This is a genomic window from Blastococcus sp. SYSU DS0539 (assembly GCF_054050855.1).
The window spans coordinates 226,931-282,595 of the sequence record NZ_JBJHAF010000005.1; the positions used below are offsets into that span (position 1 = coordinate 226,931).

Sequence of the window (55,665 nt, forward strand, 5' to 3'; positions counted from 1 at the left end):
GAGCAGCCCACCGCCGAGCGGCTGGCCGACGGCGACGTCATCGGCCAGGACCGCAGCGAGAACGCCATCGAGCTGCAGCGCGTGATCGACGGCCTGCTGCCGCTGCTGCAGGCCGTGGAGCCGCAGGACATCTCCTACACGCTCGGGGCGGTCGCCGACGCACTGCGCGGCCGGGGGGACCGGCTGGGCGCCAACCTGGCGGCGGTCGGGGAGTACGCCGGGGAGCTGAACACCGTGCTGCCGCAGCTGCAGGCCGACATCTCCGGCCTCGCAGACTTCGCCGACACCTACGAGTCCGCCTCCGACGACCTGCTGGCGGTGCTGGACAACCTGGCCGTCACCAGCACGACGCTGGTCGACCAGTCCGAGCAGCTGCGCCGGACCTTCACCGTGGGCCGGTCTGCCGGGGACGTGACCGCGGGCTTCCTGGAGGCCAACGAGCGGAACATCATCTCCCTCGCCGAGACCTCCCGGCCGGTGCTGGGCGTCTTCGCCGAGTACTCGCCGGTCTACCCGTGCCTGCTCGACGGCCTCACCCGGTTCAACCCGATGATCAGCGAGGCGTTCGGCGCCGACGGTGACCCCGCGCTGAACCTGAACATCGTGGTCGCCCTGCCGCCGCGCAACCCCTACCTGCCCGGTGACCAGCCGGCGTACCTGGACCGGAGCGGGCCGGACTGCCAGGGCCTCGACGACATCGACGGGCTCATCCGGGCGGCTGAGCGCGGCGAGTACTACTGCCCGACACCCCCGGAGGACGGCGTCGACTCGCGCGACAACCCGTTCTCGGGCAACCCGGTCTGCCTCGGCGGCCGCGGCCCCGACGACGTGCCCGAGGGCGCGGGGGAGCCCAACCCGACGGCGGGCAGGTCCCTGCCCTACGACCTCGCCGGATCGACAGCGGAGCTGGACTTCGTGCGGAGCATCCTCGCCTACCAGACCGGGACCGAACCGACCGAGGTCTCCGACCTCGCGGCCGCGACGATGGCGCCGCTGCTGCGCGGGACCCAGGTGGCGCTCCGATGAGGGGGGCGCTGCGCGGGCTGGCGGCCCCGCTCACCAAGCTGGTGGTGTTCGGCCTGGTCACCGTGCTGGCCAGCTACGTGCTGATCAGCACCATCACCAACGCCGGCTACGGCGAGCAGCGGGAGTACCGGGCCCAGTTCACCGACGTGGCCGGCCTGGTGGAGGGCGACGAGGTCCGCATCGCCGGCGTCCGGGTGGGCCAGGTGACCGGCATCGAGCTGGCCGAGGCGACCGACCGCCCGGTCGCGGAGGTGGGGCTGGAGGTCAGCGCCGACGTGCCGCTGCCGGCCGGGGTCGAGGCCACCATCCGCTACCGCAACCTGGTCGGCCAGCGGTACGTCGTGCTGGAGGAGGGCGACGGCTCGGCCGGGCGCGCCCTCGAGGAGGACGCGCTCATCCCGCTGGCCCGTACCACGCCCGCGCTGGACCTCACCACGCTGTTCGGCGGGTTCCAGCCGCTGCTGCAGGCGCTCTCCCCGGCGGACGTGAACCGGCTGTCGTTCGAGATCATCCAGGTCTTCCAGGGGGAGGGCGGCACGGTGCAGAGCCTGCTGTCGCACATCGCGTCGCTGAGCGACTCGCTGGCCGACAAGGACGCCGTGATCGGCAGCGTGATCGAGAACCTGTCCACCGTGCTGGGCAGCGTGGCCGCCCGGGACGAAGAGCTGTCGGGGCTGGTCGTCAGCCTGCAGCAGTTCGTGACCGGCCTGGCCGGCGACAGCGAGGCGATCTTCGACTCGCTGCAGACCATCGACGGGCTGGCCCGGGCGACCACCGACCTGCTGGTCGACGTGCGGGCCCCGCTCGCCGCCGACATCCAGGGCCTCGGCGCCCTCTCGACCACCCTGGCCGACAGCGGCGACGTCCTCGAGGACTTCCTGCAGCTCGCGCCGACGAAGATCGACCTGGTCACCCGCACCGCGGTGAACGGCAGCTGGTTCAACTTCTTCCTGTGCGGGGCCTCGGGCAACGTCGTCCTCCCGGTGAGCAACCCCGACGGGACCGAGAACGCCGTCGAGATGCCGACCGGTGGCCTGCGCAACGGCGAGCGGGGGTGCAGCTGATGGCCCGCCAGTCCCGTCCCTTCCGGGACCGGAACCCGGTGACGATCGGCGCGGTCAGCCTGACGGTGATCACCGCACTGGTGCTCCTGGCGTTCAACGCGCAATCCCTACCGCTCATCGGCGGTGGCACCGTCTACCGGGCGCAGTTCTCCGAGGCGGCCGGGCTGCAGCCCGACGACCCGGTGCGCGTGGCCGGGGTGAAGGTCGGCAGCGTCGAGGAGCTGTCGCTCGAGGACGGCGCGGTCACGGTCGAGTTCCGGGTCACGGATGCCTTCGTGGGCGACCGGTCGGAGGCGGCCATCAAGATCGAGACGGTGCTGGGGGCGAAGTACCTGGCCCTGGTGCCCCGCGGCGCCACGGCGCTGGATCCCGGCGAGCGGATCCCGCTGGAGCGCACGGCGTCGCCCTACGACGTCGTCGAGGCCTTCGCCGACCTGTCCACGACGGTCGAGGACCTCGACACCGCGCAGCTGGCCGGCTCCTTCGAGGTGCTGGCCGAGACCTTCGCGGAGACCCCGGAGGAGGTCCGCGCCTCGCTGCAGGGCCTGGCGCGGCTCTCGGACACCATCGCCTCGCGGGACGCCCAGCTGCAGGAGCTGCTGTCGGCCACCCGGACGGTGACCGACGTGCTGGCCGACCGCAACGGTGAGTTCACCCGGCTGATCCTGGACTCGAACACGCTGCTCGCCGAGGTCCAGGAGCGGCGGGCGCTGATCGACTCCGTCCTCACCAGCACCCAGCAGCTGTCCACGCAGCTGTCCGGGCTGGTGGCCGACAACCGCGCGGCGCTCACGCCGGCGCTGCAGCAGCTGTCCCGGGTGACCGACATCCTCGCGCGCAACCGGGCCAACCTCGCCGAGACCGTCGACAACCTCGCCCCGTTCGTCCGGGTGTTCACCAACACCCTGGGCAACGGGCGGTGGTTCGACAGCTTCGTCGACAACCTGCTGCCCGGCGTCGTCGGCAGCATCGTGTGCGGCGGGCCCGGCGGGCCCGGCGTGGTCGGCCTGCCGGTCTCCTGCCAGGAGGGCAACTGATGAGCGGCTCGCTGCAGCGCGGGGTCGCCCTGGCCGCTGCGCTGGTCCTCGTCGGCGCGCTGGGCTGGACGGTGCTCAAGCCCGCGGGCCAGTACCGGGTGACCGCCTGGTTCGCGCAGACGGTCGGCCTCTACGCGGGGTCCGACGTCCGGATCCTCGGCATCGACGTCGGTCAGATCACCGACGTCCGCCCGGCGGGTGACCGGGTGCGCGTGCAGATGGAGATCGACGAGGACTACGACATCCCGGCCGACGCCATCGCCGTGGTGCTGGCGCCCTCGCTGGTCTCCGACCGGTACGTGCAGTTCGCCCCCGTCTACGACGGCGGCGCGACGATGGAGCACCGCGCCGAGGTGCCGGTCGAGCGGACGGCGACGCCGGTGGAGCTGGACGCGGTGTACGGCGCCCTGGACGAGCTCTCGGCGGCGCTCGGCCCGACCGGGGCGAACGAGAACGGCGCGCTGGCGGACCTCGTCGACGTCGGGGCGGCCAACCTGAGCGGCACCGGGGACGACCTCAACCGCACGCTGACCGGCTTCTCGCAGGCGGTCGAGACGCTGGCGACCAACCGCGACGGGCTGTTCGACTCGGTGGAGAACCTGCAGACGTTCACCAGCGCGCTGGCCACCATCGACGCCCAGGTCGGCCGGTTCAACCAGGACCTCGCGGCCGTCGCCGACCTGCTGGAGGGGGAGCGGGAGGATCTGGCCACGGCGATCCAGTTGCTGTCGCAGGCGCTGGGGGAGGTCGCCGGCTTCGTGCAGGACAACACCGACCTGCTGCGCACCAACGTCGACCGGCTGGCCGACGTCACCCTCGCCCTGGTCCAGCAGCGGGACGCGCTGGCGGAGGTGCTGGACGTCGCGCCCGCCGCGCTGGGCAACCTGGCGCACGCCTACAACCCCGACTACGGGACCCTGGACACCCGGGACAACTCGCTGGGGGCCACGAGCCCCGAGATCATCGTCTGCCAGATCCTGGGCGCGACCGGGCGGCTGCAGCTGGACCTCGACCTGGTCCCGGACGTGCTCACCGATCCGCTGACCCAGGGCCTGCAGCTGCCGCCGATCGAGCAGATCTGCACCCGGCTGCTGTCCGGGGACGCCGACGCCGACGGCGTCCTGGACGACGTCAACGGCAACGGGGTCTCCGACCTGCAGGAGCTGCTCACCACGCTGTTCGGGGGTGGCTCGGGCGGCGGCCGGACCGGCGGCTCGCTCATCGGCGTGCCGGAGATCTCGGGAGGACAGCGATGACCCGGGCCCTCGTGCGGGCGACCGCCCTGACCGGCGCCCTCGTGCTGCTGACCGGCTGCGGCTTCCGCGGCGCGTACTCCGTCGGGCTGCCCGGCGGAGCCGACCTCGGCGACGAGCCCTACACCGTGCAGGTGGAGTTCCTCGACGTGCTCGACCTGGTGCCCCAGTCCGGTGTCCGGGTCGCCGACGTGCCGGTCGGCCGGGTGGAGGAGATCGAGCTGGCGGACGACTGGACCGCGCTGGTGACCGTCTCGGTCAACGGCGACGTGGAGCTCCCGGCCAACGCCGTCGCGATGATCGGCCAGACCTCGCTGCTGGGGGAGAAGTTCGTCGAGCTGGCGCCCCCGGGCAACGAGGAGCCCAGCGGCAGCCTGGCGGACGGCGCCCGGATCGAGCTGGATCGCACGAACCGCAACGTCGAGGTGGAGGAGCTGCTCGGCGCGCTGTCCCTGGTGCTCAACGGCGGTGGGCTCAGCCAGCTGCAGACGATCACCCGGGAGCTCGGGATCGCGCTCGAGGGCCGCGAGTCGGCGATCCGCAGCACCCTGGAGCAGCTGGACACCTTCATCGGCGGGCTGGACCAGCAGAAGGACGAGATCAACCGGGCCCTGGACAGCGTCGACGCGCTGGCCGCCGGCCTGGCGGGGCGGACGCAGACCATCGAGACGGCGCTGGACACCATCGGCCCGGGCCTGGACGTGGTCGACGAGCAGCGCGACCTGCTGGTGTCGATGCTCGACAGCCTCGACCGGCTCGGGGACGTCGGCACCCGGATCATCGACCAGGCGGGCGCGAACACCGTCGCCGACCTGCAGCTGCTCCAGCCGATCCTCACCCAGCTGGCCGCCGCCGGCCCCGACCTGGCCGGCTCGCTGGACCTGCTGCTGACCTACCCGTTCCCCGCCAGCTCGCTGCCGGCGCTGAACTACCGGCAGGACCTGCGGACCGGCGGCTACGGGTTGTTCACGAACATGACCGCCACGCTGGACCTCGACCTCACCGAGGTCCTCTGCCGCTACTTCGTGGACCCGGTCACCGGCGCCCTCGAGGAGCGGGCGCCCGACGACTTCACCGGTGAGCAGTGCGGCGTCCCGGGCACCCCGCCCGGCAACGGGGCCGGCGGCACCGGCGGGGGCGCGGCCGCGCCCGAGCCGGGGCAGCGGGCCGGGCTCGGTGCGCTGCTGCCCGAGGGCATCGTCGGCCGGGTGCCGGGCCAGGGCGGCATCGTCGGCCTGCCCGACCTGCTGGGAGGCCGACCGTGATCACCCGCACCACGAAGCTGCAGCTGGCCGCCTTCGCGATGGTCGCCGTCCTGGGCATGGCCTACCTCGGGTTCAAGTACGTGGGCCTGGACCGCCTGCTGCTCGGCACCGGCTACGAGGTGGCCGCCGACTTCCGGGACTCCGGCGGCATCTTCGTCAACGCCGAGGTCACCTACCGCGGGGTCTCCGTGGGCCGGGTCAGCGACATGGAGCTGGTCGACGACGGCGTCCGCGTGACGCTCACCATCGAGCCGGACGCCGCGCCCATCCCCGCGGACACCGCGGCGGTGGTGGCCACCCGCAGCGCGGTGGGGGAGCAGTACGTGAACCTGGTGCCCGACGACGAGGAGGGCCCCTACCTGGCCGACGGTGCGGTCATCCCGCAGGACCGCACCGCCATCCCGGTGCCGGTCGAGCAGCTGCTGCTCAACGTCGACGAGCTGGTCGGCTCCCTGGACGAGGAGAACCTGCGGATCGTCGTCGACGAGCTCGGCCGGGCCTTCGCCGGAGCGGGTGACGACCTCGGCCGGCTGATCGACAACGGCGACCTCCTGCTCGGCCGCGCCCAGGAGTCGCTGCCGGAGACGCTCCGGCTCATCACCGACGGCCGGACGGTCCTGCAGACCCAGATCGACAGCCGCTCGGCGATCGAGCAGTGGGCGGCCGACCTGCGGCTGGTCAGCGACACGCTGGTGCAGAGCGACGCCGACCTGCGCGGCCTGCTGGTCAACGCCCCCGACGCCGGCGAGGCGCTGCAGCGGCTGGTCGAGGAGGCCGGGCCGGGGCTCGGTCCGCTGATCCGCAACCTCGACGTCCTCAACGGGGTGACGATCCCGCGGCTCGACGGGGTCGAGCAGCTGCTGGTCACCTACCCGGACGTGGTCTCCGGTGGCTTCACCGTCGTCCGCAACGACGGCGGCACGATGCGCGCGCACTTCGGCTTCGTCCTCAACGCCGGAGATCCGCATCCCTGCACCAGCGGCTACGTCTCCACCGGGGAGCTCTCCGGTCCGGGGGCCGTCCAGGCCCTGGACACCGGGGCCGTCCGCTGCCGGGTCGTGGACGGGGTCGACCCGAACCCGGGCGACGACGCGGACGAGACCGGATCCAACATCCGCGGCGAGCAGAACATCGGCCGCTCCGGTGGCGTGGCGGGCTCCGGGCCGCAGAGCGGCGGGGGCACCCGGCCGCCGGTCCTCGCCGGCCTCGACGAGCTGCTCGGCGACCTGCTGCACGCCAACCCCTTCTCCCGCACCACCGCCTGAGCCCACCTGCCCCGAACGGCTGATCCGCGGTGCGCCGCGAGCCGATCCGACGAGACGACAGAGGAGGATGCGCAGGTGACCAGTGACGTACGGGCCCGAGCGCCCGAGGGTGACCGGGCCGGGAGCGCCGCCCCGACCTCCCCCGCCGACGACGACGCCGCGGGGACGGGGCCGACCGCCGCGGCGCGGGACCGGGCCCGGCCGGCCGTCCCGGTGGTGCCGCTGCTCGGTGCGCTGCTCGTCCTGCTGCTCGCGGCGGCGGCCTTCCTGTGGTTCACCCGGCCCGAGCCCTCGGCGATCCGGACCGGCGACTACGTCGACGCGCTCCAGGCGGCCCGTGCGCACGTGGTGGACCTGACGTCCTTCGACCACGTGGCGCTCGACGACGACATCCGGCAGATCGAGCAGGTGGCCACCGAGGAACTGGGCGCGGAGACGATCGCCCAGCTGGACGCCCGGCGGCAGCAGATCACCGAGTCCGAGGCCGTGGTGAGCACGGAGGTCGTCGGGGCCGGCATCACCCGGGCCGACGAGGACGACGCGGTGGCTCTGCTGGTCATCGAGTCCACGCAGCGGAGCAACGCCGCCGAGCAGGCCCAGGTCCTGCGCTACCGGATCGAGGTCGAGCTGGCGAAGGTCGACGACCGGTGGCTGCTGTCGGCCATCCGGGGAGGGTGAGCACCGCGTGAGCCAGACATCCGAGGACCGGCCGCGTCCCACCGCCCGCCCGCGGCCCACGCCGGGCGCCCGGCCCAGCCCCCGGCCCCGGGTGGCGGGCAGCCGCCGCGACCGCGAGGACGGCGCCCCCGGCGCCGCCCCGGGCCACCGCGCCGCACCGGCGGCGGCGCGCGGCCGGAGGAGCGCCAGCGCCCCGGCCGGCCGCCGACCCGGCCGGACGGCGGTCGCCGTGCTGGCGCTGCTCTGCCTGCTGGCCGCAGCCGGCGCGGGCACCCTGCTGTGGCAGCGGCTGGACCCACGCTACGTCGACGCGTCGGTGGTCGCGGCCGCCCGCGAGGGCGTGCAGGCGCTCTACGCCTACGACTACGGCGACTCCGAGGGCAGCGTCCAGGGCAAGCTCGCCGTCCTCACCGGCGAGCTCCGCGAGCAGTACGAGCGGGACCTGCAGGGCGGGATCATCGACACCTACGAGCAGGTGTCGGCCACCACCAGCTACGAGGTCAACGACGTCGGCCTCCAGCAGATCAACGACGCGCAGGACACCGCGACGCTCGTGGTGTTCGGCCAGTACGTCGTCGAGTCGGTGAACAGCGGCGCGCAGCAGCCGCCGGAGGGCTCCGAGTGCCAGGTGACCGCCGACGGGGCGCAGTCCTGCGTGCAGACGGTGCAGCTGCGGATGGTCACCGTCGACGGCAAGTGGAAGATCAGCGAGCTGACGCTGCTCACCACCAGCTAGGCCCGCGCACGGGGCCGGCTCGGCGTGGCGGTCCCGTCCGGGGCGGCCGGCTGGCATCATGGCCGTGGCGCACACCCCGCCGGCCCGGTCTCCCGGCCCGCGCGTCCAGGGATGTGGTGCCGGTCGCACCGGTACCCCCCGCGTGGACATCGCGCAATACCAGGGGTAGGGTCTCCTGTTGCGCTGCCCTCTGACTGCCTGCCCGCCGAGACGGGTCACGACGGGTGCCCCGGGAATCCTCCGGGCGCCGCCCGCGCTGACCGTCGCAGCGGGCGATCGCGGCCGTCGCGGACAGCCTCGCCATCACCGACGACGACCCAGGACGACCCCGCAGCCCACCGCCCGCACGTCGTGAGGTCCTTGGAAGGACGCATCTTGGCAGGCTCTCGCCCCACCAGCATCAACCCCAGCACCACCGAATCGGGTAGCACCCAGACCACCCCGGTTCCGCAGGACGGCCCCCGCACCGGCGAGGCCGACCAGCAGAAGATCCCCGGCGCGCCGCTGCGCGTCTCGTTCGCCAAGATCTCCGAGCCGCTCGAGGTCCCGGATCTGCTCGCCCTGCAGACCGCGTCCTTCGACTGGCTGGTCGGCAGCCCCGAGTGGCGGGCCACGCTCTCGCCCGAGGAGCAGGCCGCGGCCGTCGGCGGCCTGGCCGAGATCCTCGAGGAGATCTCCCCGATCGAGGACTTCAGCGGCTCGATGTCGCTGTCCTTCTCCAACCCGCGCTTCGAGGACGTCAAGGCGTCCCTCGAGGAGTGCAAGGACAAGGACATGACCTACGCGGCGCCGCTGTTCGTCACCGCCGAGTTCATGAACAACACCACCGGCGAGATCAAGAGCCAGACGGTGTTCATGGGCGACTTCCCGATCATGACGAACAAGGGCACCTTCGTCATCAACGGGACCGAGCGCGTCGTCGTCTCCCAGCTCGTCCGCAGCCCGGGCGTCTACTTCGACAAGTCGCTGGACAAGACGTCGGACAAGGACGTCTTCTCCGCCAAGGTCATCCCCAGCCGCGGTGCGTGGCTGGAGTTCGACGTCGACAAGCGCGACACCGTCGGCGTCCGGATCGACCGCAAGCGCCGCCAGCCGGTCACCGTGCTCCTCAAGGCCCTGGGCTGGGGCGAGGACCGCATCCGCGAGCACTTCCAGTGGTCGCCCACCGTCCTGGCCACCCTGGAGAAGGACCACATCGCCGGGCAGGACGAGGCCCTGCTCGACATCTACCGCAAGCTGCGGCCGGGCGAGCCGCCGACGCGTGAGTCGGCGCAGGCGCTGCTGGAGAACCTGTTCTTCAACCCCAAGCGCTACGACCTGGCCAAGGTGGGCCGCTACAAGGTCAACAAGAAGCTGGGCGTCGAGGTGCCGCAGGGCACCCAGACGCTGACCGAGGACGACATCGTCGCCACGATCGAGTACGTCGTGCGCCTCCACGCCGGCGAGCCCGACCACGGCACCGACGACATCGACCACTTCGGCAACCGCCGCCTGCGCACCGTCGGCGAGCTGATCCAGAACCAGATCCGGGTCGGCCTCTCCCGCATGGAGCGCGTGGTCCGCGAGCGGATGACGACCCAGGACGTCGAGGCGATCACGCCGCAGACCCTGATCAACATCCGGCCGGTCGTCGCCTCCATCAAGGAGTTCTTCGGCACCAGCCAGCTGTCCCAGTTCATGGACCAGACCAACCCGCTCGCGGGCCTGACCCACAAGCGCCGCCTGTCGGCGCTGGGCCCGGGTGGTCTGTCGCGTGAGCGGGCCGGCATGGAGGTCCGCGACGTCCACCCGAGCCACTACGGCCGCATGTGCCCGATCGAGACGCCGGAAGGCCCGAACATCGGCCTGATCGGCTCGCTCTCCTCGTTCGGCCGGGTGAACGCGTTCGGCTTCATCGAGACGCCGTACCGGAAGGTCGAGAACGGCCAGGTCACCACCCAGATCGACTACCTGACCGCCGACGAGGAGGACCGCTTCGTCGTCGCGCAGGCCAACTCGCCGCTCGACGCGACCGGTCGCCTCGCCGAGGAGCGCGTCCTGGTCCGCACCAAGGGCGGTGAGGTCGACTACCTCGCCCCCGAGAACGTGGACTACATGGACGTCTCGCCGCGGCAGATGACCTCGGTCGCGACGGCGATGATCCCGTTCCTCGAGCACGACGACGCCAACCGCGCGCTCATGGGCGCCAACATGCAGCGTCAGGCGGTGCCGCTGCTGCGCAGCGAGGCCCCGCTGGTCGGTACCGGCATGGAGCTGCGTGCCGCCGTCGACGCCGGCGACGTCGTCGTGGCGGAGAAGGCCGGTGTGGTCGAGGACTCCACCGCCGACTACGTCACGGTCATGGCCGACGACGGGACGCGGCAGACCTACCGGCTGCTGAAGTTCCGCCGCTCGAACCAGGGCACCTCGATCAACCAGACCCCCGTCGTCGACGAGGGCCAGCGCGTCGAGGTCGGCCAGGTCATCGCCGACGGTCCCTGCACCGACGAGGGCGAGATGGCGCTGGGCAAGAACCTGCTCGTCGCCTTCATGCCGTGGGAGGGCCACAACTACGAGGACGCGATCATCCTGTCGCAGCGCCTCGTGCAGGACGACGTCCTGTCCTCGATCCACATCGAGGAGTTCGAGGTCGACGCCCGCGACACCAAGCTCGGTGCCGAGGAGATCACCCGGGACATCCCGAACGTCTCCGAGGACGTGCTCGCCGACCTGGACGAGCGCGGCATCATCCGCATCGGTGCCGAGGTGGTCCCCGGCGACATCCTCGTCGGCAAGGTCACGCCCAAGGGCGAGACCGAGCTGACCCCCGAGGAGCGGCTGCTGCGGGCGATCTTCGGCGAGAAGGCCCGCGAGGTGCGCGACACGTCGCTGAAGGTCAAGCACGGTGAGTCCGGCAAGGTCATCGGCGTCCGCGTGTTCTCGCGCGAGGACGGCGACGAGCTGCCCGCCGGCGTCAACGAGCTGATCCGGGTCTACGTCGCCCAGATGCGCAAGATCTCCGACGGCGACAAGCTCGCCGGACGCCACGGCAACAAGGGCGTCATCTCGAAGATCCTGCCGCAGGAGGACATGCCGTTCCTCGAGGACGGCACCCCGGTGGACATCGTCCTCAACCCGCTCGGCGTGCCCGGCCGGATGAACGTCGGCCAGGTCCTGGAGACCCACCTCGGCTGGGTCGCCAAGCAGGGCTGGCAGGTCGACGGCGACCCGGACTGGGCGAAGAACCTGCCCGAGAAGGCGAAGGCCGCGGCCCCCGGCACCCGCACCGCGACCCCGGTGTTCGACGGCGCCAAGGAGGACGAGATCGTCGGCCTCCTGGGCTCGACGATCCCGAACCGCGACGGCGACCGGCTGGTCAAGGAGACCGGCAAGGCGCGGCTGTTCGACGGCCGGTCGGGGGAGCCCTTCCCCGAGCCGATCTCGGTGGGCTACGTCTACATCCTGAAGCTGCTGCACCTGGTCGACGACAAGATCCACGCCCGGTCGACCGGCCCGTACTCGATGATCACGCAGCAGCCGCTGGGTGGTAAGGCACAGTTCGGTGGCCAGCGCTTCGGCGAGATGGAGTGCTGGGCGATGCAGGCCTACGGCGCGGCCTACGCGCTGCAGGAGCTGCTCACCATCAAGTCCGACGACATCCTCGGCCGCGTCAAGGTGTACGAGGCGATCGTCAAGGGCGAGAACATCCCCGAGCCGGGCATCCCGGAGTCGTTCAAGGTGTTGCTCAAGGAGCTCCAGTCGCTGTGCCTCAACGTCGAGGTGCTCTCCGGCGACGGGCAGGCGATCGAGCTGCGCGACACCGACGACGAGGTCTTCCGGGCCGCGGAGGAGCTGGGCATCGACCTGTCCCGCCGCGAGCCGTCGTCCGTCGAAGACGTCTGATCGGCAGCCGGCCGGCCCTGAGCAGTCGGGGCCGGCCGGCCACCACCTCCAAGTCATAGAAGCGAAGCACTAGCCCCTGAAAGGGGTCACACCTTGCTCGACGTCAACTTCTTCGACGAGCTCCGCATCGGGCTGGCCACCGGCGACGACATCCGCCAGTGGAGCCACGGTGAGGTGAAGAAGCCCGAGACCATCAACTACCGGACCCTGCGTCCGGAGAAGGACGGTCTCTTCTGCGAGAAGATCTTCGGTCCCACCCGGGACTGGGAGTGCTACTGCGGTAAGTACAAGCGCGTCCGCTTCAAGGGCATCATCTGCGAGCGCTGCGGCGTCGAGGTGACCCGGGCCAAGGTCCGCCGCGAGCGGATGGGCCACATCGAGCTGGCCGCGCCGGTCACGCACATCTGGTTCTTCAAGGGCGTGCCCTCCCGGCTGGGCTACCTGCTCGACCTGGCCCCCAAGGACCTCGAGAAGATCATCTACTTCGCGGCCTACATGATCACCTCGGTCGACGGCGAGGCGCGGCACCGCGACCTCCCGACCATCGAGGCCGAGATCAGCGCGGAGAAGTCCAACCTCGAGGGTCAGCGGGACGCGAACGTCGAGGCGCGCCAGCAGAAGCTCGAGGCCGACCTGGCCGAGCTGGAGGCCGAGGGCGCCAAGTCCGACGTCCGCCGCAAGGTGCGCGAGGGCGGCGAGCGCGAGATGCGCCAGCTGCGGGACCGCTCCCAGCGGGAGATCGACCGCCTCGACGAGGTGATGGACACCTTCCGCAAGCTCGAGGTCAAGCAGCTCATCGCCGACGAGGGCCTCTACCGCGAGCTGCGCGACCGCTTCGGTGAGTACTTCGAAGGCGGCATGGGCGCCGCGGCGCTGCAGAAGCTGCTCTCCGGCTTCGACCTCGACGCCGAGGCCGCCTCGCTGCGCGAGACCATCCGCAGCGGCAAGGGCCAGCGCAAGCTGCGGGCCCTCAAGCGGCTCAAGGTCGTCGCGGCGTTCCAGCAGACCCGCAACTCGCCCATGGGCATGGTGCTGGACTGCGTCCCGGTCATCCCGCCGGACCTGCGCCCGATGGTGCAGCTCGACGGTGGCCGCTTCGCCACCAGCGACATGAACGACCTGTACCGCCGCGTGATCAACCGGAACAACCGGCTGAAGCGGCTGCTGGACCTCGGCGCTCCCGAGATCATCGTCAACAACGAGAAGCGGATGCTCCAGGAGTCCGTGGACGCGCTGTTCGACAACGGCCGTCGCGGCCGGCCGGTCACCGGCCCGGGCAACCGTCCGCTGAAGTCCCTGAGCGACCTGCTCAAGGGCAAGCAGGGCCGGTTCCGCCAGAACCTGCTCGGCAAGCGCGTCGACTACTCCGGCCGTTCGGTCATCGTCGTCGGCCCGCAGCTGAAGCTGCACCAGTGCGGTCTGCCCAAGCAGATGGCCCTGGAGCTGTTCAAGCCCTTCGTCATGAAGCGGCTGGTCGACCTCAACCACGCGCAGAACATCAAGTCCGCCAAGCGGATGGTCGAGCGCGCGCGTCCCGTGGTCTGGGACGTGCTGGAAGAGGTCATCACCGAGCACCCGGTGCTGCTGAACCGCGCCCCGACGCTGCACCGCCTGGGCATCCAGGCGTTCGAGCCGCAGCTCGTCGAGGGCAAGGCCATCCAGATCCACCCGCTCGTCTGCACCGCGTTCAACGCGGACTTCGACGGTGACCAGATGGCGGTGCACCTGCCGCTGTCGGCCGAGGCCCAGGCCGAGGCCCGGATCCTGATGCTGTCCAGCAACAACATCCTGAGCCCGGCCGATGGTCGCCCGATCACCGCGCCGACGCAGGACATGGTGCTCGGCCTGTACCACCTCACGACCCTGGTGGCCTCCCCGCTGGAGGCCGACGGCGGTCACCCGCGCGCCTTCTCCTCGGCGGCCGAGGCGGTCATGGCCTACGACAAGGGCGACCTGGCCCTGCAGGAGCGGGCCTGGATCCGGCTGGACGAGGTCTACGGCGTCGACAACGGCACGGTGAACGAGCCGTGGGAGCAGCCGGAGGACTGGACGCCGGGCGCCCCCGCGCGCGTGCTCACCAGCCTGGGTCGGGTGCTGTTCAACGAGGCCCTGCCCGAGGACTACCGGTTCGTCAACTACCAGGTGCCGAAGAAGGAGCTCGGGGCGATCGTCAACGACCTCGCCGAGCGCTACCCCAAGGTGCAGGTGGCGGCGACGCTGGACGCCCTCAAGGCGGCCGGCTTCCGCTGGGCGACCCGCTCGGGCGTCACGATCGCCATCGACGACGTGGTGACGCCGCCGGCCAAGCGCGAGATCATGGACCGGCACGAGGCCGAGGCCGCCAAGATCGAGAAGCAGTACGAGCGCGGCGTCATCACCGACGCCGAGCGTCGTGGCGAGCTGATCGAGATCTGGACCCGCGCGCGGGCCGAGGTCTCCCAGGCGATGGTGGACAACTTCCCGACCACCAACCCGGTCTGGGTCATGGTCAACTCGGGCGCCCGAGGCAACATGATGCAGATCAGCCAGATCGCCGGTATGCGAGGGCTGGTCGCCAACCCCAAGGGCGAGATCATCCCGCGGCCGATCAAGGCCAACTTCCGCGAGGGTCTGTCCGTGCTGGAGTACTTCATCTCCACGCACGGTGCGCGCAAGGGTCTGGCCGACACCGCGCTGCGGACCGCCGACTCCGGGTACCTCACCCGTCGTCTGGTGGACGTCTCGCAGGACGTCATCATCCGCGAGGAGGACTGCGGCACCGACCGCGGCGTGGTCATGCCGATCGGCACCGTGGTCGACGGTGTCGTCACGCGTGACGCCCACGTGGAGACCAGCGTCTACGCCCGCGCCCTGGCCGCCGACGTGGTGGCCGAGGACGGGACGGTCATCGCCCCGGCGAACGCCGACCTGGGCGACGTGCTGATCCAGACGCTGATCGACGCCCAGGTGGCCGAGGTCAAGGTCCGCTGCGTCCTGACCTGCGAGTCGCTGCTCGGCACCTGCGCCACCTGCTACGGCCGGTCGCTGGCCTCCGGCAAGCTGGTCGACGTCGGTGAGGCCGTCGGCATCATCGCCGCGCAGTCCATCGGCGAGCCCGGCACGCAGCTGACGATGCGCACCTTCCACACCGGTGGTGTGGCCGGTGCCGACATCACGCACGGTCTGCCGCGTGTGGTCGAGCTCTTCGAGGCCCGTGTCCCCAAGGGCAAGGCGCCGATCGCGGAGCTGGCCGGCACCGTCCGGATCGAGGACGGCGAGCAGTTCCGCAAGCTGACCATCACGCCGGACGACGGCTCCGACGAGGTCGTCTACGACAAGCTGTCGCGCCGGTCGCGGCTGCGGGTCGAGGACGGTTCCCACGTCGAGGTCGGCGAGCAGCTGACCGAGGGTGCGGTCGACCCGCACGAGGTGCTGCGAATCATGGGCCCGCGCGAGGTGCAGCTGCACCTCGTCCGCGAGGTCCAGGAGGTCTACCGCTCGCAGGGTGTGTCGATCCACGACAAGCACATCGAGGTGATCATCCGGCAGATGCTGAAGCGGGTGACCATCATCGACTCGGGCGCCACGGAGTTCCTGCCGGGTGCACTCGTCGAGCGGACGCTGTTCGAGACCGAGAACCGCCGCGTCGTCGCCGAGGGCGGCGAGCCGGCCTCGGCCCGTCCGGTGCTCATGGGCATCACCAAGGCCTCGCTCGCGACCGAGTCGTGGCTGTCGGCCGCCTCCTTCCAGGAGACGACCAAGGTGCTCACCGACGCCGCGATCCAGGGCAAGAGCGACAGCCTGCTCGGGCTCAAGGAGAACGTGATCATCGGAAAGCTGATCCCGGCGGGTACGGGCATCAGCCGCTACCGGAACATCACGGTCGAGCCGACCGAGGAGGCGCGGGCCGCCGTCTACACCATGGCGGGCTACGAGGACGGGCAGTACTACAGCCCCGACGTCTTCGGTCAGGGAACCGGCGAGGCCGTGCGTCTCGAGGAGTACGACTGGCGGGGCTGATCTCCTAGCCAGGCAGTGACGAAAGGGCCCCGCAGGTCGTCAGACCTGCGGGGCCCTTCCGTGTCGTTCGGGCACCCGGCACCCGGCCGGGGACGGCACTCACTCGGAGTGGCCCTGGCGCGGGGCCCGGAGGGTCCCCGGCAGGGACAGGGACCGGGCTCAGCGGCGGCCGGGACGGCTCCTGGCCGCGGTGTCGTCCGGAGGACGACAGATCACGGAGCCAGGCGCTTCATGGTCTCCACGGTCCGCAGGCGGGCCCCGCGGCTGCCGTCGAGGGGCTGCAGCACGAGCGTCGAGACGCCGGCGTCTCTGAAGGCGGCGATCCGCTCGGCCACGTAGGACTCCGGGCCGATCAGGGACGACGCCCGCACCAGCTCGTCGGGCACCGCGGCCGCGGCCTCGTCCTTCTTCCCGTCGAGGTAGAGGTCCTGGATGGTCTTCGCCTCGGCCTCGTAGCCGTACCGGACGGCGAGGTCGTTGTAGAAGTTCTTGCCGCGGGCGCCCATGCCGCCGATGTAGAGGGCCAGCGCGGGCCGCACGAAGTCCAGCAGCGGCTCGACTTCGTCCCCGATGGCCACCGGGACGCCGGTGATGACCTGGAGCTCGCCGAGGGCCGGGTCGCGCTTGGCCTTGCCGGCGGCCAGGGAGTCGCCCCAGACCGACGCCGCTTTCTCCGGGACGAAGAAGATCGGTTCCCACGCCTCGGCGATCTCGGCGGCAAGCTCCACGTTCTTCGGGCCGAGGGCGGCGAGCATGACCGGGATGCTCTCGCGGACGGGGGTGTTGATCAGCTTCAGGGGCTTGCCCAGGCCGGTGCCCTGGTCGGCGGGCAGGGGGACGCTGTACTTCTTGCCCTGGTGGTCCAGGCGCTCGCGGCGCCACACCTGGCGGCAGATCTCCACGATCTCGCGGGTGCGCTGCAGCGGCGCGTCGTAGGGAACGCCGTGCCAGCCCTCGATCACCTGCGGACCGGAGGCGCCCAGGCCGAGCGTGAAGCGGCCACCGGACACGAAGTCCAGCCCGGCGGCGGTCATGGCGGTGAGCGCGGGGGTGCGGCTGTAGATGGGCAGGATGCCGCTGAGCAGCTCCACCCGCTCGGTCACCGCGGCCAGGTAGCCGAGCTGGCTGACCGCGTCGAACGTGTACACCTCGGCCACCATGGCGAGGTCGAGGCCGGCCGACTCCAGGTCGCGGATCTCCGCCGCCGTCTCCTGGAAGCCGCCGCTGTAGCTGGCCTGGATGCCGATGCGCACAAGCACTCCTCCGTGTCGCGGCACCACCGTTGGCGCCGGACCGCACGCTATCGGTCGCCGCGCGGGGGAGCGGAGGAGCTGTGCCACGCGGCCGCACGGCGGTACTGTCCGGGCACCTCGGCCCTGCCCTGCCCCCACCGGTCGACGTGTCGACGTGGGTGTGAGGGACCCGGCTTTGACCGGGTCAGCAAGCACGGGTATCGTGGTCAGCCGTGCCCAGGGTGCCCTGGGCCTGCTCCCGTTCGCGGTGCGCCTGGGCGGCCAGAGGTGAAGACCTCGGGCCGCCGGGGACCGCCCTTCCGGACCTGATCCGGGGGGTGGCGGCGCCGAGTCGCGAGGGGCAACCGAGTTCGGTCCGACATCGGACCGGTCCCGGGAAGGGCGACACACCCGACCGCGTGGACCGGACAGTGGAACACGGCCGCGCCCGGGAAGGTTCCGAGGAGGGACCGGCACCCCAGTACGACCCGCACCACGTAGTCAGCAGGTAATCGCCAGCACCACCCAGCGCAGGTAGGAGATCCAGGCCACCCATGCCCACGATCAACCAGCTGGTCCGCAAGGGCCGCGAGGACAAGGTCGAGAAGACCAAGACCCCGGCGCTGAAGGGTTCGCCCCAGCGTCGCGGAGTCTGCACGCGCGTGTACACGACGACGCCGAAGAAGCCGAACTCCGCGCTGCGCAAGGTCGCTCGCGTCCGCCTCACCAGTGGCATCGAGGTGACCGCCTACATCCCGGGCGTCGGCCACAACCTGCAGGAGCACTCGATGGTGCTCGTGCGCGGCGGCCGTGTGAAGGACCTGCCCGGCGTGCGCTACAAGATCATCCGCGGCTCGCTGGACACCCAGGGTGTCCGCAACCGCAAGCAGGCTCGCAGCCGGTACGGCGCGAAGAAGGAGAAGAGCTAATGCCGCGCAAGGGCCCCGCGCCGAAGCGTCCGCTGGTCGCCGACCCGGTGTACCAGTCGCCGCTGGTCACGCAGCTGGTGAACAAGGTGCTGGTCGACGGCAAGCGCTCGGTCGCCGAGGCGATCGTCTACGGCGCCCTCGAGGGTGCCCGCGCCAAGACCGACACCGACCCGGTCGTCACGCTCAAGCGCGCGCTGGACAACGTGAAGCCGGCCCTCGAGGTCCGCAGCCGCCGTGTCGGTGGTGCGACCTACCAGGTCCCGGTCGAGGTCCGCGCCTCGCGCAGCACGACGCTGGGCCTGCGCTGGCTGATCCAGTACAGCCGGGCTCGTCGTGAGAAGACGATGACCGAGCGCCTGATGAACGAGCTGCTCGATGCGAGCAACGGCCTCGGTGCCGCCGTGAAGCGGCGCGAGGACACGCACAAGATGGCCGAGTCGAACAAGGCCTTCGCGCACTACCGCTGGTGACGTCCGTCCACCAGCACCCGCGGCCGGCGGGATCTCCGGGCCACCCCCGGAACCCGCTCGCGGACCAGAACAAAGAGGAGAAGTAATGGCCAGCAACGAGGCCCAGCTGCGGAAGACCCGGAACATCGGGATCATGGCGCACATCGACGCCGGCAAGACCACCACGACCGAGCGCATCCTCTTCTACACCGGTATCACGTACAAGATCGGTGAGGTCCACGACGGCGCGGCCACGATGGACTGGATGGAGCAGGAGCAGGAGCGCGGCATCACGATCACGTCGGCCGCGACGAAGTGCTCCTGGAACGGCCACGACATCAACATCATCGACACCCCCGGGCACGTCGACTTCACCGTCGAGGTGGAGCGGTCGCTGCGGGTGCTCGACGGTGCGGTCGCGGTCTACGACGGTGTCGCCGGCGTCGAGCCGCAGACCGAGCAGGTGTGGCGGCAGGCCGAGAAGTACGGCGTCCCGCGCATGTGCTTCGTCAACAAGCTCGACCGCACCGGTGCCGACTTCTTCCGCTGCGTCGACATGATGGTGGAGCGGCTGGCGGCCAACCCGCTGGTGCTGCAGCTGCCGATCGGTGCCGAGGCCGACTTCATCGGCGTCGTCGACCTGGTCACCATGAAGGCCCTCACCTGGCGCGGCGAGACCAAGATGGGCGAGGACTACGCCGTCGAGGAGATCCCGGCCGAGCTCGCCGACCAGGCCGCCGAGTACCGCGAGAAGCTGCTCGAGAACATCGCGGACTTCGACGACTCCCTCATGGAGGACTACCTCGGTGGCGAGGAGATCGAGGTCGACCGGCTGAAGGCGGCGATCCGCAAGGCCACCATCGCCGGCCAGGTCAACCCGGTCCTCACCGGCACCGCGTTCAAGAACAAGGGCGTGCAGCCCCTGCTCGACGCCGTCGTGGAGTACCTGCCGAGCCCGCTGGACATCGAGGCGATCGTCGGCACCGCGCTCGACGGCGAGACCGAGGTCCTGCGGCACGCCGACGAGGACGAGCCGTTCTCGGCGCTGGCCTTCAAGATCCAGACCGACCAGCACCTCGGCAAGCTGACCTACGTGCGCGTCTACTCCGGCCGGCTCGACGCCGGGTCCGCGGTGCTCAACAGCACCAAGGACCGCAAGGAGCGGATCGGCAAGATCTACCAGATGCACGCCAACAAGCGCGAAGAGCGCGCGGGCGTGGGCGCCGGTCAGATCGTGGCGGTCAACGGCCTCAAGCAGACGACGACGGGTGACACCCTCTGCGACCCGCAGAAGCCGGTGATCCTCGAGTCGATGACCTTCCCCGCTCCGGTCATCTCGGTCGCCATCGAGCCGAAGACCAAGAGCGACCAGGAGAAGCTCGGCACCGCGATCCAGAAGCTCGCCGAGGAGGACCCGACCTTCCAGGTGAAGCTGGACGAGGAGACCGGGCAGACCGTCATCTCCGGCATGGGCGAGCTCCACCTGGAGATCCTCGTGGACCGCATGCGCCGCGAGTTCAACGTCGAGGCCAACGTCGGCAAGCCGCAGGTGGCCTACCGCGAGACGATCCGCAAGGCCGTCGAGCGCTACGACTACACGCACAAGAAGCAGACCGGTGGCTCCGGGCAGTTCGCGAAGGTCCAGATCGCGATCGAGCCGCTGGAGATGTCCGCCGACTCGGCGACCTACGAGTTCGAGAACAAGGTCACCGGCGGTCGCATCCCGAAGGAGTACATCCCCTCGGTCGACCAGGGCATGCAGGACGCCATGCAGTACGGCGTGCTGGCCGGCTACCCGATGGTGGGCGTCAAGGCGAGCCTGCTCGACGGGCAGTACCACGAGGTCGACTCCTCGGAGATGGCCTTCAAGATCGCCGGATCGATCGCCTTCAAGGAGGCGGCGCGCAAGGCCAGCCCGGCCCTGCTCGAGCCGCTGATGGCGGTCGAGGTGACGACGCCCGAGGACAACATGGGCGACGTCATCGGCGACCTCAACTCCCGCCGCGGGACCATCCAAGCGATGGAGGAGCGCTCCGGCGCCCGCGTCGTCAAGGCCCTGGTGCCGCTGTCGGAGATGTTCGGCTACGTGGGCGACCTGCGCAGCCGCACCCAGGGACGGGCGAGCTACTCGATGGTGTTCGACTCGTACGCCGAGGTCCCGGCCAACGTCGCCAAGGAGATCATCGCCAAGGTGACCGGCGAGTAGCAGTCGATCGACCGGAATGCGGGCGGCCAGCCCGCGTTCTCCGAGCAGAGCTCCACCCCAGAGCACGCACCACCTGCGTAACCACGAGGAGAGGAACCCAGTGGCCAAGGCCAAGTTCGAGCGGACCAAGCCGCACGTCAACATCGGCACCATCGGGCACATCGACCACGGCAAGACGACGCTGACCGCGGCGATCACCAAGGTCCTGCACGACAAGTACCCGAACCTCAACGAGGCCTCGGCGTTCGACCAGATCGACAAGGCGCCCGAGGAGAAGGCTCGCGGCATCACGATCTCGATCGCGCACGTCGAGTACCAGACCGAGAACCGGCACTACGCGCACGTCGACTGCCCCGGGCACGCCGACTACATCAAGAACATGATCACCGGTGCCGCGCAGATGGACGGCGCGATCCTGGTCGTGGCCGCCACCGACGGCCCGATGCCGCAGACCAAGGAGCACGTCCTCCTGGCCCGCCAGGTCGGCGTCCCGTACATCGTCGTGGCGCTCAACAAGGCCGACATGGTCGACGACGAGGAGATCCTCGAGCTCGTCGAGCTCGAGGTCCGCGAGCTGCTCTCCGAGTACGAGTTCCCGGGTGACGACGTGCCCGTGGTCCGCGTCTCCGCGCTGAAGGCGCTCGAGGGCGACGCCGAGTGGGGCGACAAGCTCATGGAGCTCATGAACGCCGTCGACACCGCGATCCCCGAGCCGGAGCGCGAGATCGACAAGCCGTTCCTCATGCCCGTCGAGGACGTCTTCACGATCACCGGTCGTGGCACCGTGGTCACGGGTCGCGTCGAGCGCGGCATCGTCAAGGTCTCCGAGGAGATCGAGATCGTCGGCATCCGCGAGGGTTCGACGAAGACGACCGTCACCGGCGTCGAGATGTTCCGCAAGCTGCTCGACCAGGGCCAGGCCGGCGACAACGTGGGTCTGCTCCTCCGCGGCATCAAGCGCGAGGACGTGGAGCGCGGCCAGGTCGTCGTGAAGCCCGGCTCGATCACCCCGCACACCAACTTCGAGGGTTCGGTCTACATCCTCTCGAAGGATGAGGGTGGCCGTCACACGCCGTTCTTCAACAACTACCGTCCCCAGTTCTACTTCCGGACGACGGACGTCACCGGCGTCGTGACCCTGCCCGCCGGCACCGAGATGGTCATGCCGGGCGACAACACCGAGATGACGGTGGAGCTCATCCAGCCCATCGCCATGGAGGAGGGCCTCCGGTTCGCCATCCGTGAGGGTGGCCGTACCGTGGGCGCCGGGCGCGTCACGAAGATCCTCAAGTAACACCCTGACGGGCGGCGGCCGGGGACCCGGCCGCCGCCCGGCCTGGGTTGCCGGGGCCCACCCGCCCGGACCCACGCACCGGGTCAGCAGACCCACTTGAACTTTCACAACCGATCGGCAGGAGCGAAAACAGGCGATGGCGGGACAAAAGATCCGCATCCGGCTGAAGGCCTACGACCACGAGGCCATCGACGCCTCGGCGCGGCGCATCGTGGAGACGGTGACGAAGACCGGAGCGCGCGTCGTCGGCCCGGTGCCGCTGCCGACGGAGAAGAACGTGTACGCCGTGATCCGGTCTCCGCACAAGTACAAGGACTCGTTCGAGCACTTCGAGATGCGGACCCACAAGCGGCTCATCGACATCCTCGACCCGACGCCGAAGACGGTCGACGCGCTCATGCGCATCGACCTGCCGGCCTCGGTCGACGTCAACATTCAGTAAGGGCAGTCAGTAGACATGGCGAGCACATTTCGCGGTCTCCTCGGTGAGAAGCTGGGGATGACCCAGGTTTTCGACGAGAACAACCGCCTCGTGCCGGTGACCGTCGTCAAGGCGGGCCCGTGTGTGGTGACCCAGGTGCGCACCCCCGAGGTCGACGGCTACTCGGCCGTCCAGATCGGGTTCGGCGAGATCGACCCGCGCAAGGTGAACCGTCCCGAGGGCGGGCACTTCACCAAGGCGGGCGTGACGCCGCGGCGGCACCTGGTGGAACTGCGCACCTCGGACGCCGGCAGCTACACGGTCGGCCAGGAGCTGACCGCCGACGTGTTCGACGGCGTGGCGAAGGTCGACGTCATCGGCACCAGCAAGGGCAAGGGCACCGCCGGTGTCATGAAGCGTCACGGCTTCAAGGGCCTCGGCGCCTCGCACGGCACCCAGCGCAAGCACCGGTCGCCCGGTTCCATCGGTGGCGCGTCCACCCCGGGCCGCGTGTTCAAGGGCCTGAAGATGGCCGGCCGCATGGGTGCGGTGAAGACCACCACCCTCTCGCTGGTCGTCCACAAGGTGGACGCCGAGCGCGGCCTCCTGCTGATCAAGGGCGCCATCCCCGGTCCGAAGGGCGGCCTCGTGCTGGTCCGTTCGGCCGTCAAGGGTGGCCCCGTGGGGAGTGACGACAAGTGACCCAGTCCACCGAGACGCGCACCGACCGCCAGGTCGACGTCCGCACCCCGGCGGGGGAGACCTCCGGCAGCGTCACGCTGCCCGGTGAGCTCTTCGACGCCAACGCGAACGTCTCCCTGATGCACCAGGTCGTCGTGGCCCAGCTGGCCGCGGCCCGCCAGGGCACCCACTCGACGAAGACCCGCGGCAAGGTCAGCGGTGGTGGCGCCAAGCCGTACCGCCAGAAGGGCACCGGCCGCGCCCGCCAGGGCTCGACCCGCGCGCCGCAGTTCGCCGGCGGTGGCACCGTGCACGGCCCCCAGCCGCGCAACTACGAGCAGAAGACCCCGAAGAAGATGAAGGCCGCCGCGCTGCGCGGCGCCCTCTCCGACCGGGCCCGCGAGGGCCGGGTGCACGTGGTCTCCGCGTTCGTCGACGGTGACGCGCCCAAGACGCGGGCCGCGCTGGCCACCCTGCACGCCGTCACCCAGGCCCAGCGCGTGCTGATCGTCCTGGACCGGGACGACGTCCTGAACTGGGTCAGCCTGCGCAACGTGCCCGAGGTGCACCTGATCGAGGCCGGCCAGCTCAACACGTACGACGTGCTGGTCTCCGACGAGGTCATCTTCACCGAGGCCGCGCTCGCCGAGTTCGTCGCCGGGCCCGCCAAGGGCAAGCGGTCGGCCACCGACCTGCCGGACCTCGCCACCCACGAGACGCCGGGCGGCATCCCGTCCATCGCTCCCGCCGTCGGCGAGGGCACCGTCGAAGAGACCACCGAGGAGAAGGCATGACCGTCCGCGACCCCCGGGACGTCCTGCTCGCCCCGGTCATCTCCGAGAAGAGCTACGGGCTCCTGGACGGCAACCAGTACACGTTCATCGTGCGGCCGGACGCCAACAAGACGCAGATCAAGATCGCGGTCGAGCAGATCTTCAAGGTGAAGGTGCTCGGCGTGAACACGATCAACCGCCAGGGCAAGCGCAAGCGGAGCCGCGGTGCGCAGATGGGCAAGCGCAAGGACACCAAGCGCGCCATCGTCAGCGTGGCTGCCGGCGACCGCATCGAGATCTTCGGGGGCCCGGGCGCCTGACGCGCCCGGACCGACGGACCAGATAGAAGACAGGGACTGAGTCAGCAATGGCTATCCGCAAGTACAAGCCGACGACGCCGGGCCGACGCGGCTCCAGCGTCGCCGACTTCGCCGAGGTCACCCGCGACCACCCCGAGAAGTCGCTGGTCCGGCCGCTGCACGGTCGTGGCGGGCGCAACGTGCACGGGAAGGTCACCGCTCGCCACCAGGGCGGCGGTCACAAGCGCGCGTACCGGGTGATCGACTTCCGTCGCGCCGACAAGGACGGTGTGCCGGCCAAGGTCGCGCACATCGAGTACGACCCGAACCGCACCTCGCGGATCGCGCTCCTGCACTTCGCCGACGGCGAGAAGCGGTACATCATCGCTCCCGCCAAGCTGAAGCAGGGCGACACCGTCGAGTGCGGCCCGGCCGCCGACATCAAGCCCGGCAACAACCTGCCGCTGCGGAACATCCCGGTGGGCACGGTGGTTCACGCCATCGAGCTCCGTCCCGGTGGCGGCGCCAAGATCGCCCGGTCCGCGGGAACCAGCGTCCAGCTGGTCGCCCGTGAGGGCCGGTTCGCCCAGCTGCGCATGCCGTCGGGCGAGATCCGCAACGTCGACGTGCGCTGCCGCGCCTCCGTCGGCGAGGTGGGCAACGCCGAGCAGTCGAACATCAACTGGGGCAAGGCCGGCCGCATGCGGTGGAAGGGCAAGCGCCCGACCGTCCGCGGTGTCGCCATGAACCCGGTGGACCACCCGCACGGTGGTGGTGAGGGCAAGACCTCCGGTGGTCGCCACCCGGTGAACCCGAAGGGCAAGCCGGAGGGCCGGACGCGCAAGCGGAAGGCCAGTGACGCCCTGATCGTGCGCCGCCGGCGCACCAACAAGAAGCGCTGAGCGGGTAAAGGAGTCCGATAGACATGCCACGCAGCCTGAAGAAGGGCCCGTTCGTCGACGACCACCTGCTCGCCAAGGTGGACGCCCAGAACGAGAAGGGCACCAAGAACGTGATCCGTACCTGGTCACGCCGCTCGACGATCATCCCCGACATGCTGGGCCACACCCTCGCGGTGCACGACGGCCGCAAGCACGTCCCGGTGTTCGTCACCGAGGCGATGGTCGGGCACAAGCTCGGGGAGTTCGCGCCCACGCGCACCTTCCGCGGGCACATCAAGGACGACCGCCGCTCGCGGCGGGGCTGACCAGGTAGAGAGAGATTCAGATGACTTCCCAGTTGGGACAGGAGGCGCCGGTCGCCCGGGCAACGGCCCGGTTCGTCCGCGTGACCCCCATGAAGGCCCGCCGGGTGGTGGACCTGATCCGCTACCTGCCGACCGACGAGGCCCTGGCGCTGCTGCGGTTCGCGCCGCAGTCGGCCAGCGAGCCGGTCGCCAAGGTCGTCGCCAGCGCGGTGGCCAACGCCGAGCACAACCTGCAGCTGGACCCGGCTGCACTCGTGGTCAGCGCCGCCTACGTCGACGAGGGCCCCACGCTGAAGCGGATCCGTCCGCGTGCGCAGGGCCGGGCGTTCCGCATCAACAAGCGGACCAGCCACATCACCATCGAGGTGAGCGAGGTGGCCACCAGCGCCGTCCTCGCGCAGAAGTCGCGCAAGGCGCGCCGGGACACCGGCCAGTCCGGCCCGGCCACCCAGCAGTCCACCAGCAACACGAGGGGAGGGACCCGCTAGTGGGTCAGAAGGTCAACCCGCACGGGTTCCGACTCGGGATCACCACCGACTACAAGTCCCGGTGGTACGCGGACAAGCTGTACAAGGACTACGTCAAGGAAGACGTCGCGATCCGCAAGCTCATGTCCAAGGGCATGGAGCGGGCCGGCATCTCCAAGGTGGAGATCGAGCGCACCCGTGACCGGGTCCGCGTCGACATCCACACCGCCCGCCCGGGCATCGTCATCGGCCGCCGCGGCGCCGAGGCCGACCGCATCCGCGGTGAGCTGGAGAAGCTCACCGGCAAGCAGGTGCAGCTGAACATCCTCGAGGTCAAGAACCCCGAGTCGGACGCGCAGCTGGTCGCCCAGGGCGTCGCCGAGCAGCTCTCCAGCCGGGTCAGCTTCCGTCGCGCCATGCGCAAGGCGATGCAGTCGGCGCAGCGGAGCCCGCAGGTCAAGGGCATCCGGGTGCAGTGCTCGGGTCGCCTTGGCGGCACCGAGATGAGCCGCTCGGAGTTCTACCGCGAGGGCCGCGTGCCCTTGCACACGCTCCGGGCGAACATCGACTACGGCATCTACGAGGCGCGTACGACCTTCGGTCGCATCGGTGTCAAGGTGTGGATCTACAAGGGCGACGTCAGCGGCTCGCGCGCCGAGCGGGCGGCCCTGGAGGCCCTCGCCGACCGCCAGCAGCGTCGCGAGCGGGCCCAGCGCCCGCAGCGCCGTTCGGGCTCCTCCGGCACCACCGCCGGCGGGACCGAGGCCGGCCGCGCCGCCGTCCAGTCCTCGACCGGGCCGGTCGCCGACTCCACGGCCCCGGCCGACGAGAGCACCGTGGCGCAGACCTCCGGCGAGGCCGCGCCCGAGCAGACCCTCGCCGAGGCGGTCGGCCCCGAGGCCACCGCGGCCGCCGAGACGACGGCCACCGAGAACACGGAGAGCTGAGCCATGCTCATCCCACGGCGCGTCAAGCACCGCAAGCAGCACCACCCGAGCCGTTCCGGCCGGGCCAAGGGCGGCACCGAGATCAACTTCGGTGAGTTCGCGATCCAGGCCCTCGAGCCTGCCTACGTGACGAACCGCCAGATCGAGTCGGCGCGTATCGCGATGACCCGGCACATCAAGCGTGGCGGAAAGGTGTGGATCTCGATCTACCCCGACCGTCCGCTGACCAAGAAGCCCGCCGAGACCCGCATGGGTTCCGGTAAGGGCTCGCCCGAGTGGTGGGTGGCCAACGTCAAGCCCGGCCGCGTGCTGTTCGAGCTGTCCGGTGTCGCCGAGCCCGTGGCCCGCGAGGCCATGCGCCGGGCGATCCACAAGCTGCCGATGAAGTGCCGCTTCATCACGCGTGAAGGAGAAGTGTGATGGCCGCCGGTCTGACCGCTCCCGAGCTGCGCGAGCTCTCTGCTGACGAGCTCGCCTCGCGGCTGCGTGAGTCGAAGGAAGAACTGTTCAACCTGCGGTTCCAGGTGGCCACCGGCCAGCTGGACAACAACCGGCGACTGCAGACCGTCCGCCGCGACATCGCCCGGATCTACACGATCATGCGCGAGCGCGAGCTGGGTCTCTCGGTCGCCCCGAGTGAGGGTGTGGCATGAGCGAGACCCAGGAGTCGTCCGGCCCCGGCCTGGCCGGCCGTGGCTACCGCAAGGTCCGCGAGGGCCTGGTCGTCAGCGACAAGATGGAGAAGACCGTCGTCGTCGAGGTCGAGGACCGCGTGAAGCACGGCCTGTACGGCAAGGTCATCCGCCGGACGAGCAAGCTGAAGGCGCACGACGAGCAGGGGGTCGCCGGCATCGGCGACCGCGTGCAGATCATGGAGACCCGGCCCACCTCGGCCACCAAGCGGTGGCGGCTGGTCGAGATCATCGAGAAGGCCAAGTAGGCCGGCACCAGGCGGCCCTCCGGGGCCGCTGCGGGTAGGAGTACCCTGAACGACTGGCGCGCACCCCAGGGCGTGCGCCGCATCCCGGTACCCGTGCTTCGGACGCACCGGCGGCTGATCAGCCGCCGGTGCGTCCGCACGCGAGTGCCGGACAGCCGGTTCACCGTTCCGGCCCGGCTGTCACCACAAGTATTGGGGAGTAGGACGTGATCCAGCAGGAGTCGCGGCTGCGAGTCGCCGACAACACCGGTGCGAAGGAGATCCTCTGCATCCGGGTTCTCGGCGGCTCCGGGCGACGCTACGCGGGCATCGGTGACGTCATCGTCGGCACCGTGAAGGACGCGCTGCCGGGCGCCGGCGTCAAGAAGGGCGACGTGGTCAAGGCCGTCATCGTCCGCACGGTGAAGGAGCGTCGTCGTCCGGACGGCTCCTACATCCGCTTCGACGAGAACGCCGCGGTCATCATCCGCGACAGCGGCGACCCGCGCGGCACGCGCATCTTCGGGCCGGTCGGCCGGGAGCTCCGCGACAAGCGCTTCATGCGGATCATCTCGCTCGCCCCGGAGGTGTTGTGATCATGGCTCAGGCAGCCAGCGGGAAGACCCCGTCGATGAAGGTCAAGAAGGGCGACACCGTCCTCGTGCTGTCCGGCAAGGACAAGGGCGCGAAGGGCCGTGTCATCGCCGCCTACCCCAAGCTCCAGAAGGTGCTGGTCGAGGGCGTCGGCCGGGTGAAGAAGCACACCCGCATCAGCTCCACGCAGCGCGGCGCCCAGCAGGGCGGGATCGTCACGCAGGAGGCTCCCATCCACGTGAGCAACGTGATGGTGATCGACTCCGAGGACAAGCCGACCCGGGTCGGCTACCGCAAGGACGAGGAAGGCCGCAACATCCGGGTCTCGCGGCGCACCGGTAAGGACCTCTGATCATGAGCGCACCCACCCGTGAGCTGCCCCGCATGCTCGCCAACTACCGCGACAACATCGTCCCGGCGCTGCAGGGCGAGTTCGGCTACGAGAACGTCATGCAGATCCCCCGGCTGACGAAGATCGTCGTCAACATGGGCGTCGGCGAGGCCACCCGCGACGCCAAGCTGATGGACGGCGCGGTCCGCGACCTCACCGCCATCACCGGTCAGAAGCCGGCCGTCGTGCGCGCCCGCAAGTCCATCGCGCAGTTCAAGCTGCGCGAGGGCATGCCGATCGGCGCGAAGGTCACCCTCCGCGGCGACCGGATGTGGGAGTTCCTCGACCGCCTGCTGTCGCTGGCCCTGCCCCGTATCCGCGACTTCCGCGGCCTGAACGCCAAGCAGTTCGACGGCCACGGCAACTACACGTTCGGGCTGAACGAGCAGTCGATGTTCCGCGAGATCGACGTCGACAAGATCGACCGGCCGCGCGGCATGGACATCACGCTGGTCACCACCGCCACGACCGACGAGGAGGGTCGCGAGCTGCTCCGCCAGCTCGGCTTCCCCTTCGCCGGCCAGCCCGTCGTCACGACCGTCCGCTGAGTCGGGCAGGAGAGAAGCTATGGCCAAGAAGGCGCTGATCAACAAGGCGGCCCGCAAGCCCAAGTTCGCGGTCCGTGGTTACACCCGCTGCCAGCGGTGCGGTCGCCCGCACTCGGTCTTCCGCAAGTTCGGCCTGTGCCGGATCTGCCTGCGGGAGATGGCCCACGCCGGGGAGCTCCCGGGCGTGCGCAAGTCCAGCTGGTGACCCACCCCACCACCGTGGGTGTGTTCGCCGGCTAGGCAGCAGCACCGGCCCTCCGGGGCCGTTCCATCCGAGCACCACCGATCGCCGAGAGGCCCACGCGCCAAGTCCGGGAAGACCCGGCGCATGAGGAACCGCGGCGAGAGAGGCACCACTACGCCATGACCATGACCGACCCGATCGCAGACATGCTGACGCGTCTGCGGAACGCCAACCAGGCGTACCACGACTCCGCGGTCATGCCGTCGTCGAAGCTCAAGACGCACATCGCCGAGATCCTCCAGCAGGAGGGCTACATCGCCGGCTGGCGCGTCGACGAGACCGACAAGGACGGCAACCCGTTCAAGCAGCTGGTCGTCGACCTCAAGTACGGCCCCAACCGCGAGCGCAGCATCGCCGGGGTCCGGCGGGTCTCGAAGCCCGGTCTGCGGGTGTACGCGAAGTCCACCGCACTGCCCAAGGTGCTCGGCGGCCTCGGCGTGGCGATCATCTCGACCTCGACCGGGCTGCTGACCGACAAGCAGGCGAACAAGAAGGGCGTGGGTGGGGAAGTCCTCGCCTACGTCTGGTAAGAGGAGCGAGCAGAGATGTCACGGATCGGACGACTCCCGATCGCGGTGCCCGGTGGTGTCGACGTCGCCATCGACGGTCAGACGGTCAGCGTGAAGGGACCCAAGGGCGAGCTTCGCCACACGGTCGCCGCGCCGATCACCGTCGAGCGCGACGAGGACGGCACGCTGCGGGTGCAGCGCCCCAACGACGAGCGGCAGAACCGCGCCCTGCACGGGCTCTCGCGGACTCTGATCGCCAACATGATCACCGGCGTCACCGAGGGGTACACCAAGACCCTCGAGATCGTCGGTGTCGGATACCGCGTCCAGGCGCGCGGCTCGGACCTCGAGTTCGCCCTGGGCTACAGCCACCCCGTGCCGGTGAAGGCCCCCGAGGGGATCTCCTTCGCCGTCGAGTCCCCGACCCGTCTCCGGGTCAGCGGCATCGACAAGCAGCTGGTCGGCGAGGTGGCGGCCAAGATCCGCAAGATCCGCAAGCCCGACCCGTACAAGGGCAAGGGCGTGCGGTACCAGGGCGAGGTCGTCAAGCGCAAGGTCGGGAAGACGGGTAAGTGATGGCTCAGGCAGAGAAGGCCGCCCGGGTGCACAAGCCCGTCGGCACAGACATCAGCACGGCGCGCCGCACGTCGCGGCTGCGCCGCCACAACCGGCTGCGCAAGCGGGTCGCGGGCACGGCGGAGCGTCCGCGCCTGGTCGTCAAGCGCAGCGCGCGCCACATCCACGTGCAGGTCGTCGACGACACCGTCGGCCGCACCGTGGTGAGCGCCTCCACGATGGACGCCGGCCTGCGCGGCACCGAGGGCGACAAGTCCGCCCTCGCCCGTCAGGTGGGCGCCCTGGTGGCCGAGCGCGCGAAGGCCGCCGGCATCTCGGCGGTCGTCTTCGACCGCGGGGGCAACCGCTACGCCGGGCGCATCGCCGCCCTGGCCGACGGTGCCCGCGAGGGTGGGCTGGACTTCTGATGACCACCCACCCCACCAGCACGAGCGAGCAGATCGAGAGGGACGTCTGATGCCAGGACCACAGCGACGCGGCGGCGGCGCCGGCGGCGGTAACGACCGCCGCGACCGCCGTGACGGCGGGCGGGGCCCCGGAGGCGCGCCCGCCGAGAAGAGCAACTACATCGAGCGCGTGGTCGCCATCAACCGCGTGTCCAAGGTCGTCAAGGGCGGTCGGCGCTTCAGCTTCACCGCCCTGGTGATCGTGGGCGACGGTGACGGCACCGTGGGCGTCGGCTACGGGAAGGCCAAGGAGGTGCCCGCGGCGATCGCCAAGGGCGTCGAGGAGGCCAAGAAGCACTTCTACAAGGTGCCCCGCATCGCCAGCACCATCCCGCACCCGGTGCAGGGTGAGGCGGCCGCCGGTGTCGTGCTGCTCAAGCCGGCCAGCCCCGGTACCGGTGTCATCGCCGGTGGTCCGGTGCGTGCCGTGCTCGAGTGCGCCGGGATCCACGACGTGCTCTCCAAGAGCCTGGGCTCGTCGAACCCGATCAACATCGTGCACGCGACCATGCAGGCGCTGGAGGACCTCGTCCGCCCCGAGGAGATCGCGGCCCGCCGCGGTCTGCCGCTCGAGGACGTCGCCCCGGCCGCCATGCTGCGTGCGCGTGCGGGTCAGGGGGTCTGAGATGGCACAGCTGAAGGTCACCCAGGTCAAGTCGGCCATCGGCACCAAGCCCAACCAGCGCCAGACGCTGCGTTCGCTGGGCCTCAAGCGGATCAACGACTCGGTCGTCCAGGAGGACCGTCCCGAGATCCGCGGGATGGTCGCGACGGTGCCGCACCTGGTCACCGTCGAAGAGATCAGCTGACGCTGGTCCGACGAAGCGCTAGTAGGGACATCTCATGACTCTCAAGGTCCACCACCTGCGTCCGGCCCCCGGCGCCCACACCGCCAAGACCCGCGTGGGTCGCGGTGAGGGTTCCAAGGGCAAGACCGCCGGGCGCGGCACCAAGGGCACCGGCGCGCGGGGCACGGTCTCCGCGCGGTTCGAGGGCGGGCAGACCCCCCTCAACATGCGGCTGCCCAAGCTCTCGGGCTTCAAGTCGCCGAACAAGGTCGTCTTCCAGGTCGTCAACCTCGACCGGATCGCGGCACTGTTCCCGCAGGGCGGGGTCGTCAACCCGGACACCCTGGTCGAGGCCGGCGCCGTGCGGCGCGGGCAGCCGGTCAAGGTGCTCGGCACTGGCGAGCTCGGCGGCGTGCAGGTCGACGTGCACGCGCACGCCTTCTCCGCCTCCGCGGCCGAGAAGATCGCCGCGGCCGGAGGCAGCACCACCCGCATCTGACGGCCGGCGACCCCCGCGAGCGCGGACAACCGCTCCCGCGGGGGTCGTCTGCTGCCCGGCCGCGTTCCGCGGCCGGGCTCGTTGCTAACCTCACTCGACCGATCAGGGGAGGGCACGTGCTGCAGGCGTTCGCCGCGGCGTTCCGGACGCCAGACCTCCGGCGCAAGCTGCTGTTCTCCCTGGCGATCATCGCCGTCTACCGGCTGGGTGCGGCCGTGCCGGGGCCCGGGGTCTCGGTCGAGGCGATCAACAGCTGCCTCGAGCAGGCCCAGGCCTCCGACCAGCGGGACATCTACTCGCTGGTCAACCTGTTCTCCGGCGGCGCGCTGCTCCGGCTGAGCGTGTTCGCGCTCGGGATCATGCCGTACATCACGGCGAGCATCATCGTGCAGCTGCTGGTCGTGGTGATCCCGCGGTTCGAGCAGCTGAAGAAGGAAGGGCAGTCGGGTCAGGCCAAGCTGACCCAGTACACCCGGTACCTCACGATCGCCCTCGCCGTCCTGCAGAGCACCGGGATCATCGCCCTCGCGCGCAGCGGCCAGCTCTTCCCGAACTGCGCCGAGCAGATCATCCCGTCGGAGTCCGTCTGGACGACGGTCATCCTGGTCGTCGCGCTCACCGCCGGCACGGCGCTGATCATGTGGCTCGGCGAGCTGCTGACCGAGAAGGGGATCGGCAACGGCATGTCCGTGCTGATCTTCACCTCGATCGCCGCGCGGATTCCCGCCGAGGGCGGGTCGATCCTGCAGACCCGCGGCGGCGTCGTCTTCGCCGTCGTCTGCGCCTTCGCCGTCGTCATCATCGGCACGGTCGTCTACGTCGAGCAGGCCCAGCGCCGCATCCCGGTGCAGTACGCCAAGCGGATGGTCGGCCGCCGGATGTACGGCGGCACGTCGACCTACCTGCCGCTCAAGGTGAACCAGGCCGGCGTCATCCCGGTCATCTTCGCCTCGTCGCTGCTGTACCTGCCCCAGCTCATCACGCAGCTGCAGGGCAGCGAGACCGGCGCGGTGCGCCAGTTCTTCGAGAACTACATCATCGACCAGAGCAGCCCCGTGCACGTCGCCGTCTACTTCGCGATGATCATCTTCTTCACGTACTTCTACGTGTCGATCACGTTCAACCCGGAGGAACGCGCCGACGACATGAAGCGCTACGGCGGCTTCATCCCGGGCATCCGGCCGGGTCGGCCGACCGCCGAGTACCTGCAGTACGTCCTGTCCCGGATCACCCTTCCGGGCTCGATCTACCTGGGTCTGGTCGCCGTCCTGCCGAACCTCTTCCTGTCGATCACGCAGGAGGGGCAGAACCAGAACTTCCCGTTCGGTGGGACGGCTGTCCTGATCATGGTCGGAGTGGGGTTGGAGACGGTGAAGCAGATCGAGACGCAACTGAATCAGCGCAACTACGAAGGGTTCCTGAAGTAGTGCGCGTCGTCCTCCTGGGCCCTCCCGGAGCGGGCAAGGGCACCCAGGCGCAGGTCATCGCCGGCGAACTCGGCATCCCGGCGATCTCGACCGGTGACATCTTCCGGGCGAACGTCAGCGGGCAGACGGAGCTGGGGAAGCAGGTCAAGGCCTACCTGGACTCCGGGGAGCTCGTCCCCGACGAGATCACGGTGGCGATGGTGTCCGGGCGGCTGGCCGAGCCGGACGCCGCGAACGGCTTCCTGCTCGACGGCTTCCCGCGCAGCATCCCGCAGGCCGAGCAGCTCCGGGACTCCCTCGCCGCGGACGGGCAGGCCCTGGACCGGGTGCTGGAGCTGGTCGTGGACGAGGAGGAGCTGGTCCGGCGCCTCTCCGGCCGGCGCATGCTGGTCGACGGGCAGATGGTCCAGCGTGACGACGACAAGCCCGAGACGGTGCGGCACCGGCTGAAGGTCTACCGGGAACAGACCGCGCCGCTGTCCGGGTTCTACGAGGACGAAGGTCTGCTGGCCCGCATCGACGCGATCGGTGCGGTCGAGGAGGTCACCGCCCGGGCGCTCGCCGCGCTCGGTGCGGACCGCGCACAGCCGAGCGCAGACTGAACACCGGGTACCGGAGGCGGATCTGCACATGACCGGCGGGATCCTCGGCCGCCTTCCGCTGCTCGCCAAGTGGAGTGGACGCATGATCCAGATCAAGACCCCGCACGAGATCGAGCTGATGCGTGGCGCGGGCCTCGTCGTCGCCGGTGCCATCGCCGCCGTCCGGGCCGCCATCCGGCCCGGGGTGACCACCGGTGAGCTCGACGCGATCGCCGAGGACCACATCCGCAGCGCGGGCGCGGTCCCGTCGTTCCTCGGATACCACGGGTTCATCGGCAGCATCTGCGCGTCGATCAACGACGAGATCGTGCACGGCATCCCGAACAAGAGCCGGGCGCTGGCCGAGGGCGACAACGTCTCCATCGACTGCGGCGCCATCCTGCAGGGCTGGCACGGCGATTCCGCCGTGACGGTGACGGTGGGGGAGCCCTCCGCCGAGGACGCGGCGCTGATGGCGGTGACCGAGCGCTCGATGTGGGCGGGGCTGGCCCGGGCCGTGGCCGGTGGCCGGCTCACCGACATCAGCTCGGCGGTGGAGCAGGCGATCCGGGACGAGCCCCACCCGTACGGGATCGTCGACAACTACGGCGGTCACGGCATCGGGACGGAGATGCACCAGGACCCGCACGTTCTGAACTACGGACGCCCCGGCCGCGGGCCGAAGCTGGTGCCCGGGCTCGCACTGGCCATCGAGCCGATGGTCACCGTGGGCGACCCGGCGACGGTCGAGCTCGAGGACGGCTGGACCGTGGTCACCAAGGACGGGTCCCGCGCCGCCCACTTCGAGCACACGGTCGCCATCACCCCGGAGGGCCCGTGGGTCCTCACGGCCGAGGACGGCGGCGTCGCCGGGCTCGCCCCGTTCGGGATCACCGCACGCGCCTGACAGCTGACCGATGAGGGGTGTAGCCCACCCCTCATCGGGCCGGGTTGGTGACAGGTGGGGCGTCGGGGTACGATCTTCTGTGGCGCTAGCGCCGTTCCGTCGTCGTGCTGTGGCCGCATGATCCGGAACGCCCTCTGCGAGAGCGTCAGCACCACCTGTTCTGCAATCTCCGAGCGCGTCCAGCCGGGCACCGGCGCGGGCGCACGAGGATCCAGTACCACCGAGTCAAGGAGTGCGTGTCGGGCATGGCGAAGAAGGACGGGGCCATCGAGGTCGAGGGTCGCGTCGTCGAGCCGCTGCCCAATGCGATGTTCCGGGTCGAGCTGCAGAACGGACACCGGGTGCTCGCCCACATCAGCGGCAAGATGCGTCAGCACTACATCCGCATCCTGCCCGAGGACCGCGTGGTCGTGGAGCTCTCGCCCTACGACCTGACGCGCGGTCGCATCGTCTACCGCTACAAGTGACCGCCGGCGGCCCGCGCAGCGTGCGGGGTCGCGGCACATCGATTTCGAGGAATGAGGGGCGGCACCGGTGAAGGTCCAGCCGTCGGTGAAGAAGATCTGCGACAAGTGCAAGGTGATCCGCCGGCACGGCCGGGTCATGGTCATCTGCGACAACGCCCGGCACAAGCAGCGCCAGGGCTGAGGGAGTACCTGAACATGGCACGACTGGCTGGCGTCGACCTGCCCCGCGAGAAGCGGATGGAGATCGCGCTCACCTACATCTATGGCATCGGCAAGCACCACGCCAAGGAGACCCTGGCCGCGACGGGCGTCAGCCCGGACCTGCGCGCCAAGGACCTCAGTGACGAGGACCTGCTGAAGCTGCGCGACTACATCGACGAGCACTTCCGCGTCGAGGGTGACCTGCGGCGCGAGGTCGCCGGCGACATCCGCCGGAAGATCGAGATCGGTTCCTACCAGGGACTGCGGCACCGCCGCGGTCTCCCGGTGCACGGTCAGCGCACCAAGACCAACGCGCGCTCCAGCAAGGGCCCGCGCAAGACCATCGCCGGCAAGAAGAAGGCCGGCAAGAAGTAAGCCGCGAGCGCGCGTCGTCGCAGATCCCGTGAGGGGGGAGCGTCGACGTGCACGCGTGCTGCCTCTCTAGGCCACGAAGAGAAGGAACCCGACAGACATATGCCTCCCAGGGCTCGCGCCGCGGCCGGTGCCAAGAAGGTCCGCCGCAAGGAGAAGAAGAACGTCGCTCACGGTGCTGCGCACATCAAGAGCACGTTCAACAACACGATCGTCTCGATCACCGATCCCAACGGGAACGTGATCAGCTGGGCCTCAGCCGGCCACGTCGGCTTCAAGGGCTCCCGCAAGTCGACCCCCTTCGCCGCGCAGATGGCCGCCGAGAACGCGGCCCGCAAGGCGCAGGAGCACGGCATGCGCAAGGTGGACGTCTTCGTGAAGGGCCCCGGCTCCGGCCGGGAGACCGCGATCCGCTCGCTCCAGGCCACCGGCCTCGAGGTGGGGCAGATCCAGGACGTCACCCCGCAGCCGCACAACGGCTGCCGCCCCAAGAAGCGCCGCCGGGTCTGACCGGTCACTGACGAGACGAAGAGGTAGATAGACGTGGCCCGTTACACCGGAGCCGACTGCCGCATGTGCCGGCGCGAGAAGATGAAGCTGTTCCTCAAGGGCAGCAAGTGCGAGTCCCCGAAGTGCCCGATCGAGATCCGGCCGTACCCGCCGGGCGAGCATGGCCGGGGTCGCAGCAAGGACAGCGAGTACCTGCTGCAGCTGCGCGAGAAGCAGAAGGCCCGCCGCATCTACGGCGTGCTGGAGAAGCAGTTCCGTGGCTACTACGAAGAGGCCAACCGCAAGACGGGCAAGACCGGTGAGGTCCTGCTGCAGATCCTCGAGTCGCGGCTGGACAACGTGGTCTACCGGGCCGGCTTCGCCGAGTCCCGCGACATGGCCCGCCAGCTGGTGCGCCACGGCCACATCCGGGTGAACGGCCGCAAGGTCGACATCCCGTCCTACCGGGTCAGCGAGAACGACATCATCGAGGTCGCGGAGAAGTCGCGCACGATGCTGCCGTTCGAGATCGCCCAGGCCCGCGCCGGCGAGCGTCCCGTGCCGGCCTGGCTCGAGGTCATCAGCAGCCAGCTGCGCGTGCTCGTGCACAGCATCCCGGCCCGCCAGGTGATCGACACCCCGGTCCAGGAACAGCTGATCGTCGAGCTGTACTCGAAGTAAGCACCACAGCACCACAGCACCACCGGCTCCGGCGGGCGGACAGATGCCCGCCGGAGCCAGCACCACACCTCACGGCGTCATATGGCGGGTGCCGGAGGACCTGAAGGAGAAGCAATGCTCATCGCACAGCGCCCCACGCTGACCGAGGAGACCATCTCGGAGCAGCGCTCGCGGTTCATCATCGAGCCGCTCGAGCCGGGTTTCGGCTACACCCTCGGCAACTCCCTGCGGCGCACGCTGCTGTCGTCCATCCCCGGTGCCGCTGTCACCAGCATCCGCATCGAGGGCACCCTGCACGAGTTCACCACCGTGCCGGGCGTCAAGGAGGACGTCACCGAGATCATCCTGAACCTCAAGGGTCTCGTGGTCAGCTCCGACTCCGACGAGCCGGTGACCATGTATCTGCGCAAGCAGGGCCCCGGTGAGGTCACGGCGGCGGACATCGCCCCGCCGGCCGGCGTCGAGGTGCACAACCCCGAGCTGCACATCGCCACGCTGAACGGCAAGGGCCGGCTCGAGATCGAGCTGGTCGTCGAGCGGGGCCGCGGCTACGTGCCCGCGCCGCAGAACAAGCAGCCCGGCCAGGAGATCGGCCGCATCCCCGTGGACTCGATCTACTCGCCGGTCCTCAAGGTCACCTACGCCGTCGAGGCGACCCGTGTCGAGCAGCGCACCGACTTCGACCGCCTCGTGGTCGACGTCGAGAGCAAGCCCTCGATGGCCCCGCGCGACGCGATCGCGTCCGCCGGGTCCACGCTGGTCGAGCTCTTCGGCCTGCTGCGCGAGCTGAACGTCGACGCCGAGGGCATCGAGGTCGGGCCCAGCCCGGCCGAGGCCGCCGACATCGCGAACTTCTCGATGCCGATCGAGGACATGGACCTCACCGTCCGGTCGTACAACTGCCTCAAGCGCGAGGGCGTGCACACCGTCGGTGAGCTCGTCACCCGCTCCGAGGCCGACCTGCTCGACATCCGGAACTTCGGGGCCAAGTCGATCGACGAGGTCAAGATGAAGCTGGCCGCCATGGGTCTCGCGCTCAAGGACAGCCCGCCCGGGTTCATCCCCACGTCGATCGAGAGCTACGACGAGGGCTACGAGACCGACGCCTACCAGGGCACCGGCGAGTACGCCCCCGGGTACGAGCCGGCCCAGTACGACGAGGGCTCCTTCCAGGAGACCGAGCAGCTCTGACCGGTGCGGCCGGACGGCGGGGGAGCACCCGCCGTCCGGCACCGCCCCGCGGGCAGCCACACTGAACGCGAGCACCACCGCAGTACGGACGACAGCAGCATCACGGATGCAGCCGGCAGCGAGCGCCCGGCCGCCTGAGGAAGGACCGACATGCCCACCCCCACCAAGGGCCCCCGTCTCGGCGGCTCCCCCGCGCACGAGCGGCTGATGCTGGCCAACCTGGCCACCTCGCTGTTCGAGCACGGGCGGATCACCACCACCGAGGCGAAGGCCAAGCGGCTGCGTCCGCTGGCCGAGAAGCTGGTGACCTTCGCCAAGCGCGGTGACCTGCACGCCCGTCGTCAGGTGATGACGACCATCCGTGACAAGGACGTCGTCCACACGCTGTTCGCCGAGATCGGTCCTCGCTTCGAGAACCGTCCCGGTGGCTACACCCGCATCACCAAGGTCGGCCCGCGCAAGGGCGACAACGCCCCGATGGCAGTCATCGAGCTGGTCGAGGCGCTGACCGTCGCCCAGCAGGCCGTCGGCGAAGCCGAGCGGGCCCGTGGCACGCAGTTCGCCACCGGTGCCGGCGCCGCCTCCGCGGCCGGCGAGGTCACCGCCGACGTCGTCGAGCCGACGGACTCCGTCGACTCGGCCGACAGCGCGGACTCGGCCGACAGCGCGGACTCGGCCGACAGCGCGGACACCCCGGACGAGGTCGTCGCCGAGGCGCCCGCCGCCGAGGACGAGGGCACGGACGCGCGATGAGCAACCCCGAGAACGTCGCCGGTGCGGGCGCGGCCGGCGTGTCCGCCGGTGGCGGCGACCAGGGGGCCACGTTCGAGGGTGAGACGACCGGCCCGGGCGGGGACACCTCCCCGGCGGTGACGGACGGCAGCGTCACCGACGAGGCGCAGGAGATCGTCACCGACGTCTTCAGCCCCGACGGTGACCGGCAGGACGACGGCGACGTGACCCCTGAGCCCCAGCGGGAGAACGCCGCTGTCGTGGAGGACCCGGCCCTGTCGCCGGAGGTCGCCCGCGCGGCCGCGGCGGAGATCGAGGCCGCCGAGCTCGGCGACGCCGCGACCGCCAGCCAGCAGTACCAGGGCGGCGACGCCGCGCCCGACCCGAAGTGATCTCTCGCTGAGCCCCCATCAGCAGCAGGACGAGCCCGCCACCGGAACCGGTGGCGGGCTCGTCCGTCTTCGTCTCGGGGTCCAGTACGACGGCACGGGCTTCCACGGCTGGGCCCGGCAGCCCGGGCTGCGCACCGTGCAGGACGAGCTCGAACGCGGGCTGGGCACCGTGCTGCGCACCGACGTGGACCTCACCGTCGCCGGCCGCACCGACGCCGGGGTGCACGCCACCGGGCAGGTGGTGCACGTCGACGTCCCCCGCGACGTGTGGGCGGAGCAGCGGGCCAAGCTGGTCCGCCGGCTGCGCGGGGTCCTGCCGTCCGACGTCGCCGTTCCGCAGGTGAGCGAGGCGCACCCGGACTTCGACGCCCGGTTCGGGGCGCTGGCGCGGCACTACGTGTACCGGCTGACCGACGCGCCGGCCGGGCCCTCGCCGCTGCGCCGGGCGGACACGGTGGCGTGGTCGCGTCGGCTGGATGCGGCGGCGATGGACCTGGCGGCCGGCCTGCTGCTCGGTCAGCACGACTTCGCCGCCTACTGCAAGCGCCGCGAGGGCGCGACGACGATCCGGACCCTCCTCCGCCTGACCGTGGCCCGCCGGCAGGAGGACGACGGCTCGGAGACCGTGCGCGTCGACGCCTCGGCGGACGCGTTCTGCCACTCGATGGTGCGCAGCCTGGTCGGTGGGCTGATCGCGGTCGGGGAGGGACGCCGGCCGCTGGACTGGCCCGCGGGCCTCCTGGCCGGCACCGAGCGGGCGAACGACGTCCCGGTGGCGCCGGCGCACGGGCTGACGCTGGTGGCGGTGGACTACCCGGACGACGCCGGGCTGGCCGCCCGCACGGCGGTCACCCGCGCCCGTCGGGCCTGACGCCTGAACCGGCGGCGAGCCGGTCCGGAGGCGTCCGGCGCGCGGGTCCGGGAGTGCCGCCGGGCGGGCGGGCGGGCGTCAGGGCACGGCGGCGACCGCCTCCGCCACCGGGGTGTCCCCGGAGACGAGCTCCACGACGGCGCCGTCGCGGGGCGAGTCCAGGAAGGCGAGCAGCACCGCGGCGACGTCGTCGCGGGGGATCTCGCCGCGCTCGACGTGCCGGTCGAGGGTGACCCGGCCGGTGCCGGGCTCGTCGGAGAGGCCCCCCGGCCGCAGGACCGTCACCGCGAGCGCCGGGCGGGCCAGCAGGTCCTGCTCGGCGGCGAGCTTGGCGCGCAGGTAGGCGGCGAAGACGTCGTCGACGCCCTCCGGGGCGGCGCCGTCGGCCACCAGGTCGGCGCCCATGGAGGAGACCAGCAGGTACGTGCGCACCCCGGCCCGTTCGGCGGCGTCGGCGAGGAGCACCGCCGCGCCGCGGTCGACGGTGTCCTTCCGCTCGGCGCCGCTGCCGGGGCCGGCGCCGGCGGCGAACACCACGGCATCGGCTCCGGAGGCGACCTCGGCCACCTCGTCGACCGAGGCGTTCTCGAGGTCGAGGACCACCGGCGTCATGCCGTCGTCCTCGAGGTCGGCCCGGTGGTCGGGATTGCGGACGAGGCCGAGGACGGTGTCGCCGCGGGCGGAGAGCAGGCGGCCGAGGCGGCGGGCGACCTGCCCGTGGGCCCCGGCGAGGACGATGCGCATGCGCAGACCCCTACCCGTCGACGCGGGCGGCTACCTCCCGTGCCCGGGCCAGCTCCTCGGGGGTGTCGCAGTCCAGCCACGGGGGCACCCCGCCCGGCGCCGGTGCGGGGTGGTGGCGGTCCACCGCCAGGCCGGCCACCGCCCGGTGCAGCGCCCGCGGGCCGTCCGGGTCGCCGACCGCCGCGCGCAGGGCCGCAGTGCGCCACACGCCGAGCAGGAGCTGGTCCCGGCCGGTGTCGTCGACGACGAGGACGCCGTCCCGGTGCAGCCGCCGGCGCAGCTCGCCGACCAGCCCGCCGGTCACGAACGGCAGGTCGCCGGCGAGCACCGCCACGACGTCGGCGCGCACGGCCGCCAGCCCGGCCCGCAGCGCCGCCACCGGCCCCCCGCCGGGCGGCTCCTCGCGGGTCACGACGACGTCGCCCGGGACCTCCTGCGGCGGGCCGACCACGACCCGCTGCGCGGCGTCGTCCACGGCGGCCAGGACGGCCGAGAGCATCGTCCGGCCGCCCACGCGCAGCTGCGGCTTGGCCTGCCCGCCCAGCCGCTGGGCCCGGCCGCCGGCCAGCACCACGGCCGCGTACGGCGGCAGCTCCTCCATGGCAGCACCGTAGGCCGCCGGCCGTGGGTACCGTCCACGTCGTGGGACGAGTCACCAGCCGCACCCCGGTGCTGCGCATCCGAGGTCAGCACCGCACCACCCGACCCGACGCCGTGGCCGCCGAGGAGCCGCTGGAGATCCGGCTGAACGGCACGCCGCTGGCGGTGACCATGCGGACCCCGGGGGACGACTTCGACCTGGTGCACGGCTTCCTCGCCACCGAGGGGGCGATCCGCGGGGCCGACGACGTGGCCGGGCTGCGCTACTGCGACTCCGTGGACGCCGACGGGCGCAACACCTACAACGTCGTCGACGTCGACCTCGCCCCCGGCGTGCCGATGCCCGACACCGGGCTGGAGCGGAACTTCTACACGTCCAGCTCCTGCGGGGTGTGCGGCAAGGCCAGCATCGACGCGATCCGCACCAAGACCGCGTACGACGTCGCCGCCGATCCGGTGCGCCTCCCGCTGGAGGTGCTCCTGGCGCTGCCGGACCGCCTGCGGGCCGCCCAGCAGGTCTTCGACAAGACCGGCGGGCTGCACGCCGCGGGGCTGTGCACGGCCGCCGGGGAGCTCGTGGCGGTGCGCGAGGACGTCGGCCGGCACAACGCCGTGGACAAGGTGATCGGCGACGGCGTCCGCACGGGCCGGCTGCCGCTGGCCGGTCATGTGCTGATGGTCAGCGGCCGGGCCAGCTTCGAGCTGACCCAGAAGGCGGCCATGGCGGGCATCCCGGTGCTGGCCGCGGTGTCCGCGCCGTCGTCGCTGGCCGTGGAGCTGGCCCGGGAGGTCGGGATCACGCTGGTCGGCTTCCTCCGCGGCGACGGCTGCAACGTCTACACGCACACGGAGCGCATCGAGCTGCCCGCGTAACGGTCAGCGTGTGCGCCGAAGCCGGACTCCGGTCGCTGGAACCCCGCGTCGGCGCACACGCCCGCCTGCGCGGCGGTCAGACGTGGTCGCCGCCGCGGAGCTGGCTGACCACGTGGGGGAGCAGCGGTCCGAGGACCGCCAGCCCGTCGCGCACCCCGCCGGTGGAGCCGGGCAGGTTGACGATCAGCGTGCGGGCCGCGGTGCCCGCCACCCCGCGGGAGAGCACCGCCGTCGGCACCCCGTTGTCGGCTCCGTAGCGGCGGACGGCCTCGGCCAGCCCGGGCGCCTCCCGCTCCAGCACCCGGCGGGTCGCCTCCGGGGTGACGTCGGTGGGGGAGAGGCCCGTGCCGCCGGTGGTGACCACCACGTCGACGCCGAGGTCGACCGCGGCGCGGATGACCGCCTCCAGCTCACCGACGTCGTCGGGGCGCACGTGCGGCCCCTCGACGGCGAAGCCCAGGTCGCGCAGCCCGGCGGCGAGCGCCTGTCCGCTGCGGTCCTCGTAGACGCCGGCGTAGGCCCGGTTCGAGGCGGTCAGCACCAGCGCCCGGGCTCCGGCGGGCAGCTCGCTCATCGGGTCCACTCCCCGCTCTTGCCGCCGCTCTTGCGCAGCAGCCGCACGTCGGTGATGGACGCCCTCGGGTCGACGGCCTTCACCATGTCGATCATCGTCAGCCCGGCGACGGCGACCGAGGTCAGCGCCTCCATCTCCACCCCGGTGCGGTCGGCGGTGCGGGCGGTGGCGGTGATCTCGACGGCGTCGTCGGTCACCTCCAGGTCGACGGTGACCCCGTGCAGCGCGATGGGGTGGCACAGCGGGACGAGGTCCGGGGTCCGCTTGGCGCCGGCGATGCCCGCGATCCGGGCGACGGCGACCGCGTCGCCCTTCGGCACGCCCGTGCCGCGGAGCAGCGCGACCACCTCCGGGCTGACCAGCACCCGGCCGGCGGCGGTGGCCTCCCGGGCGGTGACCGCCTTCGCGCTGACGTCCACCATGCGCGCGGCACCGTGCTCGTCGACGTGGGTGAGACGTGACTCGGTCACTGGAGCGCTCCCTCGATCAGCACGACGTCGACCTCGGCGCCGGCGGGCAGTTCGGTGACGTCCTCTGCGACGACCACCAGGCAGTTGGCGCGGGCCAGGTGCGCCACGAGGTGCGATCCCGGGCCGCCGACCTGGGACACCACGCCGCCCTCGTAGCGGCCGCGCAGGTACTGGCGGCGCCCGGCGGGGGAGCGCAGCGGCCCGGCGAGCCGGGCGGGCACCCGCAGCCGGTCGGGGGCGGTGTGCCCGAGCGCGCGGCGCAGTGCGGGGCGGACGAAGACCTCGAACGAGACGAACGCGCTCACCGGGTTGCCGGGGAGCGTGACCACCGGCACGCCGTCGACCGTGCCGGCCCCCTGGGGACCGCCGGGCTGCATGGCGACCTTGACGAAGCCGACGGTGCCCAGCGTGCGGAAGGCGTCCTTGACGACCTCGTAGGCGCCGGCGCTCACGCCGCCGCTGGTCACGAGCAGGTCCGCCGTCGCCAGCTCGGCGCGCACCGTGCCGAGGAACTGGTCGACGTCGTCGGGGACGAAGTGCAGCCGCCGGGGCGAGCCGCCGGCCTCCTCGACCGCGGCGGCCAGCAGGGTGGAGTTCGACTCGTAGATCTGCCCCGGGGCGAGCTCCTGGCCGGGAGCGACCAGCTCGCTGCCGGTCGAGAGCACCAGCACCCGGGGACGCCGCCGGACCGGCAGCTCGGTCACGCCCACCGCGGCCGCCAGCCCGAGCTGCGCGGCACCCAGCGGTGCGCCCGGGGAGAGGGCGACGGTCCCGGCCGCGATGTCCTCGCCGGCTCGGCGAAGGTGGCTGCCGGCGGGCGGGCAGTCCCGCAGCTCCACGACGTCGGTGCCGCCGTCGGTGAGCTCGACCGGGACGACGACGTCGGCACCGGGGGGCAGCGGGGCGCCGGTCATGATGCGGTGCACGGTGCCCGGCGCCAGCGGGACGACGTCGGTGCGCCCCGCCGGGATGTCCTCGGCCACCGGCAGGCGCACGGGCAGGCCGGCGCCGCCGACCTCGGCCCACCGGGCGGCGTAACCGTCCATCGCGGAGTTGTCGAAACCCGGCAGCGGCACCGCGGCGACGACGTCGCGGGCCAGCACCCGGCCGTGGGCCGCCGCCAGCGGCACCCGCTCCTCGGGAGCGGCGGGCAGCAGGGCGTTCACCACCGCCTGGTGTTCCTCGACCGTGCGCACGGGGCCCATCCTGGCCGATTCCCCCCGGCCGCACCTCCGGCGGTCGCCGGTTACTGTCGCCGGCACGACCAGGAGACGGAGGATGCGCGTGGCCGAGATCGACCGGATGCTCGAGGCGAACGAGCAGTGGGCGGAGCAGTTCCCGGGGAGCAAGCCGGTCGCGCCGGCGCGCAAGGTCGCCGTCGTGGCGTGCATGGACTCCCGCATGCCGCTGTTCGGGCTGCTGGGCCTCGCCGTCGGCGACGCGCATGTCATCCGCAACGCCGGCGGGGTCATCACCGAGGACACGATCCGCTCGCTGACGATCTCCCAGCACCTGCTCGGCACCCGCGAGATCGTGCTGGTGCACCACACCGACTGCGGGTTGCAGAAGAGCAACGACGTGGACTTCGCCGACCTGGTGGAGAAGGCGACCGGCCGGCGTCCGCCGTGGGCGGCGCGCACCTTCACCGACGTCGACGCCGACGTGCGCGAGTCGATGCGGCTGCTGCGGGACTCCCCGTACCTGCTCTCGCACGAGGTGCGCGGGACCGTCTACGACGTGGAGACCGGCCGCCTGCGCGAGGTCCGCTGACCGGTCCGCCGACAGCGGCGGGCATCGCCCGGCGGCGCCCTGGTATCGTGACCGGCTGGCGCGCGCAAGCCGGCTGGTGCCCGCGCGTCGTTCCTGTCTCCCGTGCTCGGTGAGGCGATCCCACCAGCCATCCCGACGACGACGGAGGACACGAGCGCCGTGCGCACGTACACCCCCAAGCCCGGTCAGGTCGACCGGGCCTGGCTCGTCATCGACGCCACCGATGTGGTGCTCGGTCGACTGGCCAGCCAGACCGCGCAGCTCCTGCGCGGCAAGCACAAGCCCCAGTACGCCCCGCACGTGGACGTCGGCGACTTCGTCGTCATCGTCAACGCCGGCAAGGTCGCCCTCACCGGGTCGAAGCGGGAGGACAAGGTGGCCTACCGCCACTCCGGCCACCCGGGCGGTCTGAAGACCACCAACGTCGGCGACCAGCTGCGCACGCACCCCGACCGCGTCATCGAGCGCGCGGTCAAGGGCATGCTCCCGCACAACAGCCTCGGTCGGCAGATGCTCAAGAAGCTCAAGGTCTACGCCGGCCCGGAGCACCCGCACGCCGCGCAGCAGCCCACGAACTACGAGATCAAGCAGGTGGCCCAGTGACCAGCGCACTGACCGTGACCGACGCCGAGGGGCGTCCGGTGCAGACCGTCGGCCGGCGCAAGGAGGCCGTCGTCCGCGTCCGGCTGCTCCCCGGCACCGGCCAGTTCAAGCTGAACGGCCGCTCCCTCGAGGAGTACTTCCCGAACAAGGTGCACCAGCAGCTCATCCGTGAGCCGTTCGTGACCCTGGAGAAGGGCGAGCAGTACGACGTCGTCGGCCTGCTCAAGGGTGGCGGCGTCACGGGTCAGGCCGGCGCGCTGCGCCTGGCCATCGCCCGCGCCCTCATCGAGATCGAGGCCGAGGACCGTCCGGCGCTCAAGAAGGCCGGCTTCCTCACCCGTGACCCGCGGGTCAAGGAGCGCAAGAAGTACGGGCTCAAGAAGGCCCGCAAGGCGCCTCAGTACTCCAAGCGCTGACCGGCACGCCCGTGGGTCGCCTCTTCGGGACCGACGGCGTCCGGGGTCGGGCCAACTCCGACCTCACGCCGGAGCTGGCCCTCTCGGTGGCTCGTGCCGCCGCAAGCGTGCTCGCCGACCGCGACGGGACCTCGCGTCCCGTCGCGGTCGTCGGTCGCGACCCCCGCGCCAGCGGGGAGATGCTCGAGGCCGCGGTCGTCGCGGGCCTCACGAGCGCCGGAGCCGAGGTGCTCCTCGCCGGGGTGGTCCCCACGCCGGCGCTGGCCTACCTGACCGGCCGCAACGACGCCGACCTGGGCGTCATGATCTCGGCCAGTCACAACCCGATGCCCGACAACGGGATCAAGCTCTTCAGCCGGGGCGGGCACAAGCTGCCCGATGCCGTCGAGGCCGCCGTCGAGCGGGCCGTGACCTCCGGCTCCTCCGACGGGCACCGCCCCAGCGGGGACCGGATCGGCCGCGTCCACGCGCTCGACGACGGCGCCCAGGCCTACGTCGAGCACCTGCTGTCCACGGTCGAGCGGCCGCTGACCGGCCTCTCCGTCGTCGTCGACGGGGCGCACGGCGCCGCCGCCACCGCCGCGCCGGAGGTCTACCGCCGCGCCGGGGCCACCGTGCACGCGATCGGCTGCGCGCCGGACGGCTGGAACATCAACGACGGCATCGGGTCCACCCACCTGGGCCCGCTGATCGACGCCGTCCGGGAACGCGGGGCCGACATCGGCATCGCCCACGACGGGGACGCCGACCGCTGCCTGGCCGTCACCGCCGCCGGGGAGGTCGTCGACGGCGACGCCATCCTCGCGGTGTGCGCGCTGGCCCTGCACGAGCAGGGGGCGCTGAAGTCCGACACCGTCGTCGCGACGGTCATGAGCAACCTCGGCTTCCACCACACGATGCGCGACGCCGGCATCTCGGTGCAGACCACGGCCGTCGGTGACCGGTACGTGCTCGAGGCGCTGCGCGCCTCCGACCTCAGCCTCGGCGGGGAGCAGAGCGGGCACCTGGTGTTCCTGCAGCACGCGACCACCGGCGACGGGCTGCTCACCGGCCTGGCCCTGCTGTCCCGGATGGCGGCGACCGGCGCCTCGCTGGCGGAGCTCGCCTCCGTGGTGCAGCGGCTGCCGCAGGTGCTGGTCAACGTCCCCGTGCACGACCGGATCGCGGTCGCGGAGAGCGAGGCGGTCGCCGCCGCCGTCAACGCGGTGGAGGCCGAGCTCGGCGACTCCGGGCGGGTGCTGCTGCGGCCCTCGGGCACCGAGCAGCTGATCCGGGTGATGGTCGAGGCGCCGACGCAGGAGCAGGCGGACGCCGTCGCCGCGCGCCTGGCCGTGGTCGTCGCCGCCGTCTGATCCGGCGCGAGGGCGCACGGGGCGGGTGGGACCGCTGGGGCGACATGTGGTCGTCCCGCGCCGTCTTTGACGGACCGGTCCGGCACCGGTCGGTACGCTCGGACAAATGTGCGGCATCGTGGGATACGTCGGCCCCCAGGACGCGACCGGCGTGGTCCTCGAAGGACTACGCCGGCTCGAGTACCGCGGATACGACTCCGCAGGCATCGCCGTCGTCGACGGCGCCGAGCTGAGCACGGCCAAGAAGGCCGGCAAGCTGGCCAACCTGGAGAAGGTGCTGGCCGACCGGCCCCTCCCGCCGGCCACCATCGGCATCGGGCACACCCGCTGGGCCACCCACGGCGGCCCGACCGACCGCAACGCCCACCCGCACGTGTCCGCCGACGGGTCCGTCGCGGTCATCCACAACGGGATCATCGAGAACTTTGCGGCGCTGCGGGCCGAGTGCGAGGCGGCCGGCATCGAGTTCACGTCGGAGACCGACACCGAGGTGGTCGCCCACCTGCTGGCCTCGGTCTACGTGACCACCCCGGAGGGGCCCGGGCGGCTGGCCGAGGCCCTGCGGGCGGTGTGCCAGCGGCTGGAGGGGGCGTTCACCCTCGTCGCCACGCACGTCGCCGAGCCGGACACCCTCGTCGCCGCCCGGCGCAGCAGCCCCCTCGTGGTCGGCATCGGGGAGGGCGAGTACTTCCTGGGGTCCGACGTCGCCGCGTTCATCGGCCACACCCGCGAGGCGCGCGAGCTCGGCCAGGACCAGGTCGTGGAGATCGACCGCACCCGCGGGCTCTCGGTGACCGGCTTCGACGGCACGCCGGCCGAGCCGACGGCCTACACCGTCGACTGGGACGCCGCCGCCGCCGAGAAGGGCGGCTACGACTGGTTCATGCTCAAGGAGATCGCCGAGCAGCCGCAGGCGATCGCCGACACGCTGCTGGGCCGCCTGGCCGAGAACGGCGAGCTGGTGCTCGACGAGGTGCGCCTGTCGGACCAGGAGCTCCGCGACATCGACAAGATCTTCGTCGTCTCCTGCGGCACCAGCTACCACGCGGGCCTCATCGCGAAGTACGCCATCGAGCACTGGACCCGCATCCCGGTCGAGGTCGAGGTGGCCAGCGAGTTCCGCTACCGCGACCCGGTCCTCGACCGCTCGACGCTGGTGGTCGTCATCAGCCAGTCCGGCGAGACGATGGACACGCTGATGGCGCTCCGGCACGCCAAGGACCAGAAGGCCCGCGTGCTGGCCATCTGCAACGCCAACGGCTCGACCATCCCGCGGGAGTCCGACGCCGTCCTCTACACCCACGCCGGCCCGGAGATCGCCGTCGCGTCGACCAAGGCGTTCCTGGCGCAGATCGTCGCCTGCTACCTGGTGGGGCTGTTCCTCGCCCAGGTGCGCGGGGTGAAGTACGAGGACGAGGTCACCGCGATCGTCGACGACCTGCGCCGCCTGCCCGAGGCGGTCGCCGAGGTGCTCACCGGCATGGAGGAGGTGCGCGCGCTCGGCCGCTCCCTGGCCGACGCGGGCACGATCCTGTTCCTCGGCCGGCACGTCGGGTTCCCCGTCGCGCTGGAGGGTGCGCTCAAGCTCAAGGAGCTGGCCTACATCCACGCCGAGGGCTTCGCCGCCGGCGAGCTCAAGCACGGCCCGATCGCCGTCATCGACCAGGGCACCCCGGTCATCGTCATCGTGCCGTCGCCGCGCAGCCGCAACTCGGTGCACGGCAAGGTCGTCTCTAACATCCAGGAGGTCCGGGCCCGCGGGGCGCGGACGATCGTCATCGCCGAGGAGGGCGACGACGAGGTGGTGCCCTACGCCGACCACCTGATCCGGGTGCCCCGCACGCCGACCCTCATGGCGCCGGTGGTGACGACGGTGCCGCTGCAGGTGCTCGCCTGCGAGATCGCCGACACCCGCGGCTACGACGTCGACCAGCCGCGCAACCTGGCCAAGAGCGTCACCGTCGAGTGAGCCGGCGATGATCACGTGAGCTGATCATCGGGTGTCCTCCCTCGCCGCAGACGACGGGGGAGGACGCCGTCAGGCGGGGTAGGACGGCCCTCGGCGGGACCGGACGGCGGTGCGGACGGCCACGCGGCAGACTGGCCGGGTGATCATCGGGGTCGGGATCGACGTGGTGCCGGTGGAGCGCTTCGCGCAGTCGCTCACCCGGACGCCGGGGCTGCGGGACCGCCTGTTCACCGCCGACGAGCAGCGCACGCCGTCGGGGTCCCCGCGCACCGGCGAGTCGCTGGCCGCCCGCTTCGCCGCCAAGGAGGCGCTGGCCAAGGCGCTCGGTGCCCCCGGCGACCTGCACTGGCACGACGCCGAGGTCACCGTCGGCGAGCACGGCCGCCCGCACCTGGCGGTCCGGGGCTCGGTGGCCGGCCGGGCGGAGCAGCTCGGGGTCACCACCTGGCACGTCTCGCTGAGCCACGACGGCGGCATCGCGTCAGCGGTGGTCGTCGCCGAGGGACTGCACCGGGAGGCGACGTGATCGGCCTGCACACCGCCGCGGAGATCCGGAGGGCCGAGGCCCCGCTGCTGGCGTCCCTGCCCGACGGCGCGCTCATGCAGCGCGCCGCCGCGGGGCTGGCCACCGTGTGCGTACGGCTGCTGGGCCGCTCGTACGGGGTCCGCGTCGCCCTGCTCGTCGGCGCGGGGAACAACGGCGGCGACGCGCTGTTCGCCGGCGCCCGGCTGGCGGCCCGGGGAGCGCGGGTCACCGCCGTCCTGCTCGATCCGGCCCGGGCCCACGCCGCGGGGCTGTCCGCGCTGCGCGCCGCCGGGGGGCGGTGCGTGCCGCCCGACGACGCCGGTCCCGTGCTCGACCGCGCGGACCTGGTGCTGGACGGGATCGTCGGCATCGGTGGCTCCGGCGGTCTGCGGCCGGCGGCGGCCGCGCTGGTCGAGCGGGCCGCCACCGGACCCGCGCTGATGGTCGCCGTCGACGTGCCGAGCGGGGTCGACGCCGACACCGGAGCCGTCGAGGGCACCGCCTTCCCCGCGACGCACACCGTGACCTTCGGCGCGGTCAAGCCGGGGCTGGTCGTGGGGGAGGGGCGCGGCTCCGCCGGCGAGGTCCACCTGGTCGACATCGGGCTGGGCCCCTACCTGCCCCGGGCCTCGGCCGGCCGGCTCACCGACGCCGACGCCGCGGCCCGGCTGCCGCTCCCGGACGCCGACGGCGACAAGTACTCCCAGGGGGTCGTCGGCGTCGTCGCCGGCTCGGCCACCTATCCGGGCGCGGGGGTGCTGTGCACCGGGGCCGCGCTGCGCACCCGCCCCGGGCTGGTGCGCTACGCCGGCACGGCCGCCGAGGGCGTGCGGGCGGCCTGGCCGGAGGCGATCGTGACCGCGGGCCGCCCGGCCGACGCCGGCCGGGTGCAGGCCTGGGTGGTCGGCCCCGGCACGGGTACCGACGACGACGCGCGCAGCGTCCTGGCCGAGGTGCTCGGCACCGACCTGCCGGTGCTGGTGGACGCCGACGCGCTGACGATGCTCGCCCGCGAGCCGGAGCTGGTGCGGGGCCGGGCGGCCGCCACCGTGCTCACCCCGCACGACCGGGAGTTCGCCCGCTTCGGCGCCGAGCCCGGCGGCGACCGGATCGGGGCCGCGCGCCGGCTGGCGGCCGACCTCGGCGTCGTCGTCCTGCTCAAGGGAGAGGCCACCGTGGTCGCCGATCCGGACGGCACCGCCTTCGTCAACGCCACCGGTACGCCCTGGCTGGCCACCGCCGGCACCGGCGACGTGCTGTCCGGGATCACCGGCGCGCTGCTGGCCGCCGGCCTGCCGGCGGCGGAGGCGGCTGCCGTGGCGGCGCACGTGCACGGTCGGGCGGGCCAGGTCGCCGCGGCGCGGGGCCCCCTGATCGCCGGCGACCTGGTGCGGCACCTGCCCGAGGCGATCGACCGGGTGCGCGCTGCCCGCTCCGGGGGCCTGCCAGACTCGGAGGCGTGACGAACGGGACCGGGACCGAGGTGGTCGTCGACCTCGACGCCATCGCGGCGAACACGGCGGCGCTGCGCGAGCGCGTGCGCCGCCCGCTCATGGCGGTGGTGAAGGCCGACGGCTACGGGCACGGCCTGGTGCCCGCCGCGCGGGCGACGCTGGCCGGTGGCGCCGACCAGCTCGGCGTGGCCGTCGTGGACGAGGCGCTCGCGCTGCGGGCCGCCGGCATCACCGCACCGGTGCTCGCCTGGCTGCACGGGCCGGGCGCCGACTTCGCCGCGGCGCTGGCCGCCGACGTCGAGGTGTCGGTCAACGCCGCCTGGGGTCTCGCGGAGGTCGTGGCCGCCGCCCGCGCGACCGGCCGCACCGCCCGGCTGCACCTGTTCGTCGACACCGGGCTCTCCCGCGAGGGCGCGCCCATGACCGAGTGGCCCGCGCTGGTGGACGCCGCGGCGCGGGCCCAGGCCGACGGCGACGTCGTCGTGGTCGGGCTCTGGAGCCACCTGGCCTACGCCGACGCCCCGACGCACCCCACCATCGGCGTCCAGGTGCGGGTGTTCGAGGAGGCGGTCGCGATCGCGCGGGCGGCCGGGCTCGGCGAGGCCCGGTGCCACCTGGCCAACTCCGCGGCCACCGTGGCCCTGCCCGGCACCTGGTTCGACATGGTGCGGCCGGGCATCGCCGTCTACGGGCTGGACCCGCTCGGCGGGAACGCCGCCGACCACGGCCTCCGGCCGGCGATGACGGTGCGGGCCCGGGTCGCGCTGACCAAGCGGGTGGCCGCCGGGGCCGGGGTGTCCTACGGGCACACCTACGCCACCGCGGCCGAGACGACGCTCGCCCTCGTGCCGGCGGGCTACGCCGACGGGGTGCCCCGGGCCGGCGGGAACCGGGCTCCGGTGCTCGCCGCCGGCCGGCAGCGGACGATCGCCGGCCGGGTGTGCATGGACCAGTTCGTCGTCGACGTCGGGGACGACCCGGTCGCGCCCGGCGACGAGGTGGTGCTCTGGGGCCCGGGGGACGACGGCGAACCGACGGCGCAGCAGTGGGCCGACGCCGTCGACACGATCCACTACGAGCTGGTCACCCGGATCGGTGGCCGGTTCGCCCGCCGCTACGTCGGCTCGGCGGGGGCGGTCTGATGGCGCGCTCCCGCCCGCCCGCGGGGAAGCCGGTCCGCGCGCACACCGCCGGTGTGCTGGGGGCCGTCGTCGGGCTCGCGGCGGCCGGTACCGCCGCCGGGGTGGCCGTCAGCCGGATCGCCGCGCGCCGGGTGCGCGCCGCCGAGCTCGGGCCGGCCGCGGAGCTGCCGCGCGAGCTGGCCGAGGTCCGGCTCCGCCAGAACGACCCGCTGGGCGCCGACGCCCGTCCGGCCGATCGCACCGCGCTGGTCCAGGCCGACGACGGCGTGCTGCTGGCCGTGGAGGAGATCGGGCCGCGGGACGCTCCGCTCACCGTCGTCTTCGTGCACGGCTACACCCTGTCGATGGCGTCGTGGGCCTTCCAGCGGCGCACGCTCGCCGCGGAGCTGGCCACCGCGAACGGGCACCGCCCCCGGGCGCGGCTGGTGTTCTACGACCAGCGCGGCCACGGCTCCTCCGGCCGGGGCCCGGCGGGGCACTCCACGATCGAGCAGCTGGCCGCCGACCTCGCGTCGGTCCTGGCCGCCCGCGCCCCGCGGGGCCCGGTCGTGCTCGTCGGGCACTCCATGGGCGGGATGACCATCATGGGCCTGGCCGCGACGCGGCCGGAGCTCTTCGGCACCCGGGTGACCGGCGCCGCGCTGCTCTCCACCTCCAGCGGCAACCTGGCCGAGCTCAGCTTCGGCCTGCCCGAGATGCTCACCCGCGTCCGGGCCGCGGTGCTGCCGGTCGCCGCCTGGACGATGCGGCACCGGCCGGCGTTCGCCGAGCGCACCCGCCGGGTCGCCGCGGAGCTGGTGTCCGCGGCGACGAAGGCGCTGTCGTTCGGCTCGGCGGACGTCGACCCCGCGCTGGTCCGTTACGTCGACGCGATGATCGCGGGCACCCCCGTCGACGTGATCGCGGAGTTCTACCCGGCGCTGGCCGGCCTCGACGAGACCGGCCGGCTGGAGCCGCTGCGCCGGGTGCCCACGCTGGTCCTCACCGGGGACCGGGACAAGATGATCCCCAAGGAGCACAGCGACCTGATCGTGGAGCGGCTCGGGCAGGCGGGCGAGAACGCCGTCGACTACGTCGTCGTCCCGGGGGCCGGGCACATGGTCCCCCTGGAGGAGCCCGACGAGGTGAGCCGTGCGCTCACCGCCCTGCTGCGCCGGGTGGCCGCCGGCCGCACGGTGGGCGCGCCGAGCTGAGCCACCGGCGGCGCCCGCCACCCCGCGGGCGGAGGCGGCCGCCGGAAGCGATCCGCGCCCACGGTTAGGGTGCGCGGGTGGCCGCTCCCCGTCCGCCCCGGTTCGACGCCGACGCCGCCGAGGTGGCGCGCGTCGCGGCGGCCGCCCCGGACTGGGCGGCGCTCGCCGCGGCGGCACGGCCCTGCACGGCCTGCCCCGAGCTGGCCGCCACCCGGCAGCACGTCGTCGTCGGCGACGTCCCGGCGAGCGGGCGGCCGCGGTTCGTGCTGATCGGCGAGGCGCCCGGCGCCACCGAGGACGAGACCGGCCGGCCGTTCGTCGGCCGGTCCGGGGCGCTGCTGGACCAGCTGCTGGCCGAGGCGGGGCTGGACCGCGCCGAGGCGGCGGTGCTCAACGTCGTCAAGTGCCGGCCGCCGGCCAACCGGACGCCGAGGTCGGTCGAGGTGCAGCGCTGCGGCGGCTGGCTGCGGCGCCAGCTGGAGCTGCTCGACGCCCGGGTCGTCGTCGCCCTCGGCCTGTCGTCGGCCAAGTGGTTCCTCGGCCCCCGCACCGTGCTGGCCGGCGTCCGCGGCCGCCCGCACGAGGTCGACGGACGCGCGGTGTGGGCCACCTACCACCCGTCGGCCGCGATCCGGTTCGGCCCGAACGGCGCCCCCCGCGCCGGGCTGCTGGCCGACCTCACCGCCGTCGCCGAGTCGCTGGAGGCCGCCGCGTGAAGCGCGCCCACGAGCTGCCCACCCTTGCCGAGACGCAGGCGCTGGGCGAGGCGCTGGCCGGGCTCGCCCGCGCCGGCGACCTGCTGGTCCTGGTCGGGCCCCTGGGCGCGGGCAAGACCGCCCTCACCCAGGGGATCGGTGCGGGGCTGGGCGTCCGGGAGCCGGTCACCTCCCCGACGTTCGTCATCGCCCGCGTGCACCGGGACGGGCGTATCCCCCTCGTGCACGTCGACGCCTACCGGCTGGGCGGGCACGCCGACGTCGACGACCTGGACCTCGACGCCTCGACCGAGGAGTCGGTCACGGTGGTCGAGTGGGGGCAGGGGCT

65 protein-coding genes (2 of these 65 only partly in view) are annotated in these 55,665 nt (G+C 71.9%); 59 read left to right on the top strand and 6 right to left on the bottom strand.

Translation table 11 applies throughout. The features are described 5' to 3' along the window. The 10 genes from ACI790_RS08805 to ACI790_RS08850 all read left to right on the top strand — a co-directional run. Positions 1 to 1,026 carry the 3' portion of an MCE family protein gene (locus ACI790_RS08805; RefSeq protein WP_456569414.1) on the top strand. The gene continues 354 nt to the left of window position 1, outside the view, so only the last 1,026 of its 1,380 coding nucleotides appear in the window; its start codon lies beyond the left edge, outside the window; the stop codon is at positions 1,024 to 1,026. Beyond that, positions 1,023 to 2,090: an MCE family protein gene (locus tag ACI790_RS08810; protein WP_456569415.1), complete on the top strand. Its 1,068-nt coding sequence runs from the start codon at positions 1,023 to 1,025 to the stop codon at positions 2,088 to 2,090. The genes ACI790_RS08805 and ACI790_RS08810 overlap by 4 nt, the downstream gene beginning before the upstream one ends. Continuing rightward, entirely contained in the window at positions 2,090 to 3,127 is a 1,038-nt protein-coding gene (locus ACI790_RS08815) for an MCE family protein (protein WP_456569416.1), read from the top strand. The genes ACI790_RS08810 and ACI790_RS08815 overlap by 1 nt, the downstream gene beginning before the upstream one ends. Further along, a complete protein-coding gene (locus ACI790_RS08820) occupies positions 3,127 to 4,383 on the top strand; it encodes an MCE family protein (protein WP_456569417.1) in 1,257 nt (418 codons plus the stop codon). Before ACI790_RS08815 ends, ACI790_RS08820 begins: the two co-directional genes overlap by 1 nt. Beyond that, a complete protein-coding gene (locus ACI790_RS08825) occupies positions 4,380 to 5,645 on the top strand; it encodes an MCE family protein (protein ID WP_456569418.1) in 1,266 nt (421 codons plus the stop codon). The genes ACI790_RS08820 and ACI790_RS08825 overlap by 4 nt, the downstream gene beginning before the upstream one ends. Beyond that, positions 5,642 to 6,910 (top strand): MCE family protein, encoded by a 1,269-nt coding sequence (locus ACI790_RS08830; protein ID WP_456569419.1) that lies wholly within the window; start codon positions 5,642 to 5,644, stop codon positions 6,908 to 6,910. Before ACI790_RS08825 ends, ACI790_RS08830 begins: the two co-directional genes overlap by 4 nt. A 75-nt stretch (positions 6,911 to 6,985) precedes the next feature. Then, the gene (locus ACI790_RS08835) at positions 6,986 to 7,588 is read left to right on the top strand and encodes a hypothetical protein (protein WP_456569420.1); all 603 of its coding nucleotides are present in this window, start codon (positions 6,986 to 6,988) and stop codon (positions 7,586 to 7,588) included. Between the two features lie 7 nt (positions 7,589 to 7,595). Beyond that, entirely contained in the window at positions 7,596 to 8,324 is a 729-nt protein-coding gene (locus ACI790_RS08840) for a hypothetical protein (RefSeq protein WP_456569421.1), read from the top strand. A gap of 375 nt (positions 8,325 to 8,699) precedes the next feature. Then, complete coding sequence (gene rpoB / locus ACI790_RS08845; protein ID WP_456569422.1) at positions 8,700 to 12,206, top strand: DNA-directed RNA polymerase subunit beta; 3,507 nt, start codon at positions 8,700 to 8,702, stop codon at positions 12,204 to 12,206. Positions 12,207 to 12,299: 93 nt separating this feature from the next. Continuing rightward, a complete protein-coding gene (locus tag ACI790_RS08850; protein ID WP_456569423.1) occupies positions 12,300 to 16,205 on the top strand; it encodes a DNA-directed RNA polymerase subunit beta' in 3,906 nt (1,301 codons plus the stop codon). Positions 16,206 to 16,417: 212 nt separating this feature from the next. Here the strand turns inward: ACI790_RS08850 and ACI790_RS08855 are convergent, their stop codons facing one another. Beyond that, entirely contained in the window at positions 16,418 to 17,458 is a 1,041-nt protein-coding gene (locus ACI790_RS08855) for an LLM class F420-dependent oxidoreductase (RefSeq protein WP_456569424.1), read from the bottom strand. Positions 17,459 to 17,991: 533 nt separating this feature from the next. On the opposite strand from ACI790_RS08855, the gene rpsL reads away from it, so the two are divergent. The 37 genes from rpsL (at position 17,992) to truA (ending at position 40,935) form a co-directional block, all read left to right on the top strand. Further along, positions 17,992 to 18,366: a 30S ribosomal protein S12 gene (gene rpsL, locus ACI790_RS08860; RefSeq protein WP_012950487.1), complete on the top strand. Its 375-nt coding sequence runs from the start codon at positions 17,992 to 17,994 to the stop codon at positions 18,364 to 18,366. Continuing rightward, positions 18,366 to 18,836, top strand: coding sequence for a 30S ribosomal protein S7 (gene rpsG, locus ACI790_RS08865; RefSeq protein ID WP_091929116.1), 471 nt, complete (start codon positions 18,366 to 18,368; stop codon positions 18,834 to 18,836). Before rpsL ends, rpsG begins: the two co-directional genes overlap by 1 nt. Positions 18,837 to 18,921: 85 nt before the next feature. Beyond that, positions 18,922 to 21,021 (top strand): elongation factor G, encoded by a 2,100-nt coding sequence (gene fusA / locus ACI790_RS08870; RefSeq protein ID WP_456569425.1) that lies wholly within the window; start codon positions 18,922 to 18,924, stop codon positions 21,019 to 21,021. A 100-nt stretch (positions 21,022 to 21,121) separates the two neighbouring features. Then, positions 21,122 to 22,315: an elongation factor Tu gene (tuf, locus tag ACI790_RS08875; RefSeq protein WP_166531780.1), complete on the top strand. Its 1,194-nt coding sequence runs from the start codon at positions 21,122 to 21,124 to the stop codon at positions 22,313 to 22,315. Between the two features lie 136 nt (positions 22,316 to 22,451). Beyond that, positions 22,452 to 22,757, top strand: coding sequence for a 30S ribosomal protein S10 (rpsJ, locus tag ACI790_RS08880; RefSeq protein WP_014377994.1), 306 nt, complete (start codon positions 22,452 to 22,454; stop codon positions 22,755 to 22,757). A 15-nt stretch (positions 22,758 to 22,772) separates the two neighbouring features. Further along, a complete protein-coding gene (gene rplC, locus ACI790_RS08885) occupies positions 22,773 to 23,438 on the top strand; it encodes a 50S ribosomal protein L3 (protein WP_456569426.1) in 666 nt (221 codons plus the stop codon). Further along, complete coding sequence (gene rplD / locus ACI790_RS08890) at positions 23,435 to 24,211, top strand: 50S ribosomal protein L4 (RefSeq protein WP_456569427.1); 777 nt, start codon at positions 23,435 to 23,437, stop codon at positions 24,209 to 24,211. The genes rplC and rplD overlap by 4 nt, the downstream gene beginning before the upstream one ends. Continuing rightward, positions 24,208 to 24,510 carry a 50S ribosomal protein L23 gene (gene rplW / locus ACI790_RS08895; protein ID WP_456569428.1) on the top strand — a complete coding sequence of 101 codons (303 nt, stop codon included), beginning with the start codon at positions 24,208 to 24,210 and terminating at the stop codon, positions 24,508 to 24,510. Before rplD ends, rplW begins: the two co-directional genes overlap by 4 nt. A 47-nt stretch (positions 24,511 to 24,557) precedes the next feature. After that, on the top strand, positions 24,558 to 25,391 hold the full coding sequence (gene rplB / locus ACI790_RS08900; protein ID WP_456569429.1) for a 50S ribosomal protein L2: 834 nt from the start codon (positions 24,558 to 24,560) through the stop codon (positions 25,389 to 25,391). 23 nt (positions 25,392 to 25,414) lie between these two features. Further along, positions 25,415 to 25,696 carry a 30S ribosomal protein S19 gene (rpsS, locus tag ACI790_RS08905; RefSeq protein ID WP_091536448.1) on the top strand — a complete coding sequence of 94 codons (282 nt, stop codon included), beginning with the start codon at positions 25,415 to 25,417 and terminating at the stop codon, positions 25,694 to 25,696. A 20-nt stretch (positions 25,697 to 25,716) separates the two neighbouring features. Further along, the gene (rplV, locus tag ACI790_RS08910) at positions 25,717 to 26,184 is read left to right on the top strand and encodes a 50S ribosomal protein L22 (protein ID WP_442864569.1); all 468 of its coding nucleotides are present in this window, start codon (positions 25,717 to 25,719) and stop codon (positions 26,182 to 26,184) included. Further along, positions 26,184 to 27,110: a 30S ribosomal protein S3 gene (gene rpsC / locus ACI790_RS08915; RefSeq protein WP_456569430.1), complete on the top strand. Its 927-nt coding sequence runs from the start codon at positions 26,184 to 26,186 to the stop codon at positions 27,108 to 27,110. Before rplV ends, rpsC begins: the two co-directional genes overlap by 1 nt. A 3-nt stretch (positions 27,111 to 27,113) precedes the next feature. After that, the gene (gene rplP, locus ACI790_RS08920; RefSeq protein WP_104523783.1) at positions 27,114 to 27,530 is read left to right on the top strand and encodes a 50S ribosomal protein L16; all 417 of its coding nucleotides are present in this window, start codon (positions 27,114 to 27,116) and stop codon (positions 27,528 to 27,530) included. Continuing rightward, positions 27,530 to 27,763 carry a 50S ribosomal protein L29 gene (gene rpmC / locus ACI790_RS08925; RefSeq protein WP_014377985.1) on the top strand — a complete coding sequence of 78 codons (234 nt, stop codon included), beginning with the start codon at positions 27,530 to 27,532 and terminating at the stop codon, positions 27,761 to 27,763. The genes rplP and rpmC overlap by 1 nt, the downstream gene beginning before the upstream one ends. After that, positions 27,760 to 28,050, top strand: a complete 291-nt coding sequence (gene rpsQ / locus ACI790_RS08930; RefSeq protein WP_456569431.1) for a 30S ribosomal protein S17 — start codon at positions 27,760 to 27,762, stop codon at positions 28,048 to 28,050. Before rpmC ends, rpsQ begins: the two co-directional genes overlap by 4 nt. A 206-nt stretch (positions 28,051 to 28,256) precedes the next feature. Then, positions 28,257 to 28,625 carry a 50S ribosomal protein L14 gene (gene rplN / locus ACI790_RS08935; protein ID WP_014377983.1) on the top strand — a complete coding sequence of 123 codons (369 nt, stop codon included), beginning with the start codon at positions 28,257 to 28,259 and terminating at the stop codon, positions 28,623 to 28,625. A gap of 2 nt (positions 28,626 to 28,627) precedes the next feature. Beyond that, entirely contained in the window at positions 28,628 to 28,975 is a 348-nt protein-coding gene (rplX, locus tag ACI790_RS08940) for a 50S ribosomal protein L24 (protein WP_442864571.1), read from the top strand. 2 nt (positions 28,976 to 28,977) lie between these two features. After that, on the top strand, positions 28,978 to 29,562 hold the full coding sequence (gene rplE / locus ACI790_RS08945; protein ID WP_456569432.1) for a 50S ribosomal protein L5: 585 nt from the start codon (positions 28,978 to 28,980) through the stop codon (positions 29,560 to 29,562). A gap of 19 nt (positions 29,563 to 29,581) precedes the next feature. Continuing rightward, positions 29,582 to 29,767 (top strand): type Z 30S ribosomal protein S14, encoded by a 186-nt coding sequence (locus ACI790_RS08950; protein ID WP_089336472.1) that lies wholly within the window; start codon positions 29,582 to 29,584, stop codon positions 29,765 to 29,767. A 164-nt stretch (positions 29,768 to 29,931) separates the two neighbouring features. Then, positions 29,932 to 30,336, top strand: coding sequence for a 30S ribosomal protein S8 (rpsH, locus tag ACI790_RS08955; RefSeq protein ID WP_456569433.1), 405 nt, complete (start codon positions 29,932 to 29,934; stop codon positions 30,334 to 30,336). 15 nt (positions 30,337 to 30,351) lie between these two features. Then, entirely contained in the window at positions 30,352 to 30,891 is a 540-nt protein-coding gene (rplF, locus tag ACI790_RS08960; RefSeq protein WP_456569434.1) for a 50S ribosomal protein L6, read from the top strand. Next, the gene (rplR, locus tag ACI790_RS08965; protein WP_456569435.1) at positions 30,891 to 31,298 is read left to right on the top strand and encodes a 50S ribosomal protein L18; all 408 of its coding nucleotides are present in this window, start codon (positions 30,891 to 30,893) and stop codon (positions 31,296 to 31,298) included. Before rplF ends, rplR begins: the two co-directional genes overlap by 1 nt. Positions 31,299 to 31,347: 49 nt before the next feature. Next, positions 31,348 to 31,962 (top strand): 30S ribosomal protein S5, encoded by a 615-nt coding sequence (gene rpsE / locus ACI790_RS08970; protein WP_456569436.1) that lies wholly within the window; start codon positions 31,348 to 31,350, stop codon positions 31,960 to 31,962. Position 31,963: 1 nt separating this feature from the next. Continuing rightward, entirely contained in the window at positions 31,964 to 32,146 is a 183-nt protein-coding gene (gene rpmD / locus ACI790_RS08975; RefSeq protein WP_222173664.1) for a 50S ribosomal protein L30, read from the top strand. A gap of 34 nt (positions 32,147 to 32,180) precedes the next feature. Further along, on the top strand, positions 32,181 to 32,624 hold the full coding sequence (gene rplO, locus ACI790_RS08980) for a 50S ribosomal protein L15 (RefSeq protein WP_456569437.1): 444 nt from the start codon (positions 32,181 to 32,183) through the stop codon (positions 32,622 to 32,624). 116 nt (positions 32,625 to 32,740) lie between these two features. Beyond that, positions 32,741 to 34,051, top strand: coding sequence for a preprotein translocase subunit SecY (gene secY, locus ACI790_RS08985; RefSeq protein WP_456569438.1), 1,311 nt, complete (start codon positions 32,741 to 32,743; stop codon positions 34,049 to 34,051). Further along, complete coding sequence (locus ACI790_RS08990; protein ID WP_456569439.1) at positions 34,051 to 34,653, top strand: adenylate kinase; 603 nt, start codon at positions 34,051 to 34,053, stop codon at positions 34,651 to 34,653. Before secY ends, ACI790_RS08990 begins: the two co-directional genes overlap by 1 nt. A gap of 28 nt (positions 34,654 to 34,681) precedes the next feature. Further along, positions 34,682 to 35,539 (top strand): type I methionyl aminopeptidase, encoded by an 858-nt coding sequence (map, locus tag ACI790_RS08995; protein ID WP_456569440.1) that lies wholly within the window; start codon positions 34,682 to 34,684, stop codon positions 35,537 to 35,539. Positions 35,540 to 35,784: 245 nt separating this feature from the next. After that, on the top strand, positions 35,785 to 36,006 hold the full coding sequence (gene infA, locus ACI790_RS09000; protein WP_012950459.1) for a translation initiation factor IF-1: 222 nt from the start codon (positions 35,785 to 35,787) through the stop codon (positions 36,004 to 36,006). A 67-nt stretch (positions 36,007 to 36,073) separates the two neighbouring features. Then, entirely contained in the window at positions 36,074 to 36,187 is a 114-nt protein-coding gene (gene rpmJ, locus ACI790_RS09005) for a 50S ribosomal protein L36 (RefSeq protein ID WP_012950458.1), read from the top strand. 14 nt (positions 36,188 to 36,201) lie between these two features. Then, positions 36,202 to 36,582 (top strand): 30S ribosomal protein S13, encoded by a 381-nt coding sequence (gene rpsM, locus ACI790_RS09010; RefSeq protein ID WP_456569441.1) that lies wholly within the window; start codon positions 36,202 to 36,204, stop codon positions 36,580 to 36,582. 99 nt (positions 36,583 to 36,681) lie between these two features. Beyond that, positions 36,682 to 37,089, top strand: coding sequence for a 30S ribosomal protein S11 (gene rpsK / locus ACI790_RS09015; RefSeq protein WP_014377968.1), 408 nt, complete (start codon positions 36,682 to 36,684; stop codon positions 37,087 to 37,089). A 33-nt stretch (positions 37,090 to 37,122) separates the two neighbouring features. Continuing rightward, positions 37,123 to 37,749, top strand: coding sequence for a 30S ribosomal protein S4 (rpsD, locus tag ACI790_RS09020; RefSeq protein WP_456569442.1), 627 nt, complete (start codon positions 37,123 to 37,125; stop codon positions 37,747 to 37,749). Between the two features lie 114 nt (positions 37,750 to 37,863). Continuing rightward, positions 37,864 to 38,940: a DNA-directed RNA polymerase subunit alpha gene (locus ACI790_RS09025; protein ID WP_456569443.1), complete on the top strand. Its 1,077-nt coding sequence runs from the start codon at positions 37,864 to 37,866 to the stop codon at positions 38,938 to 38,940. A 150-nt stretch (positions 38,941 to 39,090) separates the two neighbouring features. Then, on the top strand, positions 39,091 to 39,693 hold the full coding sequence (gene rplQ, locus ACI790_RS09030; RefSeq protein WP_456569444.1) for a 50S ribosomal protein L17: 603 nt from the start codon (positions 39,091 to 39,093) through the stop codon (positions 39,691 to 39,693). Continuing rightward, positions 39,690 to 40,064 (top strand): hypothetical protein, encoded by a 375-nt coding sequence (locus ACI790_RS09035; RefSeq protein ID WP_456569445.1) that lies wholly within the window; start codon positions 39,690 to 39,692, stop codon positions 40,062 to 40,064. The genes rplQ and ACI790_RS09035 overlap by 4 nt, the downstream gene beginning before the upstream one ends. 7 nt (positions 40,065 to 40,071) lie before the next feature. Then, complete coding sequence (gene truA / locus ACI790_RS09040) at positions 40,072 to 40,935, top strand: tRNA pseudouridine(38-40) synthase TruA (protein ID WP_456569470.1); 864 nt, start codon at positions 40,072 to 40,074, stop codon at positions 40,933 to 40,935. A 78-nt stretch (positions 40,936 to 41,013) separates the two neighbouring features. Here truA and ACI790_RS09045 read toward each other — a convergent pair whose 3' ends face one another. Continuing rightward, positions 41,014 to 41,679 carry an NAD(P)H-binding protein gene (locus tag ACI790_RS09045; protein ID WP_456569446.1) on the bottom strand — a complete coding sequence of 222 codons (666 nt, stop codon included), beginning with the start codon at positions 41,677 to 41,679 and terminating at the stop codon, positions 41,014 to 41,016. A gap of 10 nt (positions 41,680 to 41,689) precedes the next feature. Next, on the bottom strand, positions 41,690 to 42,280 hold the full coding sequence (gene mobA / locus ACI790_RS09050; protein WP_456569447.1) for a molybdenum cofactor guanylyltransferase: 591 nt from the start codon (positions 42,278 to 42,280) through the stop codon (positions 41,690 to 41,692). A 41-nt stretch (positions 42,281 to 42,321) separates the two neighbouring features. Between mobA and fdhD the strand changes: the two genes are divergently transcribed. Beyond that, entirely contained in the window at positions 42,322 to 43,152 is an 831-nt protein-coding gene (gene fdhD, locus ACI790_RS09055) for a formate dehydrogenase accessory sulfurtransferase FdhD (RefSeq protein WP_456569448.1), read from the top strand. Between the two features lie 76 nt (positions 43,153 to 43,228). Here fdhD and ACI790_RS09060 read toward each other — a convergent pair whose 3' ends face one another. Genes ACI790_RS09060 through moeA form a run of 3 tightly spaced genes read right to left on the bottom strand, consistent with a single transcriptional unit; the run spans position 43,229 to position 45,392 of the window. Next, a complete protein-coding gene (locus ACI790_RS09060; protein WP_456569449.1) occupies positions 43,229 to 43,726 on the bottom strand; it encodes a MogA/MoaB family molybdenum cofactor biosynthesis protein in 498 nt (165 codons plus the stop codon). Beyond that, positions 43,723 to 44,196 carry a cyclic pyranopterin monophosphate synthase MoaC gene (gene moaC, locus ACI790_RS09065; RefSeq protein ID WP_456569450.1) on the bottom strand — a complete coding sequence of 158 codons (474 nt, stop codon included), beginning with the start codon at positions 44,194 to 44,196 and terminating at the stop codon, positions 43,723 to 43,725. The genes ACI790_RS09060 and moaC overlap by 4 nt, the downstream gene beginning before the upstream one ends. Then, entirely contained in the window at positions 44,193 to 45,392 is a 1,200-nt protein-coding gene (gene moeA / locus ACI790_RS09070; protein WP_456569451.1) for a molybdopterin molybdotransferase MoeA, read from the bottom strand. The genes moaC and moeA overlap by 4 nt, the downstream gene beginning before the upstream one ends. An 82-nt stretch (positions 45,393 to 45,474) precedes the next feature. Here moeA and ACI790_RS09075 point away from each other — a divergent pair, with 82 nt between their 5' ends. From ACI790_RS09075 to tsaE, 11 genes are all read left to right on the top strand, one after another. Beyond that, positions 45,475 to 45,966 carry a beta-class carbonic anhydrase gene (locus ACI790_RS09075; protein ID WP_456569452.1) on the top strand — a complete coding sequence of 164 codons (492 nt, stop codon included), beginning with the start codon at positions 45,475 to 45,477 and terminating at the stop codon, positions 45,964 to 45,966. A gap of 159 nt (positions 45,967 to 46,125) precedes the next feature. Then, entirely contained in the window at positions 46,126 to 46,569 is a 444-nt protein-coding gene (rplM, locus tag ACI790_RS09080; RefSeq protein ID WP_456569453.1) for a 50S ribosomal protein L13, read from the top strand. Continuing rightward, positions 46,566 to 46,985, top strand: coding sequence for a 30S ribosomal protein S9 (rpsI, locus tag ACI790_RS09085; protein WP_456569454.1), 420 nt, complete (start codon positions 46,566 to 46,568; stop codon positions 46,983 to 46,985). Before rplM ends, rpsI begins: the two co-directional genes overlap by 4 nt. A gap of 11 nt (positions 46,986 to 46,996) precedes the next feature. After that, positions 46,997 to 48,337 (top strand): phosphoglucosamine mutase, encoded by a 1,341-nt coding sequence (gene glmM, locus ACI790_RS09090; protein WP_456569455.1) that lies wholly within the window; start codon positions 46,997 to 46,999, stop codon positions 48,335 to 48,337. Between the two features lie 106 nt (positions 48,338 to 48,443). Further along, entirely contained in the window at positions 48,444 to 50,306 is a 1,863-nt protein-coding gene (gene glmS, locus ACI790_RS09095) for a glutamine--fructose-6-phosphate transaminase (isomerizing) (RefSeq protein WP_456569456.1), read from the top strand. Between the two features lie 139 nt (positions 50,307 to 50,445). Beyond that, positions 50,446 to 50,832 carry a holo-ACP synthase gene (locus ACI790_RS09100; protein WP_456569457.1) on the top strand — a complete coding sequence of 129 codons (387 nt, stop codon included), beginning with the start codon at positions 50,446 to 50,448 and terminating at the stop codon, positions 50,830 to 50,832. Beyond that, on the top strand, positions 50,829 to 52,295 hold the full coding sequence (locus ACI790_RS09105) for an NAD(P)H-hydrate dehydratase (RefSeq protein WP_456569458.1): 1,467 nt from the start codon (positions 50,829 to 50,831) through the stop codon (positions 52,293 to 52,295). Before ACI790_RS09100 ends, ACI790_RS09105 begins: the two co-directional genes overlap by 4 nt. Further along, complete coding sequence (alr, locus tag ACI790_RS09110; RefSeq protein WP_456569459.1) at positions 52,292 to 53,428, top strand: alanine racemase; 1,137 nt, start codon at positions 52,292 to 52,294, stop codon at positions 53,426 to 53,428. Before ACI790_RS09105 ends, alr begins: the two co-directional genes overlap by 4 nt. After that, positions 53,428 to 54,621 (top strand): alpha/beta fold hydrolase, encoded by a 1,194-nt coding sequence (locus ACI790_RS09115; RefSeq protein ID WP_456569460.1) that lies wholly within the window; start codon positions 53,428 to 53,430, stop codon positions 54,619 to 54,621. The genes alr and ACI790_RS09115 overlap by 1 nt, the downstream gene beginning before the upstream one ends. 77 nt (positions 54,622 to 54,698) lie before the next feature. Further along, positions 54,699 to 55,337, top strand: coding sequence for a uracil-DNA glycosylase (locus ACI790_RS09120; RefSeq protein ID WP_456569461.1), 639 nt, complete (start codon positions 54,699 to 54,701; stop codon positions 55,335 to 55,337). After that, positions 55,334 to 55,665, top strand: partial view of a tRNA (adenosine(37)-N6)-threonylcarbamoyltransferase complex ATPase subunit type 1 TsaE gene (tsaE, locus tag ACI790_RS09125; RefSeq protein WP_456569462.1) — the 5' portion only. 121 nt of this gene lie beyond the right edge of the window; the window shows 332 of its 453 coding nt (coding positions 1-332); the start codon lies at positions 55,334 to 55,336; the stop codon falls past the right edge of the window. Before ACI790_RS09120 ends, tsaE begins: the two co-directional genes overlap by 4 nt.

Coding starts and splice junctions, on each gene's coding strand:
- ACI790_RS08810 (WP_456569415.1), top strand. CDS start 1,023: ATGAGGGGGGCGCTGCGCGGGCTGGCGGCCCCGCTCACCAAGCTGGTG.
- ACI790_RS08815 (WP_456569416.1), top strand. CDS start 2,090: ATGGCCCGCCAGTCCCGTCCCTTCCGGGACCGGAACCCGGTGACGATC.
- ACI790_RS08820 (WP_456569417.1), top strand. CDS start 3,127: ATGAGCGGCTCGCTGCAGCGCGGGGTCGCCCTGGCCGCTGCGCTGGTC.
- ACI790_RS08825 (WP_456569418.1), top strand. CDS start 4,380: ATGACCCGGGCCCTCGTGCGGGCGACCGCCCTGACCGGCGCCCTCGTG.
- rpsL (WP_012950487.1), top strand. CDS start 17,992: ATGCCCACGATCAACCAGCTGGTCCGCAAGGGCCGCGAGGACAAGGTC.
- rpsG (WP_091929116.1), top strand. CDS start 18,366: ATGCCGCGCAAGGGCCCCGCGCCGAAGCGTCCGCTGGTCGCCGACCCG.
- fusA (WP_456569425.1), top strand. CDS start 18,922: ATGGCCAGCAACGAGGCCCAGCTGCGGAAGACCCGGAACATCGGGATC.
- rpsJ (WP_014377994.1), top strand. CDS start 22,452: ATGGCGGGACAAAAGATCCGCATCCGGCTGAAGGCCTACGACCACGAG.
- rplC (WP_456569426.1), top strand. CDS start 22,773: ATGGCGAGCACATTTCGCGGTCTCCTCGGTGAGAAGCTGGGGATGACC.
- rplW (WP_456569428.1), top strand. CDS start 24,208: ATGACCGTCCGCGACCCCCGGGACGTCCTGCTCGCCCCGGTCATCTCC.
- rplB (WP_456569429.1), top strand. CDS start 24,558: ATGGCTATCCGCAAGTACAAGCCGACGACGCCGGGCCGACGCGGCTCC.
- rpsS (WP_091536448.1), top strand. CDS start 25,415: ATGCCACGCAGCCTGAAGAAGGGCCCGTTCGTCGACGACCACCTGCTC.
- rplV (WP_442864569.1), top strand. CDS start 25,717: ATGACTTCCCAGTTGGGACAGGAGGCGCCGGTCGCCCGGGCAACGGCC.
- rplP (WP_104523783.1), top strand. CDS start 27,114: ATGCTCATCCCACGGCGCGTCAAGCACCGCAAGCAGCACCACCCGAGC.
- rpmC (WP_014377985.1), top strand. CDS start 27,530: ATGGCCGCCGGTCTGACCGCTCCCGAGCTGCGCGAGCTCTCTGCTGAC.
- rpsQ (WP_456569431.1), top strand. CDS start 27,760: ATGAGCGAGACCCAGGAGTCGTCCGGCCCCGGCCTGGCCGGCCGTGGC.
- rplX (WP_442864571.1), top strand. CDS start 28,628: ATGGCTCAGGCAGCCAGCGGGAAGACCCCGTCGATGAAGGTCAAGAAG.
- rplE (WP_456569432.1), top strand. CDS start 28,978: ATGAGCGCACCCACCCGTGAGCTGCCCCGCATGCTCGCCAACTACCGC.
- ACI790_RS08950 (WP_089336472.1), top strand. CDS start 29,582: ATGGCCAAGAAGGCGCTGATCAACAAGGCGGCCCGCAAGCCCAAGTTC.
- rpsH (WP_456569433.1), top strand. CDS start 29,932: ATGACCGACCCGATCGCAGACATGCTGACGCGTCTGCGGAACGCCAAC.
- rplF (WP_456569434.1), top strand. CDS start 30,352: ATGTCACGGATCGGACGACTCCCGATCGCGGTGCCCGGTGGTGTCGAC.
- rplR (WP_456569435.1), top strand. CDS start 30,891: ATGGCTCAGGCAGAGAAGGCCGCCCGGGTGCACAAGCCCGTCGGCACA.
- rpsE (WP_456569436.1), top strand. CDS start 31,348: ATGCCAGGACCACAGCGACGCGGCGGCGGCGCCGGCGGCGGTAACGAC.
- rpmD (WP_222173664.1), top strand. CDS start 31,964: ATGGCACAGCTGAAGGTCACCCAGGTCAAGTCGGCCATCGGCACCAAG.
- rplO (WP_456569437.1), top strand. CDS start 32,181: ATGACTCTCAAGGTCCACCACCTGCGTCCGGCCCCCGGCGCCCACACC.
- map (WP_456569440.1), top strand. CDS start 34,682: ATGACCGGCGGGATCCTCGGCCGCCTTCCGCTGCTCGCCAAGTGGAGT.
- infA (WP_012950459.1), top strand. CDS start 35,785: ATGGCGAAGAAGGACGGGGCCATCGAGGTCGAGGGTCGCGTCGTCGAG.
- rpsM (WP_456569441.1), top strand. CDS start 36,202: ATGGCACGACTGGCTGGCGTCGACCTGCCCCGCGAGAAGCGGATGGAG.
- rpsK (WP_014377968.1), top strand. CDS start 36,682: ATGCCTCCCAGGGCTCGCGCCGCGGCCGGTGCCAAGAAGGTCCGCCGC.
- ACI790_RS09025 (WP_456569443.1), top strand. CDS start 37,864: ATGCTCATCGCACAGCGCCCCACGCTGACCGAGGAGACCATCTCGGAG.
- rplQ (WP_456569444.1), top strand. CDS start 39,091: ATGCCCACCCCCACCAAGGGCCCCCGTCTCGGCGGCTCCCCCGCGCAC.
- ACI790_RS09035 (WP_456569445.1), top strand. CDS start 39,690: ATGAGCAACCCCGAGAACGTCGCCGGTGCGGGCGCGGCCGGCGTGTCC.
- ACI790_RS09045 (WP_456569446.1), bottom strand. CDS start 41,679: ATGCGCATCGTCCTCGCCGGGGCCCACGGGCAGGTCGCCCGCCGCCTC.
- mobA (WP_456569447.1), bottom strand. CDS start 42,280: ATGGAGGAGCTGCCGCCGTACGCGGCCGTGGTGCTGGCCGGCGGCCGG.
- ACI790_RS09060 (WP_456569449.1), bottom strand. CDS start 43,726: ATGAGCGAGCTGCCCGCCGGAGCCCGGGCGCTGGTGCTGACCGCCTCG.
- ACI790_RS09075 (WP_456569452.1), top strand. CDS start 45,475: ATGCGCGTGGCCGAGATCGACCGGATGCTCGAGGCGAACGAGCAGTGG.
- glmS (WP_456569456.1), top strand. CDS start 48,444: ATGTGCGGCATCGTGGGATACGTCGGCCCCCAGGACGCGACCGGCGTG.
- ACI790_RS09115 (WP_456569460.1), top strand. CDS start 53,428: ATGGCGCGCTCCCGCCCGCCCGCGGGGAAGCCGGTCCGCGCGCACACC.